The organism is Streptomyces sp. NPDC002773 (genome assembly GCF_040295605.1).
Taxonomy (GTDB): Bacteria; Actinomycetota; Actinomycetes; order Streptomycetales; family Streptomycetaceae; genus Streptomyces.
In genome coordinates this window covers 1-55,902 of the sequence record NZ_JBEOVO010000030.1, presented here as the reverse complement: position 1 = coordinate 55,902, position 55,902 = coordinate 1, and the positions used below count along the sequence as shown (strand labels likewise).

General features: G+C 73.2%; 50 protein-coding genes, 2 pseudogenes and 1 riboswitch (1 of these 53 only partly in view). Of the genes and pseudogenes, 31 read left to right on the top strand and 21 right to left on the bottom strand.

Features of this window, described 5'->3' with window-relative positions; all coding sequences use genetic code 11:
* The 5 genes from ABT034_RS28185 to ABT034_RS28165 all read left to right on the top strand — a co-directional run.
* Positions 1 to 951: the 3' portion of an ABC transporter permease gene (locus tag ABT034_RS28185; protein WP_351219864.1), read on the top strand. The gene continues 258 nt to the left of window position 1, outside the view; only the last 951 of its 1,209 coding nucleotides appear in the window; its start codon lies beyond the left edge, outside the window; the stop codon is at positions 949 to 951.
* 65 nt (positions 952 to 1,016) lie between these two features.
* On the top strand, positions 1,017 to 1,619 hold the full coding sequence (locus ABT034_RS28180) for a hypothetical protein (protein WP_351219863.1): 603 nt from the start codon (positions 1,017 to 1,019) through the stop codon (positions 1,617 to 1,619).
* A 322-nt stretch (positions 1,620 to 1,941) separates the two neighbouring features.
* Positions 1,942 to 2,589 carry a helix-turn-helix transcriptional regulator gene (locus ABT034_RS28175; RefSeq protein WP_351219862.1) on the top strand — a complete coding sequence of 216 codons (648 nt, stop codon included), beginning with the start codon at positions 1,942 to 1,944 and terminating at the stop codon, positions 2,587 to 2,589.
* Positions 2,589 to 3,254: a Pvc16 family protein gene (locus ABT034_RS28170; protein ID WP_351219861.1), complete on the top strand. Its 666-nt coding sequence runs from the start codon at positions 2,589 to 2,591 to the stop codon at positions 3,252 to 3,254. Before ABT034_RS28175 ends, ABT034_RS28170 begins: the two co-directional genes overlap by 1 nt.
* A 116-nt stretch (positions 3,255 to 3,370) precedes the next feature.
* Positions 3,371 to 5,422, top strand: a complete 2,052-nt coding sequence (locus ABT034_RS28165) for an ATP-binding protein (RefSeq protein ID WP_502973074.1) — start codon at positions 3,371 to 3,373, stop codon at positions 5,420 to 5,422.
* 90 nt (positions 5,423 to 5,512) lie between these two features.
* On the opposite strand, the gene ABT034_RS28160 is transcribed toward ABT034_RS28165, so the two are convergent.
* A complete protein-coding gene (locus ABT034_RS28160) occupies positions 5,513 to 7,207 on the bottom strand; it encodes a peptidoglycan-binding protein (RefSeq protein ID WP_351219860.1) in 1,695 nt (564 codons plus the stop codon).
* 228 nt (positions 7,208 to 7,435) lie between these two features.
* Here ABT034_RS28160 and ABT034_RS28155 point away from each other — a divergent pair, with 228 nt between their 5' ends.
* From ABT034_RS28155 to ABT034_RS28090, 14 genes are all read left to right on the top strand, one after another.
* Positions 7,436 to 9,022 carry a phage tail sheath family protein gene (locus tag ABT034_RS28155; RefSeq protein ID WP_351219859.1) on the top strand — a complete coding sequence of 529 codons (1,587 nt, stop codon included), beginning with the start codon at positions 7,436 to 7,438 and terminating at the stop codon, positions 9,020 to 9,022.
* Positions 9,023 to 9,118: 96 nt separating this feature from the next.
* Positions 9,119 to 9,562 carry a phage tail protein gene (locus ABT034_RS28150; protein WP_073814308.1) on the top strand — a complete coding sequence of 148 codons (444 nt, stop codon included), beginning with the start codon at positions 9,119 to 9,121 and terminating at the stop codon, positions 9,560 to 9,562.
* Complete coding sequence (locus ABT034_RS28145) at positions 9,562 to 9,984, top strand: hypothetical protein (protein WP_351219858.1); 423 nt, start codon at positions 9,562 to 9,564, stop codon at positions 9,982 to 9,984. Before ABT034_RS28150 ends, ABT034_RS28145 begins: the two co-directional genes overlap by 1 nt.
* Positions 9,981 to 10,133 (top strand): DUF6760 family protein, encoded by a 153-nt coding sequence (locus ABT034_RS28140; protein WP_351219857.1) that lies wholly within the window; start codon positions 9,981 to 9,983, stop codon positions 10,131 to 10,133. The genes ABT034_RS28145 and ABT034_RS28140 overlap by 4 nt, the downstream gene beginning before the upstream one ends.
* 2,328 nt (positions 10,134 to 12,461) lie before the next feature.
* Positions 12,462 to 13,040, top strand: coding sequence for a hypothetical protein (locus tag ABT034_RS28135; RefSeq protein ID WP_351219856.1), 579 nt, complete (start codon positions 12,462 to 12,464; stop codon positions 13,038 to 13,040).
* A gap of 50 nt (positions 13,041 to 13,090) precedes the next feature.
* Positions 13,091 to 13,528, top strand: coding sequence for a phage tail protein (locus ABT034_RS28130; protein ID WP_351219855.1), 438 nt, complete (start codon positions 13,091 to 13,093; stop codon positions 13,526 to 13,528).
* A 1-nt stretch (position 13,529) separates the two neighbouring features.
* On the top strand, positions 13,530 to 14,270 hold the full coding sequence (locus ABT034_RS28125) for a CIS tube protein (protein ID WP_351219854.1): 741 nt from the start codon (positions 13,530 to 13,532) through the stop codon (positions 14,268 to 14,270).
* Entirely contained in the window at positions 14,267 to 16,081 is a 1,815-nt protein-coding gene (locus ABT034_RS28120; protein ID WP_351219853.1) for a VgrG-related protein, read from the top strand. Before ABT034_RS28125 ends, ABT034_RS28120 begins: the two co-directional genes overlap by 4 nt.
* 33 nt (positions 16,082 to 16,114) lie before the next feature.
* Complete coding sequence (locus ABT034_RS28115) at positions 16,115 to 16,513, top strand: GPW/gp25 family protein (RefSeq protein ID WP_351219852.1); 399 nt, start codon at positions 16,115 to 16,117, stop codon at positions 16,511 to 16,513.
* Positions 16,514 to 16,523: 10 nt separating this feature from the next.
* Positions 16,524 to 18,509 carry a putative baseplate assembly protein gene (locus ABT034_RS28110; protein WP_351219851.1) on the top strand — a complete coding sequence of 662 codons (1,986 nt, stop codon included), beginning with the start codon at positions 16,524 to 16,526 and terminating at the stop codon, positions 18,507 to 18,509.
* Entirely contained in the window at positions 18,506 to 19,075 is a 570-nt protein-coding gene (locus ABT034_RS28105) for a phage tail protein (RefSeq protein WP_351219850.1), read from the top strand. The genes ABT034_RS28110 and ABT034_RS28105 overlap by 4 nt, the downstream gene beginning before the upstream one ends.
* 5 nt (positions 19,076 to 19,080) lie before the next feature.
* A complete protein-coding gene (locus tag ABT034_RS28100) occupies positions 19,081 to 20,316 on the top strand; it encodes an NADase-type glycan-binding domain-containing protein (RefSeq protein ID WP_351219849.1) in 1,236 nt (411 codons plus the stop codon).
* 222 nt (positions 20,317 to 20,538) lie between these two features.
* Positions 20,539 to 22,491, top strand: coding sequence for a lectin (locus ABT034_RS28095; RefSeq protein ID WP_351219848.1), 1,953 nt, complete (start codon positions 20,539 to 20,541; stop codon positions 22,489 to 22,491).
* 104 nt (positions 22,492 to 22,595) lie between these two features.
* A complete protein-coding gene (locus tag ABT034_RS28090) occupies positions 22,596 to 25,673 on the top strand; it encodes a glycoside hydrolase family 3 protein (RefSeq protein WP_351219847.1) in 3,078 nt (1,025 codons plus the stop codon).
* Between the two features lie 188 nt (positions 25,674 to 25,861).
* On the opposite strand, the pseudogene ABT034_RS28085 reads toward ABT034_RS28090, so the two are convergent.
* From ABT034_RS28085 to ABT034_RS28065, 5 genes and pseudogenes are all read right to left on the bottom strand, one after another.
* Positions 25,862 to 26,137, bottom strand: a pseudogene (locus ABT034_RS28085) (alpha/beta hydrolase); the annotation flags it as partial.
* A gap of 315 nt (positions 26,138 to 26,452) precedes the next feature.
* Positions 26,453 to 27,448 carry a type I glyceraldehyde-3-phosphate dehydrogenase gene (gene gap / locus ABT034_RS28080; protein ID WP_351219846.1) on the bottom strand — a complete coding sequence of 332 codons (996 nt, stop codon included), beginning with the start codon at positions 27,446 to 27,448 and terminating at the stop codon, positions 26,453 to 26,455.
* A 114-nt stretch (positions 27,449 to 27,562) separates the two neighbouring features.
* On the bottom strand, positions 27,563 to 28,522 hold the full coding sequence (locus ABT034_RS28075) for a GlxA family transcriptional regulator (RefSeq protein WP_351219845.1): 960 nt from the start codon (positions 28,520 to 28,522) through the stop codon (positions 27,563 to 27,565).
* Positions 28,523 to 28,629: 107 nt separating this feature from the next.
* Complete coding sequence (locus ABT034_RS28070) at positions 28,630 to 29,901, bottom strand: ricin-type beta-trefoil lectin domain protein (RefSeq protein WP_351219844.1); 1,272 nt, start codon at positions 29,899 to 29,901, stop codon at positions 28,630 to 28,632.
* 138 nt (positions 29,902 to 30,039) lie between these two features.
* A complete protein-coding gene (locus tag ABT034_RS28065) occupies positions 30,040 to 31,263 on the bottom strand; it encodes an alginate lyase family protein (RefSeq protein ID WP_351219843.1) in 1,224 nt (407 codons plus the stop codon).
* Positions 31,264 to 31,456: 193 nt separating this feature from the next.
* On the opposite strand from ABT034_RS28065, the gene tpx reads away from it, so the two are divergent.
* Entirely contained in the window at positions 31,457 to 31,957 is a 501-nt protein-coding gene (tpx, locus tag ABT034_RS28060; RefSeq protein WP_351219842.1) for a thiol peroxidase, read from the top strand.
* Positions 31,958 to 32,040: 83 nt separating this feature from the next.
* Here tpx and ABT034_RS28055 read toward each other — a convergent pair whose 3' ends face one another.
* Entirely contained in the window at positions 32,041 to 32,982 is a 942-nt protein-coding gene (locus ABT034_RS28055) for a phytoene/squalene synthase family protein (RefSeq protein ID WP_351219841.1), read from the bottom strand.
* A gap of 272 nt (positions 32,983 to 33,254) precedes the next feature.
* On the opposite strand from ABT034_RS28055, the gene ABT034_RS28050 reads away from it, so the two are divergent.
* Positions 33,255 to 34,529 (top strand): serine hydrolase domain-containing protein, encoded by a 1,275-nt coding sequence (locus ABT034_RS28050; RefSeq protein WP_351219840.1) that lies wholly within the window; start codon positions 33,255 to 33,257, stop codon positions 34,527 to 34,529.
* 31 nt (positions 34,530 to 34,560) lie between these two features.
* Here ABT034_RS28050 and ABT034_RS28045 read toward each other — a convergent pair whose 3' ends face one another.
* From ABT034_RS28045 to ABT034_RS28035, 3 genes are all read right to left on the bottom strand, one after another.
* The gene (locus ABT034_RS28045) at positions 34,561 to 35,094 is read right to left on the bottom strand and encodes a GNAT family N-acetyltransferase (RefSeq protein WP_351219839.1); all 534 of its coding nucleotides are present in this window, start codon (positions 35,092 to 35,094) and stop codon (positions 34,561 to 34,563) included.
* Positions 35,095 to 35,166: 72 nt separating this feature from the next.
* Entirely contained in the window at positions 35,167 to 36,168 is a 1,002-nt protein-coding gene (locus ABT034_RS28040; RefSeq protein ID WP_351219838.1) for a threonine/serine dehydratase, read from the bottom strand.
* Between the two features lie 81 nt (positions 36,169 to 36,249).
* Positions 36,250 to 37,041, bottom strand: a complete 792-nt coding sequence (locus ABT034_RS28035; protein ID WP_351219837.1) for an alpha/beta fold hydrolase — start codon at positions 37,039 to 37,041, stop codon at positions 36,250 to 36,252.
* A 168-nt stretch (positions 37,042 to 37,209) separates the two neighbouring features.
* Here ABT034_RS28035 and ABT034_RS28030 point away from each other — a divergent pair, with 168 nt between their 5' ends.
* Positions 37,210 to 37,647 (top strand): nitroreductase family deazaflavin-dependent oxidoreductase, encoded by a 438-nt coding sequence (locus ABT034_RS28030; RefSeq protein WP_351219836.1) that lies wholly within the window; start codon positions 37,210 to 37,212, stop codon positions 37,645 to 37,647.
* Positions 37,648 to 37,723: 76 nt separating this feature from the next.
* Here the strand turns inward: ABT034_RS28030 and ABT034_RS28025 are convergent, their stop codons facing one another.
* The gene (locus ABT034_RS28025) at positions 37,724 to 38,368 is read right to left on the bottom strand and encodes a DUF6197 family protein (protein WP_351219835.1); all 645 of its coding nucleotides are present in this window, start codon (positions 38,366 to 38,368) and stop codon (positions 37,724 to 37,726) included.
* 343 nt (positions 38,369 to 38,711) lie between these two features.
* Positions 38,712 to 38,895: riboswitch (cyclic di-AMP (ydaO/yuaA leader) on the top strand.
* 4 nt (positions 38,896 to 38,899) lie between these two features.
* Here ABT034_RS28025 and ABT034_RS28020 point away from each other — a divergent pair.
* Complete coding sequence (locus ABT034_RS28020; RefSeq protein WP_351219834.1) at positions 38,900 to 39,778, top strand: LysM peptidoglycan-binding domain-containing protein; 879 nt, start codon at positions 38,900 to 38,902, stop codon at positions 39,776 to 39,778.
* On the opposite strand, the gene ABT034_RS28015 is transcribed toward ABT034_RS28020, so the two are convergent.
* Both ABT034_RS28015 and ABT034_RS28010 read right to left on the bottom strand, forming a co-directional pair.
* The gene (locus ABT034_RS28015) at positions 39,762 to 41,066 is read right to left on the bottom strand and encodes an alpha/beta family hydrolase (protein WP_351219833.1); all 1,305 of its coding nucleotides are present in this window, start codon (positions 41,064 to 41,066) and stop codon (positions 39,762 to 39,764) included. The two genes, ABT034_RS28020 and ABT034_RS28015, sit on opposite strands and share 17 nt — an antisense overlap.
* A gap of 125 nt (positions 41,067 to 41,191) precedes the next feature.
* The gene (locus tag ABT034_RS28010; RefSeq protein WP_351219832.1) at positions 41,192 to 41,956 is read right to left on the bottom strand and encodes an alpha/beta fold hydrolase; all 765 of its coding nucleotides are present in this window, start codon (positions 41,954 to 41,956) and stop codon (positions 41,192 to 41,194) included.
* Between the two features lie 154 nt (positions 41,957 to 42,110).
* Here ABT034_RS28010 and ABT034_RS28005 point away from each other — a divergent pair, with 154 nt between their 5' ends.
* The 3 genes from ABT034_RS28005 to ABT034_RS27995 all read left to right on the top strand — a co-directional run bounded on the left by ABT034_RS28005 (position 42,111) and on the right by ABT034_RS27995 (position 46,031).
* Entirely contained in the window at positions 42,111 to 44,666 is a 2,556-nt protein-coding gene (locus ABT034_RS28005; protein ID WP_351219831.1) for a SpoIIE family protein phosphatase, read from the top strand.
* A gap of 113 nt (positions 44,667 to 44,779) precedes the next feature.
* On the top strand, positions 44,780 to 45,028 hold the full coding sequence (locus tag ABT034_RS28000; RefSeq protein ID WP_351219830.1) for a type B 50S ribosomal protein L31: 249 nt from the start codon (positions 44,780 to 44,782) through the stop codon (positions 45,026 to 45,028).
* Positions 45,029 to 45,194: 166 nt separating this feature from the next.
* Entirely contained in the window at positions 45,195 to 46,031 is an 837-nt protein-coding gene (locus ABT034_RS27995; protein WP_351219883.1) for an SDR family oxidoreductase, read from the top strand.
* Positions 46,032 to 46,156: 125 nt separating this feature from the next.
* On the opposite strand, the gene ABT034_RS27990 is transcribed toward ABT034_RS27995, so the two are convergent.
* From ABT034_RS27990 to ABT034_RS27980, 3 genes are all read right to left on the bottom strand, one after another.
* Positions 46,157 to 46,654 carry a peptidylprolyl isomerase gene (locus tag ABT034_RS27990; protein ID WP_351219829.1) on the bottom strand — a complete coding sequence of 166 codons (498 nt, stop codon included), beginning with the start codon at positions 46,652 to 46,654 and terminating at the stop codon, positions 46,157 to 46,159.
* A gap of 123 nt (positions 46,655 to 46,777) precedes the next feature.
* A complete protein-coding gene (locus tag ABT034_RS27985) occupies positions 46,778 to 47,002 on the bottom strand; it encodes a hypothetical protein (protein ID WP_351219828.1) in 225 nt (74 codons plus the stop codon).
* Positions 47,003 to 47,013: 11 nt separating this feature from the next.
* A complete protein-coding gene (locus tag ABT034_RS27980; protein ID WP_351219827.1) occupies positions 47,014 to 47,646 on the bottom strand; it encodes a DUF6629 family protein in 633 nt (210 codons plus the stop codon).
* Between the two features lie 99 nt (positions 47,647 to 47,745).
* Here ABT034_RS27980 and ABT034_RS27975 point away from each other — a divergent pair, with 99 nt between their 5' ends.
* Positions 47,746 to 48,267: an AMIN-like domain-containing (lipo)protein gene (locus tag ABT034_RS27975; RefSeq protein WP_351219826.1), complete on the top strand. Its 522-nt coding sequence runs from the start codon at positions 47,746 to 47,748 to the stop codon at positions 48,265 to 48,267.
* Positions 48,268 to 48,331: 64 nt separating this feature from the next.
* Here ABT034_RS27975 and ABT034_RS27970 read toward each other — a convergent pair whose 3' ends face one another.
* From ABT034_RS27970 to ABT034_RS27960, 3 genes are all read right to left on the bottom strand, one after another.
* Positions 48,332 to 48,826 (bottom strand): NUDIX domain-containing protein, encoded by a 495-nt coding sequence (locus ABT034_RS27970; protein ID WP_351219825.1) that lies wholly within the window; start codon positions 48,824 to 48,826, stop codon positions 48,332 to 48,334.
* Between the two features lie 81 nt (positions 48,827 to 48,907).
* Positions 48,908 to 49,783 carry a YhjD/YihY/BrkB family envelope integrity protein gene (locus ABT034_RS27965; RefSeq protein ID WP_351219824.1) on the bottom strand — a complete coding sequence of 292 codons (876 nt, stop codon included), beginning with the start codon at positions 49,781 to 49,783 and terminating at the stop codon, positions 48,908 to 48,910.
* Positions 49,784 to 49,889: 106 nt separating this feature from the next.
* Positions 49,890 to 50,366, bottom strand: coding sequence for a winged helix-turn-helix transcriptional regulator (locus ABT034_RS27960; RefSeq protein ID WP_351219823.1), 477 nt, complete (start codon positions 50,364 to 50,366; stop codon positions 49,890 to 49,892).
* Between the two features lie 112 nt (positions 50,367 to 50,478).
* Here ABT034_RS27960 and ABT034_RS27955 point away from each other — a divergent pair, with 112 nt between their 5' ends.
* Positions 50,479 to 50,994: a PaaI family thioesterase gene (locus ABT034_RS27955; protein ID WP_351219822.1), complete on the top strand. Its 516-nt coding sequence runs from the start codon at positions 50,479 to 50,481 to the stop codon at positions 50,992 to 50,994.
* A 61-nt stretch (positions 50,995 to 51,055) separates the two neighbouring features.
* On the opposite strand, the gene ABT034_RS27950 is transcribed toward ABT034_RS27955, so the two are convergent.
* Both ABT034_RS27950 and ABT034_RS27945 read right to left on the bottom strand, forming a co-directional pair.
* Entirely contained in the window at positions 51,056 to 51,421 is a 366-nt protein-coding gene (locus tag ABT034_RS27950; RefSeq protein ID WP_351219821.1) for a luciferase domain-containing protein, read from the bottom strand.
* 137 nt (positions 51,422 to 51,558) lie between these two features.
* Complete coding sequence (locus ABT034_RS27945) at positions 51,559 to 52,752, bottom strand: PP2C family protein-serine/threonine phosphatase (RefSeq protein ID WP_351219820.1); 1,194 nt, start codon at positions 52,750 to 52,752, stop codon at positions 51,559 to 51,561.
* Between the two features lie 140 nt (positions 52,753 to 52,892).
* Here ABT034_RS27945 and ABT034_RS27940 point away from each other — a divergent pair, with 140 nt between their 5' ends.
* From ABT034_RS27940 to ABT034_RS27930, 3 genes and pseudogenes are all read left to right on the top strand, one after another.
* Positions 52,893 to 53,762: an AAA family ATPase gene (locus tag ABT034_RS27940; protein WP_351219819.1), complete on the top strand. Its 870-nt coding sequence runs from the start codon at positions 52,893 to 52,895 to the stop codon at positions 53,760 to 53,762.
* Positions 53,759 to 55,128 (top strand): annotated as a pseudogene (locus ABT034_RS27935) (VWA domain-containing protein). Before ABT034_RS27940 ends, ABT034_RS27935 begins: the two are co-directional and overlap by 4 nt.
* Positions 55,129 to 55,222: 94 nt before the next feature.
* Positions 55,223 to 55,807, top strand: coding sequence for a nucleosidase (locus ABT034_RS27930; protein WP_351219818.1), 585 nt, complete (start codon positions 55,223 to 55,225; stop codon positions 55,805 to 55,807).
* Positions 55,808 to 55,902 lie beyond the last annotated feature (95 nt).

Below are 55,902 nucleotides of genomic sequence, written 5' to 3'. Positions count from 1 at the left end.
GTGGTCAAGCTGCCGAAGGACGCGGTGGGCATGGTCGGCCGGATCGCGGGCGTCGAGGAGGCCGCCGGGACCGGCGACCTCAAGAGCTCGGTGCGCCGCTCCGAGAAGATCCCGGAGGGCGAGACCGGCGGGATCGCGGTGAAGGCGGCCACGGAACGGCTCCTGGACGTGCTGCGCGGCGGTACGGCCTCCGGTACGTGGCTGAACGCCGCCAACGGCCGCTATCCGTCCGTGGTCCTCGGCCATGTCGCGGCCGAACGCCTCGGCATCACGCGGCCGGGCCAGCAGGTGTGGATCGACGACCGGTACTTCACGGTCATCGGTGTCCTCGCCCCGCTGCCGCTCGCCCCGGAGATCGAGCGCTCTGCGCTGGTCGGGTGGGAGGGCGCGGGTCGGCTGCTGGGCTTCGACGGCCATCCGACGGCGGTGTACGAGCGGTCCACGGACGCGTCCGTACGGGACGTCCAGCGGCTCCTCGCGCCGACGATCGACCCGCGGAACCCGCAGAACGTGTCGGTCGGTGACCCGTCCTCGGCGCTCAAGGCCAAGGCGGCGACGGAGGGCGCGTTCTCCACGCTGCTCCTCGGTCTCGGCGGGATCGCGCTCCTGGTGGGCGGGGTCGGCGTCGCCAACACCATGATCATCTCGGTGCTCGAACGCCGGCACGAGATCGGGCTGCGCCGGTCCCTGGGCGCGACCCGGGGCCAGATCAGGATCCAGTTCGTGACGGAGTCCCTGATGCTGTCGGGCCTCGGCGGCCTCGCGGGGGTGGCCCTGGGCGGGGCGGCGACGGGCGTGTACGCGTCGACGGGCGGGCTGCCCTGGGTCGTACCGCTGTGGGCGGTGGGCGGCGGCTTCGCCGCGACGCTCGCGATCGGCACGGTCGCGGGCCTCTATCCGGCGGTCCGGGCGTCACGGCTGTCACCGACGCTGGCGTTGGCGGCGGCATAGGGGCAGCGCAGGGGAGGGCGTAATCCGGTCGCCCGGGGCGGGGCGGGCCTGGCAGGGTGTCGCTCATGAGTTCCGAGAGCGCGCGCCCCGGACCGGATCGCCACCTCGACAACGGCACGTGGCTCGCCTGGTTCACCGGGCGGGTGCACGTGGTGTGCCCGAGGTGCGGTGGCCGGGCGCTCGTCGTGGCCCGCCCCGATGTCGCGGCGCCGGAGTATTTCAGCGCTCGGCACTTCCTGCCTCGGCGTCTCGTCTGCGCCGGCTGCGGTGCGCTCGCCGACTGGACGGCCGAGCAGCGGGGAACCGCGTTGGTCGGTGCGGTGCCCGGTGGGACCGAGGACCCCTTCTTCCGGCGGCCGCTCTGGCTGCAGACCCGTTGCGCGGGGCGGATCCTGTGGGCCTACGACGAGGAGCACGTCGACGCTCTCGCCGCTTACGTGGGCGCCCGGCTGCGCGAGCGTAACGCCTCCCCGACGCTGTCGATGTTCGCGCGGCTGCCCGTCTGGATGAAGACCGCGGACCACCGCGACGAGGTGATGGCCGGTCTGGCGACGCTCAGCGCCCTGGCTGGGCGCTCGGCGCCCGCCGACCGCTCCGACGCGGCCCACGAGCACGGTTACCGCCCGCGCCACCACGGAAGCGTCCTGTGCCGGGGCGGCCCGTACTAGGAGCCGCGTCCGGTGCACCTGCGTCCCCGCACGTGACGGGGACCACACGGACAACGGTTGGTGGGACGGGAGCGACGGGGTTCCGAACAGCGGCAGTAGAACGTTAGCGCGACGCCAGTGGGACGTGAGTCGCGTACGGGAAGCTGGGCGGGACCAAGTGCGGCCGACCGGTGCGTCGGCCGCTGTTCAGTAGACCTCGGGGGCTCACCATGCGTGCCGATCAGCCGGCGGGAGATGCCGGAGCGGCCGTCTCAACGGTCGTTCCCGGGCGCCCTGCCGCGCCCGGACCGTCGAGGCGAGTGAGAAAGAGCAGGTAGGGGAAGTGCTCACCAAGCCGGTGACGGTGACCGTCCACGCGTCCGATCCGCTGAGTCGGGCGGGGCTCATCAGCCACCTCCGGCATCAGCCGACCGTCGACGTCGTCCCTGACCAGGACGACGGGAGCCGGAGCGAGCCGGCGGTCGCCGTGATGCTCGCGGAGCGGATCGACGAGCCCACCACGGCCGAGCTGCGGCGCCTGCTGCGCGGCAGGGAGCAGCGGGTCGTGCTCGTCGCGCGCGAGCTGCGCGAGCCGGACCTGCTGTCCGTCGTCGAGTACGGCGTGCGTGCCATCATCTGGCGCCATCAGGCCACCGAGCAACGCCTGTTGAGTGCCGTGCACAGTGCGGCGCGCGGCGACGGCGAGCTGCCGCCGGACCTGGTCAGCCGTCTGCTCAACCAGGTCGGGCGCTTGCAGCGGGCGACGACGGGAGCGGCCGGCGGCGGGGCGGCGCCGCTCTTCGGGATGGCACCGCGCGAGGTGGACGTCCTGCGGCTCCTCGCCGAGGGGCTCGACACCCGGCAGATCAGCGAGAAGCTCGCGTACTCCGAACGCACCGTCAAGAACATCCTGCACGCGCTGATGACGCGTCTCCAGCTCACCAACCGGGCGCATGCCGTCGCGTACGCGCTCCGCGAAGGCTACATCTGATGATCCATGAGATCGACGAGGCCCTGCGCCGTCTGCTCGCGCCCGCCGTGACCGGCGACGTCGCCTTCGACGCGCCGACCCGTGACTGGGCGGCCCGCCGCAACGCCCCGACCCTGAACGCCTATCTGTACGACATCAGGGAGGACGTGGCGCGGCGCGAGCGCGGCGCCTACGCCGAGCGGGACGCGGGCGGCGCCGTGACGCGCAGGCGTCAGCCACCGCGCTGGTTCCGGCTCTCCTATCTGGTGACGGCCTGGACCTCCCGGCCCGAGGACGAGCACCGGCTGCTCGCGGGCGCGATGGCCCTGCTGCTTCCGCACGAGGTGCTGGCCGGCGACGCCGTGCCGGAGTCGGTGCGCCCGATCACCGCGTCCCTGCCGCTCACCGTCGCGGTACCGCCCGCCGAGTCGCGGTCGCTCGCGGACATCTGGTCGGCGCTCGGCGGCGAGCTCAAGCCCTCGCTTGACGTCGTGATCACCACTCCGTTCCCGGTCACTCCGGTGTACGACGTGGCGCCGCCGGTGACCGAGGCGGAGATCGTCGTGCGCGGGACGGACGGCGTGCCCGCCGCGACCAGGCCCCGGATGATCCGGCGCGCGGGGAGCAAGGGCGGCGGCTCCACGAGCGCTGCCGAGGGCGACGCGAAGGGCAGGGCCGGGGCATGAGCGATCGCGAAGGGGCGGGGCTCGGCGTGAGCGATCACGGTGGGCCGGGCCTCGGCATGAGCGACCACGATGGGCCGGGCCTCGGTATGCGCGACCACGATGGGCCGGGCCTCGGCATGAGCGACCACGATGGGCCGGGCCTCGGCATGCGCGCTCCTCAGGGTGTGCTGGGGCTGGTCTTCGCGCTGCGGGCGCGGGTCGCGGCGCTCGTGGACGCCCGCAGCGCGGGCGATCCCACGGCGGGCGATCCGTTGCGCGGGCTGTACGTCAGCGAGGAGGCGGCCCGTCGGTCCGCCGCGGAGCCGCTCCCCACCGGGGTGGACGAGACCGGTCTGCCTCTGTCCCTGCCGCTGCCGGATGTCGGCCGGGCGGATCGGCTCGGCGAGTTGGCGCGGTCCTTCGGGCTGTCCCCGCTCGACGCGCACATCCTTCTCGCGGCGCTCGCGCCCGAGGTGGACCGGGGTTTCGAGACGTCGTACGGGTATCTCAACGACGACGTCGGGCGGCGCCGCGCCACCGTGGCCCTCGCCCTCGGTCTCGCGGGCACCGGCCCCTCCGACGTGGCCGCCCGCGACCGCTTCCACCCGGCGGCGCCGTTGCGCTCCGGCGGTCTCCTCGACGTCGAGGACGAGGACCGGCCGCTGCCCGGACGGGCGCTGCGCGTACCGGAGCGGGTGGTGGCCCATCTGCTGGGCGACGACAGCCGGCTGGACGGCGGGCTGGAGGGCGCGGGAGTCGAGTTGCTGACCGGCACCGGCCCGGACCTCGCCGGTACGGACGTGGGCACGGCGCCCACCACGCTCGGCGCTCGGGTCGCGGCGGCCGGGCCCGTCACCGTACATCTGCGGGAGCGTGTTCCCGGGGCCGCCACCGGCGCGGTGGTGGCCGCGCTGCTCGGCGCCGGGCGTCCCGTACTGCGGTACCGGCCGGAGTCCGTCGACGTCGAGGCGGCGCGGGTCCTGCTGCGGGAGGCCCGGCTCCGCGGCGCCGGCGTGGTCGTCGAGCCGCTGCCGCCCCGGCCCGGTCCGCTGGTGCGCGTCCTCGCCTCGTCGGGGACGACCGTGGTCCTCGCCGGGACCGACGCCCCCGACCCGGGGTGGGCTCCGGGCGCGGAGCTACTGGCTCTTGACGCGCCGGAGGACGCGGCGGACCCCGGCGGTCTGTGGCAGCGCGAACTCGGCGCCACGGAGGGCGACTTCGACCTGGACGAGGCCGTCGCGCCGTACCGCCTCAGCGGCGACCAGGTCCGTCGGGCGGCCCGTACGGCGCGGGCGCTCGCCGCGTTCGAAGGGACGGCGCCGACCCTGGCGCAGGTGCAGCGCAGTGCCCGGCTGGTCTCGGCGCCGCTGCTCGACAGCCATGCGCGACGGATCCGGCCGGCCGTCGGCTTCGCCGACATCGTCCTGCCCGAGGAGCCCTTGTCGTTGCTGCACGAGCTGACCGGCCGGGCCCGCCACCGGGACCGGGTGCTCGGCGAGTGGCGGCTGCGCACCGGCGGCGGCCGGGGGCGCGGTGTCGTCGCGCTGTTCGCCGGGGAGTCGGGTACCGGCAAGACGCTCGGTGCCGAGGTGGTCGCCGGCGAACTGGGCCTTGACCTGTACGTGGTGGACCTCTCGTCGGTGGTCGACAAGTACGTCGGCGAGACCGAGAAGAACCTGGAGCGGATCTTCGTCGAGGTGGACCGCACGGACTGCGTACTGCTCTTCGACGAGGCCGACGCGGTGTTCGGGAAGCGGTCGGAGGTGAAGAGCTCGCACGACCGCTACGCCAATCTGGAGAGCGCCTATCTGCTCCAGCGTCTCGAGGCCTTCGCCGGGATCGCGGTGCTCACGACCAACCTCCGGGCCAACATCGACGAGGCCTTCACGCGCCGGCTCGATCTGGTCGTGGACTTTCCGTTCCCGGACCCCTCGCAGCGGGTCTCGCTCTGGCACTCCTGCCTCGCGGGCACGCCGAAGGCGGCGGACGTGGACGAGGAGATCGTGCGCTGCGCCAAGGAGTTCGAGCTGGCGGGCGGCGCGATCCGGTCGGCCGCGGTGACGGCCGGCTACCTGGCGGCGGCCCGTGGTGCGGCGGTGACCGGCGCGGACGTACGGGCCGGGGCGCGGCGCGAGTACCAGAAGGCGGGGCGGCTGGTCCTGGACGCGACGGCGCCCTGGGCTCCGTGACGTCATGACGTGCAGGAGGGGGCCACCCGCGTACGGGTGGCCCCCTCCTGCTGTCGCCTCACGTGCCCCTCAGGTCACAGGGTCACATCGTCAGATGACGCTGCCGCCGAGCATCTTGCGGAGCGTCGGCCAGTCGACGTCGCCGGTCGCCGGGAGGCCGACGGCCGCCTGGTAGGCGCGGATCTTCGACTCGACCTCGGCGCTGTAGCGGCTGGTGGCGTCCTTGTCCGAGCGGAAGTGGTCGATGCCCCGCTGGGCGTTGACGCGTGCCCGCTGGAAGTCGGCGTCGCTGTAGTCGCGGTTGTACGCCGCCCAGAACGCGGCCATCAGCTGGGTCGTCTCCCACGAGGTGGTGCCCGACCGCACCTTCTCCGGCGTGATGCCCTGCGCCCACAGCGAGGTCAGCGTGGCCCGGCCGAGGGTGCCCACCTGGTCCGTGTGGAAGATCGCGGCGGAGTTCTTGCCGTTCTCCTCACCGTCCTTGACGACGGCCCGCTGGTAGCAGGCGAGGGACGCGCGGGTCGGGGCGTCGATCACGCCCGGGGTCCAGCCGGGCTTCAGCCGGCAGACGTTGCTGGTCGCCATGTGCGCGAGGCGTTCCTGCGCGAACTCGACGACGAGGTCCTTCGGTGATCCGGGGACCCAGGGCGGCACGGGCTGCGGGGCGACGGGCGGGGCCGGGGGCTGCTGGTTCCCTCCGTCGCCGCTGTCCGACGGCGGTACGGTCGCTCCGCCGCCGTCCTGGCCCCCACCGTCCTGGCCCCCGCCGTCCTGCCCTCCGCCGTCCTGGCCACCGCCGTCCTGTCCGCCCCCCGTCGAGCCGCTCCCGGAGCCGCTCCCGGGGTCGCCGTTCTGCCCGCCGTCCCCGTCGGCCGGTGGCGGCCCGCCGTCCATGAGGGGCGGAGGAGCGCCGGGCGTCTTCCCCCCGGGCGTGGGCCCTCCGGCCCCACCGGGCGGTGGCGGGGCGTCGGGCAGCTCGTTGCCGGTCCCCTGCGGCGCGGGCCTGGGCGCGGCGGACGCCCGGCTCTCCTTCGCCGCGCTGACGATCTTCGGCGAGAAGTTGAACCAGAGCACGACGAAGGCGATCGCGGCGGTCAGGAGGAGTCCGCCCACCACCATGAGCCAGTTCCCGAGGACGGGGCGTTGGTCGAAGGTGGCGTCGAGTTCGAGCGCGGTGTCGTCGCCGGCCCGCCGTACGGCCACGGTGAACCGGTGCGACTCCTCGGCGCCGGTCCACCGCACGGCCTCGGGGCGGACCACGAGCTCGCCGAAGGCGGCACGGCCCGGGGCGATCTGCACGGCGTTCGGCCGTACGTCGAAGGTGAGCCGGTTGGTCTCGTCACGCGCCACGAGTGACGCGGTCAACGGCGTGTTGCCGAGGTTGTCCACGGCTATCCGGGCCCGACCGCGGAAGCGGCCGATGAGCGCCGGCGGCAGCAGTTCGGCACGGGTCTCGGTGAAGGGCGTGATGGTCAGCCGGCCCTCCACCACGTCGCGGGCGGCGGCGTTCTCCCGGGGGTCGACGCGGACGCCGTACGCGAGGGGCCCGGCCTCCACGTCGGAGGAGCGGGGCGGGGCGAAGGAGATCTCGGCGGTCCCCTCGCTGCCCGGGTAGAGGCGGAGTACGTCCGGCTCCACCCGGGACCAGCCCGAGGGTTTCCCGACGAGGGAAAGGCGGTACTCCTCGACGGTGTCGCCGGTGTTCCGTACCCGCAGTCGGGCGCCGGCGCGCGCTCCGGGCTCGACGGTCACCTCGGCCGGGTCCAGAGAGGTCCACATGGTCATGGGCGAACGTTAAGGGCGCGGGGGTGGCCTCCGGCTGCCCGAACGTCCCTGTCCGGGGGCAGTGCTCCGTGCCCCCGCAGCCCCCGGGTCCGGCCGGGCAGAGCGGTGTCCGTGAGGGCAGCCGTCGCTGCCCTCACGAGCGCCCCTTCCTCCCTCGTCGGGGCGGTGGCGGAACGGCGAGAGTCGGAAGCGTACGACCGCTGTCCACGGCCGAGGAGAACACGCGCCATGCCCACGTACCTGTCCCCCGGCGTCTATGTCGAGGAAGTCGCCAGCGGCTCCCGTCCCATCGAGGGCCTCGGGACCTCCGTCGCCGCCTTCGTCGGCCTCTCGCCCGCCGGGCCGCTGAACGAGCCGGTGCTCGTCACCAACTGGTCCCAGTACGTGGCGGAGTTCGGTGACTTCACGGACGGGTACTACCTCGCCCACTCCGTGTACGGCTTCTTCAACAACGGCGGCACCGCCGCGTACATCGTGCGCGTCGGCGGTGGAGACGCCCAGGGTGCCACGCGGGCCGTCGGATCGGCCGCCGCCGTCGCCGCCGCGCCGCAGCTCGTCGCCGGTGAGGCCGTGGCGCTCGGCACCTTCCGGGTCGCCGCGATCGCCGCCGGTTCCGAGGCCGGCGGGGCGCTCACCGTCGAGGTGCAGGACGTCGAGGGCGAGACCGAACGCTTCAAGCTGGTCGTCAAGGACGGCGAGAAGGTCGTCGAGAGCTTCGACGCCTCCGCCAAGAAGAGCGCCCGCAACTACGTGGTCGCGCAGGTCAAGCAGCGCTCCAAGACCATCGTCCTGGAGGAGGCCGCGGCCGGCGGGCAGCTCGCGAAGCCCGACGCGCAGGCGGTGACGCTCGCCCCGCCGGCGCAGGTGGCCGCTCCGGTCCCGGCGCGGGCGGATGCCGCCGCCGCGCTCGAGTCCGGGCAGTTCATCGGTGACTCGGCCGACCGCACCGGCTTCGGCGGCCTCGAGGCGTTCGACGAGATCAACATGGTCGCCGTGCCCGACCTGATGGCCGCCTACCAGCAGGGGCTCATCGACCTGGAGCAGGTCAAGGCCGTCCAGCTCGGACTCATCGCGCACTGCGAGCTGATGGGTGACCGGATGGCGATCCTCGACCCGCCGCCCTCCCTCAACGCCCGTGACATCCGCAAGTGGCGCCAGGAGATAGCCGGTTACGACTCGCGGTACGCGGCCCTGTACTACCCGTGGATCAAGGCCTTCGACCCGGCGAGCGGCCAGACCCGCACGGTGCCGCCGTCCGGTCACATGGCCGGCGTCTGGGCCCGCAACGACTCCGAGCGCGGTGTGCACAAGGCCCCCGCCAACGAGATCGTGCGCGGCGCGGTCGATCTGGAGCTCCAGATCACGCGCGGCGAGCAGGACCTGCTCAACCCGGTCGGCGTGAACTGCATCCGCGCCTTCCCGGGCCGTGGCATCCGGGTGTGGGGCGCGCGGACGCTGGCGTCCGATCCGGCCTGGCGCTACCTGAACGTCCGCCGCTACTTCAACTACCTCGAGGAGTCGATCCTCGTCGGCACCCAGTGGGTCGTCTTCGAGCCCAACGACCCGTCGCTGTGGGCCCGTATCCGCCGCAACATCTCGGCCTTCCTCGTCAACGAGTGGCGCCAGGGCGCCCTGTTCGGCCAGCGCGCCGAGGACGCCTTCTACGTGAAGTGCGACGCCGAGACGAATCCGCCGGAGTCCGTCGACCTGGGCCGTGTGGTGTGCGAGATCGGCATCGCGCCGGTGAAGCCCGCCGAGTTCGTGGTCTTCCGCCTCGCGCAGTTCCCGGGGGGTGGCGGTGAGCTGGAGGAGTAGTCCTCCGCCGGTCTCGCACGCGCGCCTTCCTCACGCGCCTTCCTCATGTCCCTCCCCCATCCCTCCCCCTCCCTCTCATGAACAGGAGTGACCGTCATGTCCCTCGACACCGGTGACGCCCTCACCACCCACAATTTCGGCCTGCAGATCGACGGCGTCATGGTCGAGACCCTTCAGGAGATCAGCGGCCTCTCGATGGAGCAGGACGTCATCGAGTTCCAGCAGGTCTCGGCGGACGGCAAGCCGATCATCAAGAAGCTTCCCGGTGTGAAGAAGGCCGGTGAGTGCACGGTGACCCGCGGCGCCACGCAGTCCGCCGCCTTCACCGAGTGGATCACGTCCTCCATCGCCGGCGACATGGGCTCGGCCCGCAAGGACGCGTCCATCATCTTCCTGGACTACCAGCTCACCGAGGTGAAGCGGTACAACCTGCGCAACGCCTGGTGCACCAAGGTGGAGCTGAGCGCGACCAAGGCCGGTGACGCCGCGGCCCTGACCGAGCAGGTCACCATCACCTTCGAAGAGCTGACGCTCGGCTGATGCGACGCGAAGGAGGAGCGGCGGGCGCGCAGCAGGGCCGTCAACAGGAGGCGCTGCGCACGGAGTTCGAGTTCGAGCTGCCGCGCGGCTTCGTCGACGAGGCGGGCACGGTGCACCGCACCGGGGCGATGCGGCTGGCCACCGCCAGGGACGAGCTGCTCCCGCTGCGGGACATCCGGGTCCGTGAGAACCCGGCGTACCTGTCCGTGGTGCTGCTCGGCCGGGTGATCACCCGGCTCGGCACGCTCCCGTCGGTCCACGACGGAACGGTGGAGAACATGTTCGCCTCCGACCTCGCGTTCCTCCAGGACTTCTACCGGCAGATCAACGCGGAGGGCCACACCAGGGCCGCCGTCGCGTGCCCGCACTGCGAGGAGTCCTTCGAGGTCGAGCTGGCCGGGAGCCGCCTGGGGGAATCGTGACGTACGCGGCCGACCGGATCGAGGAGGAGACCGCGTACCTCGCCTTCCACTTCCACTGGGACATGGACGACATCCTCGATCTGGAACACGCGGACCGGCGGCGGTACGTGGCACAGGTGGCGTCGCTGGTGGAGCGGTCCCAGGCGTAACAGCGGTACAGGGAGAGGAGGTCGGAGGAGACGGTGGGGATGTTCGAGAGATGGCGGGTGTCGCGCGGAGCGCGGGCCGGGAGCGGCGGGGACAGCACCGCGCCCGTCGCTCCGGCGGCGGCGCCGGGCGACGCGTGGCGGGGCCTGCCGCCCGTGCAGCGGGTCCTGGACGCCACGCCGCGCACCATCGCGGAACACGGCTTCGCCGCGTCGCTCGCGACCCACTGGAACCCCTCCTTCCAGAGCGACCTGGGCCATGGGGCGGTGCCTGACGCGCCCGGTGGCGTATTCCTCGACGCGGTACGCCCCGTACAGAGGTCGGCGACCGCCCCCGAGACGACGGAACTGCCGGGGCTACGGCTGCCGGTGGCGGGGACGGGACCGGAGCAGGGCGCGGGGCGGGCTTCGGGGTCGGGGTCGGGGCCGGTTGCGGGGCGCGCTGCGGAGTCGGGGCCGGTTTCCGGGCCGTCTTCCAGGCCGGGCCCCGGGGCGGCTGCGGGTTCGGCTCCGGGCCGCGCGAGCGGGTCGGAGGTGTCGGGGGCCGTGCGTCGTCAGGCCACGCCCTCGACGGTTCAGCGAGCGACCGCGGCTCCGACCGAACGCAGCGCAGAGGTGGTTCGTCCGGTACGGGGCGGGGCTTCGCCTGCTCCGGTACGGGGCGAGGCCACGACTCCCGTACGGGGCGGGGCGTCCGCCACGCCCGTACGGGGTGGCTCCGCTGCGCCCGTACGGGGTGGCTCCGCTGCGCCAGAACCGGGCGGGGTCACGGCTCCCGTAAGGGGCGGGGGTTCCCCGGCCCCGGTACGGGGTGAGGTTCCTGCCTCAAAACCAGCTGACGCTGCGCCTCCCGCGCGGCGTGAGGCATCCGCCGCACCCGTACGGGCGACGGCAGCGACTCCCGTACAGCGTGAGGCTTCCCCGACTCCGGCACGGGGGGACGCTCCTGCGGCACCAGAACCGGCTGCAGTCGCGCCTCTCGTACGGCGTGGGGCTTCCCCCGCTCCCGTACGGGGTGAGGGCGCGACTCCTGTACAGCGTGAGGCCTCCCCCGCGCCGGTACGGAGTGAGTCTGCGGCACCAGAGCCGAGCAAGGCTGCGCCTCCGGTACGGCGTGGGACTTCCGCCGCACCCGTACGGGGTGCGGCAGCCACTCCCGTACGGAGCGACGCGACGGCCACACCCGGTCGGGGTGCGGCAGCGACTCCCGTACAACCTGCGGCTGCCCCCACTCCCGTACGGGGTACAGCTCCCGCTACACCCGTACAGCGTGCGGCAGCGGGCACCGCACGCGGCGACGTGACGGCCGCACCCGGCCGGGGTGACGCTGCGGCTCCCGTACAACCCGCGCCTGACCCCGCGCCCGTACGGGGCACAGCTCCCGCTACACCCGTACAGCGTGCGGCAGCGAGCCCCGCACCGGCCGCGCCCGTACGAGGTGCGGCAGCGTCTCCCGTACGACCTGAAGCTGCCCCCGCTCCCGTACGGCGCCCGGCAACAACTCCTGTACAGCGTGATGCGATGGCCGCACCCGCACGGGCCGAAGCCTCCCCCGGTGCGACTGCCCCCGCACCCGCGCCAGGTGGCAGCCTGCCTCGGGCGTCGGCGGCGCGGCCCGCCGCTGGGGTCGTCCAGCGTGGTGCCGTGCCCGTGCCCGTGGGCGGACCCGCCCCGGTCGTTCGGACGACCGTGTCCGAGACGGGGGTCGTGCCGCTTGCCGGCGGAGCCGCGTCCCCTCGGCCCGTTCGTCGTTCGCCGCTCGTCTCCGCCCGGCCCGTACAGCCGCTACGTCGCCTCGCCCCGGCCGGCGCGGCACCCGTCCAGCGGGCGCAAGCCCCCGCCCCCGCCCCCACGACCGCCCCGGAGCCCTCGGCTGCCGGGCGGCCCCAGAACGTCCCGGGCCCCGATTCCCCCGTCGGGCCCGGGACTCCTCCCCACGGTGCGGACCCCGCTCCCGTACAGCGCCGCCCTGCTGTGCGCCGCACCCGGCGCGCTCCGGGCGGCGACTGGAACACGGCCGCGTCCACGCCCCCGCCGGGCCCGGGCCCGACGCCTCCGACCGCCCCCGCCCCGCCGGGCCTCGGAGCCCCCGTGCAGCGCGCGGCCGCCGACGCACCCGCCCCCCGTACGAACCCCGCACCCCGACGATCGCCGATCGGCGCGCCCCTCACCCCGGCGGCGTTCTCGGATCGGGTCCAGAGGGCGCCCGCGCCCGAGTCCACGCCTCCCGCAGCGCCGGGCCCCGCGAGCCCGGCGCCGCCGACGGCCGTGACGCAGCACGCCGCGGCCCCAGCGCCCGTCGGGGCACCGGTCCCCGCCCCGCTTCCCGTCGTGCAGCGGGCCCCGGCCGCACCCCAGCCGCCGAGCGCCGCCGACTCCCCCGCTCCGCCGGCCGGCCAGGACCCACCTGCGCTGCCGCCCCGGCCCGCGCCCGTCGTCGCCCTCACCGATCTGCCCCGCGCCACCGCGCCCGCCGTCCAGCGGCGGGCCACGCTTCCGCTCGCCACGACCCGGCCGCTCACGCCGAGTCTGCCGGGCGCCGCGAACGCGCCCGCCCACCCCCGTACCCCTCCCTCCGCCGCGCGGCCCGTCGTCCTCCCGGTCGCGGTCCAGCGTCAGGCCGCTCCCGCGGCCGCCCCCGCGCCCGACGTCCCCGTCGCGGCCCCCGCCCCGCTCCAGCGGACCACCGGCGGCCCCGCCCCGGCAGCGCACGCCCCCCGCGCCACCCCGGTGACCCGGACCGCCGTCCAACGCTCCGCCGAGCTCCCTGGCCCTACCACGGACACCGAATCGCCCGGCCAGCTCGACGAGTTGGCCCGCCGGCTCGTCGCCCCGCTCTCGCGGCTCCTGCGCGCCGAGCTCCGCGCAGACCGTGAGCGGGTGGGCCGGCTCCGCGACCACGGTCGCTGACCGGCGCTCCGCCCACCGCCCGACACCGACTATCCGAGAGACCCGCCACCATGCCCCAGCAGCAGGACCCCGCATCCACCGTCTTCTTCAAGCTCAGCATCGACGGCCAGGACCTCGGCCTGTTCAACAGCTGCGACGGTCTCTCCTCCGAGGTGGAGGTGGAGCAGCGTCGGGAGGGAGGGAACAACGGCTTCGTCTGGCAACTCCCCACCCGCGTCACCTTCTCCACCATCCGCCTCACCCGCCCCCTCACCCCCGATACGGCCAAAGTCGCCGCCTGGGTCTCGTCGCTCGCCACCGGCATCACGCGTCCGACGGCGCAGATCGCGGCGCTGCGCGCCGACGGATCGCTCGTCGCCCAGTGGGGCCTGGTGGAGGTGCTGCCGGTCCGCTGGACGGGCCCGACCCTGGACCCGTCCAGTCCGGCCGTCGCGACCGAGACCCTGGAGATCGCGCACCACGGCTTCACCGACGCGGGAGGCTCCTGAGATGGCACCGTCGTTCGGCGGCCTGATCGCCAGCGGTCTCTCCCGTGCGTCGCTCGCCATCCACCAGCCGCCCACGGACCTTTCGAGCAACTACGGCGGCAAGCTCGGCGAGGTGAAGTTCGAGTTCAACCCGGACCAGCTCCAACTCAGCCGGTCCGCGAGCTGGTTCACCGAGCAGGCCGTGGCGTACGACCGGGGCGCGCCGCCGAAGTTCACCGGCAGCCAGCCGGCCCAGCTCCAGCTGGAGGTCTTCCTCGACCGTTCCGGCGACCCGTCGTCGAACGATGTGAAGCAGCAGGTGGAGCTGTTGCTCTCGTGCTGCGAGGTGACCCAGCAGAGCATCAGCGCGAAGGCGCCGTCGCCGCCGTGGGTGCAGTTCACCTGGGGGGCGTTCTCGACGGTGCAGTTCGTCGCGTACGTCACCTCGGTCTCCGCGACGTACACCCTGTTCAGCCCCAGTGGCATGCCGATCCGGGCCACCTGCTCGCTCGCGCTCACCGAAATCTCCAGCGCGACCAAGAAGCAGAACCCGACCTCGGGCGCGCTCTCGGCCCGCCGGGTGCACCGCACGGTCGCCGGGGACTCCCTCGCCTCCCTCGCCTGGCGGGAGTACGGCGACGCGACGCTCTGGCGTGTCATCGCCGAGGCGAACCGCATCGACGACCCGATGCGGCTGCGGCCCGGCACGGAACTGCTGCTCCCGTCCACCACCGAAACGCCGGAGACCGAGGGCGCCCCATGAGCGAGAAGACCTTCACCACCGTCCTCCACGTGCAGCTCGACGGCACGCCGCTGCCGGACCCGCTCGCGGTCCGCCTGACCGAGGGTTGGGTGGACGCCAGCGTCAACGTCCCGTCCGCCTTCCAGCTGACCTTCGGCGACAAGGACGGCACCCTCACCACGAAGTTCCCGTTCCTCAAGGTCGGCGCGATGGCGGTGCTGTCCCCGTTCACCGACGGGAAGCTCGGCGAGCCCATGCTCACCGGGGAGGTGACCGCCGTCGAGGTGGACACGGCGCCCGGCCACGGCCGGTATCTGATCGTGCGCGGGTACGACCCGGGGCACCGGCTGCTGCGCAGTCGGCGCGTCGAGGGCTATCCGAACATGACGGCATCCGACATCGTCAGGAAGCTCGCCGCGCTCAATCGCATCCCGCTCGGCCGGATCGACGCGACGCCCACCGTGTACGAGCTGGCCACCCAGCCCAACATCACCGACTGGGACTTCCTGTCCCGGCTCGCGCGGGAGAACGACGTCCGTCTCTCGCTGGATCCGGCGGGCCGGCTGGTGTTCGCGGCCCTGCCCCCGGCCTCCTCCGCGCCGGCCGACACGACACCTGCGGCGGTCAGCCCGTACGTCCTGGACTTCGGCAGCAACACCCTCCAGAGCCGGGTGTCCGTCACGGCCGCGGGGCAGGTCGGCACGGTGGACGTGCGGGGCTGGGATCCGCGTACCAAGCAGGCGCTGTCCTCTCCGACGCCGGCCGTCGCGAGCAAGGAGATCGTCTCCGACATCACCCCGGCGCAGTTGTCGGCGCCGTTCGGCCCGGCCGAACTGGCCTCTACGGACACGCCGTTCACCACGCAGTCGGAGGTGACGCGGGCGGCTACGGCGCTCGCCGACGACGTCACCGGGTCGTTCGCGGAGCTGGAGGTCGCGGTCACGGGCAATCCGGCGCTGAAGCCGGGGCAGCCGGTGGCGGTGAAGGGCGCGGGTTTCCCCTTCGAGGGGCGGTACACCGCCACCGGGGTGCGTCATGTCTTCGCTTCGGGGCGGCAGTTCACGACCTGGCTGACCGTGTCCGGTCGGCAGTTCCGTTCGCTGTACGGGACGGCTTCGGGCGGTGGGGAGGCGGCGCCGCCGATGCCGGGCGTCGCGGTCGCGCTTGTCACCAATACGAAGGATCCGCTGTCGCAGGGTCGGGTCAGGCTGCGTTTCCCGTGGCTGTCGGCGACGTACGAGAGCGGTTGGTGCCGGGTCGCCCAGCTGGGCGGTCGCGGGGGTGGCGGGCTCGTCCTGCCGGAGGTGGACGACGAGGTGCTGTGCGCCTTCGACCGGGGGTCGCTCGAGCATCCGTACGTCCTGGCGGGGCTGTACAACGGCGTCGACCGGCACACCCCGGCGACCGACCGGGTGCCGCCCGTCGATCCGACCAGCGGGCGGGTCCAGTGGCGTGCGCTGACCTCGCGCACGGGCCACACGGTGGAGCTGCGGGAGGAGGGCGGCCGGACGCGCGCCTCGCACGGCATCCGGCTGCGCACCGCGAAGGGCGGGCTGAGCGTCGAGCTGAACGAGGCCCGTACGACCTTGACCATCGCCAGCGACGGGACGGTCACGATCACGGGGGCCCGGGGGGTCACGGTCGAGTCGGGGACCGATCTGACGCTCTCCGCGAAAGGCCGGATCAAGCTCGACGCGGGGCTCGGCGTGGACATCAAGGCCGGGGTGAAGTTCAAGGTCTCGGCGCTGACGCAGGCCGTGGTCAACGCGCCGATGTTCGTGACGTCGACCGTCCCGATGCCGAACCCCGTCGCGGCGAACCTGCCGTTCTGACGGTCGGTCATCCGGTCCGGAGGAGGACTTTTCTTGAGTGAGCATTTCGTCGGCGCCGGGTGGGCCTTCCCGCTGCGGACCGGCCCGAGCGGTTCCATCGCTCTCGTCCGGCGCGACCGGGAGATCGAGGAGTCGATGCGGCTTGTGCTCGCCACGGCTCCGGGCGAGCGGCCGATGCGGCCCGAATTCGGCTGCGCTGTGCACGAGTTGGTGTTCGCCCCGGTCAACGACGCGACGATGGGCCGGGTCCGGTACGAGGTGTTGTCCTCGCTCGACCGCTGGGAGCCGCGCATCGACGTGGAGGAGGTGACGGTCTCGCCCGCGCCCGGTGAGCCGACCACGCTGTACATCGACGTCCGCTACCGGGTGCGCGGTGCCAACAATCCGCGCAACCTCGTCTTCCCCTTCTACGTCATCCCCTCCGAGGACTGAAAGAGCCGCCATGGCCCTGCCCGCACCCCATCTCGACGACCGGCGCTTCCAGCAGTTCGTCGACGACGCCAAGCGCTACATCCAGCAGGCGTGCCCCGAGTGGTCCGACCACAACGTCTCCGATCCGGGCGTCACCCTGGTCGAGGCGGTCGCGCACATGGCGGACCAGCTCGTCTACCGCCTCAACCGGGTCCCGGAGAAGAACCATCTGGCTTTCCTCGACCTGCTCGGCGTGACCCTGTTCCCGCCCGCCGCCGCCCGGGCCGAGATCACCTTCCGGCTGTCCGCGCCGCAGCCGGAGCCGGTGGTGCTGCCCACCGGGACGGAGGTGTCCACCGGGCGTACGGAGACGGAGGAGGCGGTGGTGTTCGCGACCACCGCCGATCTGTCCGTCGTGCCCTGCACGTTGACGCACCTCGTCCGCCAGGAGGCCGGGGGCACGCCGGAGGACCGTTCCCAGGATCTGCTCGGCGGCGAGGACGTACCGGCCTTCTCGCCGTCGCCGCGCGTCGGTGATCTGCTGCTGTTCGGTCTCTCCGCCGCCGTGCCGGACTGTCTGCTCGTCCTCGACCTCGACAGCCGGGTGGACGGCGTCGGCGTGGACCCGCGCCGGCCGCCGCTGGTGTGGGAGGCGTGGACGGCGGCCGAGGGCTGGGTGGCGTGCGAGGTCGACGAGGACAGCACGGGCGGGCTGAACCGGCCGGGTGAGGTGGTGCTGCACCTGCCGTCCGGGCACGCGGTGTCGCGGCTCGGCGGGCATGAGGCGGGCTGGGTGCGGTGCCGGGTCGTGGAGCCCGCCGAGGGCCTGCCGTCGTACAGCGAGTCGCCGACGGTACGGGCCGCGGGTGCGTTCACCATCGGCGGCACGGTCCGCGCGGCGCACGCCGAGACGGTGCGCGACGAATCGCTCGGCGAGTCCGAGGGTGTGGCCGGGCAGCGGATGCGGCTCGCGCACGCGCCGGTCGTGGACCGTCCGCCGCTTCTGCTCCAGGTCGCCGAGCGGGCGGACGGCGGCGCGGACGAGGAGGACGAGGCCGGCTGGCAGGAGTGGAGCGTCGTCCGTGACTTCGCCTCGTCACGCCCCGGGGACCGGCATGTCACCCTGGACGCGACCACCGGCGAGATCGCCTTCGGGCCGTGCGTGCGCCAACCGGACGGCACCCTACGGCAGTTCGGGGCGGTGCCGCCGAAGGGCGCGGCGATCCGCGCGGTGCGGTACGGCACGGGAGGCGGCCGGGCGGGCAATGTGGCCCGCTCCACGATCACCGTGCTGCGCAGTTCCATCCCGTACATCGCGCGGGTGGAGAACCGTGAGGCGGCGCGGGGTGGAGTGGACGGCGAGACCGTCGAGGAGGCGAAGTCCCGGGCGCCCATCAGCCTGCGGGCTCAGGAGCGGGCGGTCACCGCCCGGGACTACGAGGAGCTGGCGCACCGGGCGGCGCCCGAGGCGGCGAGGATCTCCTGTCTCGCGGCGGACGCGGCCGAGGCGGGCGAGAACGCGGTGCGGGTCCTGGTGGTGCCGCAGGCGGTGCCGGACCGGGGCGGGCGGCTGCGGTTCGAGCAGCTCGTCCCGGGCGAGGAGCTGCTGTCGCGGGTGACCGGCTTCCTCGACGAGCGGCGTCCCCTGGGCACCCGGCTGGCGGTCGGGCCGCCGTTCTACCAGGGGGTGACGGTGGTGGCGACGCTGCACTCGTTCCGGGCGGCCGAGGCGGAGCGCGTGCGTGCCGAGGCGCTCGACACGCTGTACGCGTACCTGGATCCGCTGACGGGCGGGGCGCACGGCGAGGGGTGGCCGTTCGGGCGTCCGCTGCGGGCCGGGGAGGTCTTCGCGGCGCTCCAGCGGGTGCCGGGGGTGGAGCTGGTGGACGAGGTGCTGCTGCATCCGGCGGACCCGCTGACCGGGCGCAGGGGTGACACGACGGACCGGATCGAGCTGGCGCCGTCGGCGCTGCTCTTCCCGTTCGACCACCGTGTCCGTGTGATCGAGGCGCGGTGAGCGGGTCCGCGCGGGGTACGGTTCCGGGGCTCGCGTCGCCGTACCCGCTGGGGGCGGCGCTGCCCGCCGTGTACGCGGAGGACGACTTCGGGCAGCGGTTCGTGTCCGGTCTCGACGTCGTCCTCGCGCCTCTCTTCAACGTCCTGGACTCGCTGGAGGCGTACTTCTCACCCGCGCTGGCCCCGGCCGACTTCGTGGACTACCTCGCGACCTGGGTCGGGGCGGAGCTGGACGGCGGCGAGCCGCTGCCGCTGCGCCGGCACGCGGTCGCCTCCGCCGTGGCGCTGCACCGGGTCCGCGGCACGCGGCAGGGCCTCGCGGCGGCGGTCCGGCTGGCGTTCGGGGTCCCCCCGGAGATCACCGAGAGCGGGGGTGCGAGCTGGTCCGCCGGTCCGCTCGGCCCGTTCCCGGGGACGCCGGTGGCCGGGCTGCGTGTCGTTCTCCGGGTCGCCGACCCGGCCGCCGTCGATCCGCACCGACTGCGGGCGGTCGTGGCCGCGGCCCGTCCCGCGCACCTGCCGTTCACGGTGTCGGTGACCACTTCTCGTACATCCGAAGGAGCTTGACCCTGATGAGTGACGTGTCCCAGTCCCGTCCCTGCCCGGACTGCGCGAGCCCGGTGCGTACGTCGGGCCAGTCGTTCTGCGACAGTTGCGGAGCGTTCCTGCGCTGGGACGCCCCGGCCGGCGGGACCTCGTCCGATGCCGGCGCGGCGGCCCCGGAGGCTCCGGTCGGCGGGGCGCACGACGGTGCGGCGGCTGCTTCCGGGCCGCGGCCGGAGCCGTCCCCTTCCCCCTCACCGTCCCCGTCCCCGTCCCCGGAAGCTGCACCGGCATCGGCATCGGCCGACGCCGGTGCGGCCGACGGCCCGGCCTCCGTCGATCCCGAGGAGGTGACCGCGCCGCTGCCCGCCGTGGACCCGTCCGCAGAGGGGCCCGCGCCCGCCGCGCCACCGGCGGACGGGCCTTCGGACACGCTCGTACGCTCCCTTCTCGTCCCGGTGCCGGGGAACCGGCCCGGGGAGCCGGCCGTCGCCGCGCCCGTGCTGCCCGCGCGGCCGGAGGCGGCGCGTCCGACGGTCCGGGCGGCCGAGGCGCCGACGCCCGTCCAGGGCGGCACCCCGTGCCCGGCCTGCTCGCTCGCCAACACCCCGGGCCGTCGCTTCTGCCGCTTCTGCGCGACCCCGATGGTCCCCGAGCAGCTCTCCACGGCCGAGGGCCCGTACGCGGGCCGGCGTCCCGGCCTGCACCGCGACCGGAGCCGCTGGATCGTGCGGGCCCTGATCGCCGCGGGGGTCGTGGCCGTGGTGGTCGGCGGTGTCGTCGGCGGTCCTCCCGCCGTCCGCGCGGTCCAGGACCACTTCGCCACCCGGGTCCCGGTGCACCCGGTCGCCTGGGCGGCCTCCCACTCGGCGCCGAAGCAGGAACCGAAGCTGGTGGGCGACGGCTACTCCAACACCTGGTGGGGCACGGGGTACGCGGGTGACTCGGCCGGACAGTACCTGGAGGCCCGTTTCGCCGAGCCGACCGATCTGCTGAGCGTCCTGATCACCCCCGGCAGTTCGAAGAACACCACCCAGGCGGACGGTCAGGCGACGCCGCGCACCTTCGACCTCGTGGTCAGGGACTCCTCGGGCGAGACGCGGGTCTCGCAGCACCGCATCAACGACGGCGGCACCCAGCGGGTCGACGTGCGGGTGCGGGACGCGCTGTCGGTGCAGCTGGTGCTGCGGACGGCGTGGCGGGCGGACCCGCGCAAGCAGGTGGCCGTCGCGGAGCTGGAGTTCTTCGGCCGATCGGTCAACTGACGCCCGTCGTCCCCGTGGTCCGGCCGGGCCGGTGTTCCTCCCCGGCCCGGCCGGACCGCTCGCAGCCGGTGACGACACCGCTGACCGTCGCCTCGGGGCCGTGCCTCATGCCTTCCACTCCCGAAGGGTTGACGGCCTCAAGTGCGCCCCATAACTTCACTACTTGATAAAAGGCTTGCTGTTGTAGTCCGTCGCGAGACGGAACGGCGAAAGGGTTGTCAGGTGCATAACACACTCAGGCGTGGGCTCGCGTACCTCCGAGGAGGGGGGCCGGAGCGACGGGGAGGAAGCACCCGGACCCGCCGCCTCCGACCCCTCACCGCGCTCACCGCCGGCGCCCTCGTAGCCGGCAGCCTCGTCCTGACGGGGCCCGGCACCGCGCAGGCCGCAGGGGAGCGGGTCGACGTCTGGCTCACCACCACCTCCGACTCCGGCGGCCGTACCGTCACCCGCGGTCTCGCCCCGCAGGCGCCCCTCGCGTTCGGCCCGGCCGGCGGGACCGCGAGCCACACGATCACCGTCGACGAGAGCACCACCTACCAGCAGTTCGAGGGCGGCGGCGCGTCGATCACCGACACGACCGCCCATCTGCTGCGCGGAGGCGCCGTCAGCGCCGCCACCCGCGACGAGGTGATGCGCAAGCTGTTCTCGCCGACCGACGGCATCGGACTGTCCTTCGTCCGCAACCCCATCGGCGCCTCGGACCTCTCCCGCCCGGGACACGTCTCGCTCGACGACACCTGCTGCGACCTGAACGACTTCGGGTCCAACGGCTACGACACGAACGTCCGGCTGCTGACCGCCCAGGCCAAGCAGCTCAACCCGGCGCTCCGGGTCAAGGGCGTGCCGTGGAGCGCCCCCGGCTGGATGAAAGACAACGGCCGGATGGACCAGATGGGCTGGCTCAAGGCGGAGTACTACCCGCTGTACGCCCAGTACCTGGTCAGGTACGTGCAGAGCTACCAGGCCGCCGGGGTGAAGGTCGACTACCTCTCCGTGCAGAACGAGCCGAACTGCTGCCAGGCCGGCAACCCCACCGCCATGAACTACCCGGGCATGAGCTGGAACCCGGCCGGGCTCGTCGAGTTCACCAAGAACCACGTCTACCCAGCCTTCCGGGCCGCGGGCATCACCACCAAGGTCCTCGTGCACGACTGGAACTACGGCGACTACGCCTCCTTCGGCGCCGGCATCCTGGGCGACGCGGGCGTGCGCAACGATCCCCTGTTCGGCGGCATCGCCTGGCACGGCTACTTCGGCGACCCGGCCGTCGGCACCCAGGTCCACGACCAGTACCCGTCGGTGAAGCAGTTCAGCACCGAGCACTCGGGCGGCACCTGGATCGGCAACCAGCACAACGAGGACCTGAACGACATCGTCGGCTACGCCCGCAACTGGAGCGGAAGCCTGGTCAAGTGGAGCCTCGGGCTCAACCAGAACATGGGCCCGCACAACGGCGGCTGCGGCACCTGCACCGGTCTCATCACCGTGCAGGAGGGCGGCGCCCGCGCCGGGCAGGTCGACTACACGGTCGAGTACTACACGACGGGTCACCTGACCAAGTTCGTCAGGCCCGGCGCGTACCGCATCGCCTCCACCGCCAACAGCACCGTCCAGAACGTGGCCTGGCGCAACTCCGACGGCTCCAAGGCGCTGATCGCCCACAACGGCGGTACGTCCGCCCAGTCCGTCCGGGTGAACTGGGGCAACCAGTCCTTCACGTACACCCTGCCCGCCCGTACCACCGCGACCTTCACCTGGTCGGGGACGGCCGGCGGCGGGACCGGCTCCGGCCCGCTGACCGGTCTGGCCGGGAAGTGCCTGGACGTGGCCGGCGGCGCCACCGCCGACGGCACGCCCGTCCAGCTGTACGGCTGCAACGGCACCACGGCGCAGCGCTGGACGCTCGCCGCCGACGGCAGCGCCCGGGCCCTCGGCAAGTGCCTCGACGTCACCGGCGGTTCGACGGCCGACGGCGCCCAGGTCCAGTTGTACAACTGCAACGGAACCGCAGCACAGCGCTGGACCTACGACGCCGGCACGCACGACCTCGTCAACACGGGCGCGAACAAGTGCCTGGACATCACCGGCAACTCCTCCGCCGACGGGACCCGGGCGCAGATCTGGGCCTGCACCGGCGGGGCCAACCAGAAGTGGACCCACAACCCGGCCTGAGCCACCCGGCCTGAGCCACCCGCCCCTCTCCGCCCGCCCCACCGACCCTCACACCCGCCCCTCTCCGTCCACCCCCCAGGCCTCCGCCTGTCCAAGGAGCCCGCATGCCATCCGCACGTCCCCGGAGGACGGTGAGCGCGGCGGTGGTCGCCGCGACCGCCGTACTCACCGGTCTGCTCACCGGCAGCCTGCCGAGTGCCGCCGCCCAGGAACCCGCTCCCCGAGCCGTCGACCGGTTCGAGGGCGAGGTGCCGTTCGCCGCGCCACCCGCGGAAGGCCTCTTCACCTGGGGCAACGCCACCGAGTCCCACCCGAAGCTCGAACTGCGGGAGCGCGCCGACGCGCCCGAGGGCGGCAAGGTCCTCGAAGGCCGCTACGACATCAGCGGCTGGGGCGGCTTCACCCATGACTTCGCCTTCGACCGGCCGGCCCACGACTGGACCGCGTACAAGGGCATCCGGCTGTGGTGGTACGGCCAGAACACCGCGCCGCTGCCGCCCGGCTCGGGCAAGCGGATCGCCCTGGAGATCAAGGACGGCGGCGCGAACGGCGAGGCGTCCGAGCTGTGGACGACGTCCTTCACCGACGACTGGGAGGGCTGGCACCTCGTCGAGATCCCGTTCTCCGAGTTCACGTACCGGACCGACTACCAGCCGGTCGGCGGCATCGACCAGGTCCTCGGGCTCGACCGGATGTGGGGGTACGCCGTCACGCTGCCGACCGGCGGGCCCGGGGCGTTCGCCCTCGACGGCGTGGAGCTGTACGGCACGGCGGAACCGGCCCTCACCACCAAGGTGGTCACGAAGTCCGTCGTGCACCCGGTCGACGAGGGCGGCAGTGCCCGGGTCGACGTCTCGGTGGCCACCACGGGCTCCGGGCCGGTCGGTGAGCCCGTCACCGTCACGTACGAGACGGAGGGCGGCGGCAGCGCCGAGCCGGGGAAGGACTACCGGCCCGTCACGGGCAGCGTCGTCTTTCCCGCCGGGACGCCGTCCGGTACGACCCGCTCGATCACCGTGCCGACGCTGAGGGACGGCGCCGCCGAGTCCGCCGAGGCGGTGCCGCTCCGGCTGACCGTCGAGGGCGCGAAGGCTCCCGCGGAGACCCCGCTGGTCGTGGTGAACGCGCACGGTCTGCCGTACCTCGACGAGAAGCTGCCGGTACGGAAGCGGGTCGCCGACCTGCTCTCCCGGATGTCCCTCGCGGAGAAGGCCGGCCAGATGACGCAGGCCGAGCGCAACGCGCTGCGCGCGCCGGGCGACATCGCCGGCTACGCCCTGGGGTCCCTGCTCTCCGGCGGCGGCTCGGTCCCGACCCCCAACACGCCCGAGGGCTGGGCCTCGATGGTCGACGCGTACCAGCTGCGCGCGCAGGCGACCCGCTTCCAGATCCCGCTGATCTACGGCGTGGACGCGGTGCACGGCCACAACAACGTCATCGGCGCGACGATCATGCCGCACAACATCGGCATCGGCGCGGGCCGCGATCCGGAGTCGGCCGCGAGGACCGGCGCCGTGACCGCGAAGGAGGTCCGGGCCACCGGCGTCCCCTGGGACTTCGCCCCCTGCGTGTGCGTGACCCGCGACGAACGCTGGGGCCGTTCCTACGAGGCCTTCGGTGAGGACCCGGCGCTCGTCACCGCCATGGAGACGGTCATCAACGGCATGCAGGGCGCCCGCAACGGCAAGGACCTCGACCGGAACGACAAGGTCCTCACCAGCGCGAAGCACTTCGTCGGCGACGGTGGCACCGCGTTCGGCTCCTCGACCACCGGTTCGTACACGATCGACCAGGGCGTCACGAAGGTCACCCGCGCGGAGCTGGAGGCGGTGCACCTCGCCCCGTTCGCCGAGGCGGTGAAGCGCGGCGCCGGCACGGTCATGCCCTCGTACTCCTCGCTCGACGTCCTGGGGGACGGCCAGGGGCCCGTGAAGATGCACGCGAACGCCGAGATGATCAACGGGGTCCTCAAGGACCGCATGGGCTTCGAGGGCTTCGTCATCAGCGACTGGCAGGCCATCGACCAGATCCCCGGTGACTACCCCAGCGACGTGCGGACCTCGGTGAACGCCGGGCTCGACATGATCATGGTGCCGACGAACTACCAGGAGTTCACCCGGACCCTCACCGCCGAGGTGGAGTCCGAGCGGATCGCGACCGCGCGGATCGACGACGCCGTGGCCCGCATCCTCACCCAGAAGTTCCGCCTCGGCCTGTTCGAGAAGCCGTACGCGGACCGGACGCACCTGCCGTCGATCGGATCGCCCGAGCACCGCGCGGTGGCGCGCGAGGCCGTGGCGAAGTCGCAGGTGCTCCTGAAGAACGAGGGCGCGGTACTGCCGCTGAAGCCGTCGCAGAAGGTGTACGTGGCCGGGTCGAACGCCGACGACCTCGGCAACCAGGCCGGAGGCTGGACCATCAGCTGGCAGGGCTCCTCCGGGCGTACGACCACGGGCACCACCATCCTCGAAGGGATGCGCAAGGCCGCGCCGGACGCCGATATCGCCTGGTCGAAGGACGCCTCCGCGCCGACCGACGGCTACGACGCCGGCGTCGTGGTGGTCGGCGAGACCCCGTACGCGGAGGGGTTCGGTGACGTCGGCAACGGCAACGACCTCGAACTGACCCCCGCCGACAAGGCGGCGGTCGACAAGGTCTGCGCGGCGATGCCGTGCGCGGTCCTGGTCGTGTCCGGTCGGCCGCAGCTCATCGGGGACCGGCTGCCGGCGATCGACGCGCTCGTCGCGTCCTGGCTGCCCGGCACGGAGGGCGACGGCGTCGCCGACGTCCTCTACGGCAGGCGGCCCTTCACCGGACAGCTGCCGGTGACGTGGCCGAAGTCGGAGGCGCAGCTGCCGATCAACGTGGGTGACAGCCGCTACGACCCGCAATACCCGTACGGCTGGGGGCTGACGACGCTCGCCCCGACCCCGTCCGGAGGGGAGCCCTCGCTACGGGGCATCGGCATCGCCGCCAAGGCGCTCCAGGCGGTCGGCCGGGGCAACTCCCCCGAGGGCCGGAAGCTCGTCGCGGCGGCGCGGCTCATCGTGCAGAAGAAGATCGGCCAGCACATCGCGGAAGCCGAGGCGAAGCCCTTCGCCGAGGCGGACCATCTGCTGCTCACGGGTGACCTGGCGGGAGCGGTGGCCAAGCTGACGGAGGCGTACCGGGCAGCGGGCTGACGGAACGCACGCGGCCCAGAGGCGTTCCCCCCCTCTGGGAGGGGGCGCCTCGGGGCCGCTCGTGCGTCGTGAGGGTACGTCAGCCGGTGGCACCGGGGATCTGGAGCGCCTTGGAGTTGCGGTCCCAGCCGGACCACAGGTCGCTGTCGACGCAGGGCGGTGTCGACCCGCGGGTCGACGGCGGCGTTGACGGCGGCCGCGCCGCCCTGCGAATGGCCCGCGGACGCGATGTGGTCGAGGTCCACCTTGCCGTGGAACGGGCTGGAGCCGTCGGCGTCGCGGTGCTCCAGGACGTCGATCCCCGCGCGCATGCTGAGGGCGAAGTTCGACGTGGGCGTGTTGGCGGCGACGACGATGAAGCCGTGGCTCACCCAGTGCCGGAGCAGCGAGCTGTAGAACCCGGGCACCGCGCCCGTACCGTTGCCCCAGATAACCACCGGGTGCCGCTCGCCCGACCGCCCCATGACCCGCGGGTGGTAGAAGGTGTGCACCGCCTCGATGTCGACGCTCACCTCGTACGGGCCCGGCCGGCCCCAGTCGGTGCCGACGGACGGCACGCCGCCCGCGGTCTCCCCGTCGGCGGCCGCGCCGGCAGTGCCCGGCGCGGTGCACACAGCCGTCAGAGCGGCGAGCAGAAGACCGCAGAACACGCGGCTCGTGCGTGTCTGTCCGCAGGAGCCCAGACCTTCCGGGGTCGCCTTGGGCAACTGCCCAGCACGCACGCCGCCCCCGCCGAATCCGTGGTTCGGCGAGGGCGGCGGCGGTGGTGGCGTCCGGGGTCAGCGGGCCAGCAGCTGGAGCGAGTCGATGACGCGGTTCGAGAAGCCCCACTCGTTGTCGTACCAGGCGACGACCTTGATGTGGCGGCCCTCGACGCGGGTGAGCTCCGAGTCGAAGATCGACGAAGCCGGGTTGCCCGTGATGTCGGCGGAGACCAGGGCGTCCTCCGAGTACTCGAGGACACCGGCGAGGGGGCCCTCCGCCGCGGCACGGTACGCCGCGAGGACGTCCTCGCGGGTCACATCGCGGGCGACGGTGGTGTTGAGCTCGACGATCGAGCCGACCGGGACCGGGACGCGGATCGAGTCGCCCGACAGCTTGCCGTCGAGGTTCGGCAGCACGTGGCCGATCGCCTTGGCGGCGCCCGTGGAGGTCGGCACGATGTTGACGCCGGCGGCGCGGGCACGGCGCGGGTCGCGGTGCGGGCCGTCCTGCAGGTTCTGCTCCTGCGTGTAGGCGTGGACCGTCGTCATGAAGCCGTGCTCGATGCCGGCCAGGTCGTCGAGGACCTTGGCGAGGGGCGCGAGCGCGTTCGTCGTGCACGAGGCGTTCGAGACGATCGTGTGCAGGTCCGGGTCGTACGCGTCGGTGTTGACGCCGTACGCGAGCGTGACATCGGCACCGTCGGCGGGCGCGCTGACGAGCACGCGCTTGGCACCGGCGTCGATGTGGGCGCGGGCGGCCTTCGCCGACGTGAAGCGGCCGGTCGCCTCAAGGACGATCTCGACGCCCAGCTCGGCCCACGGCAGCTGCGCCGGCTCGCGCTCGGCGAGCACCTTGATGCGGTGGCCGTCGACGACGAGGGTGTCGCCCTCGACGCTCACCGGGCGGCCGAGGCGGCCCGAGGTCGAGTCGAAGGCGAGCAGTCGCGCGAGGGCCTTCGGCTCCGTCAGGTCGTTGACGGCCACGACCTCGAGGTCGGTGTCACGCTCGAGCAGTGCGCGGAGCACGTTGCGTCCGATGCGGCCGAATCCGTTGATGGCGATGCGAGTCATGAATGGTGTCCCTTCAACTTCTGCGTCGCCACCAGGTTCGCTCGGAGGACCCCGCTTCGACAGAGGCGGGATCGCCACGGTCCGCAAGGATCACGCCAAGGACGCGGAGATCCGCTACTCACCCTTGGTGAAGGTCCGCCGGTACTCGCTCGGTGTGGTGCCGAGGATGCGCTGGAAGTGCAGTCGCAGATTCGCGCCGGTGCCGAGCCCGACGTCGGCGGCGATCTGCTCGACGCTCCGCTCCGAGCGCTCCAGGAGTTCCCGGGCGAGGTCGACCCGGGCGCGCATCACCCACTGCATGGGGGTGTAGCCGGTGTCCTCCACGAAGCGGCGCGAGAACGTACGCGGGGAGACGGCCGCGTGGTGGGCCAGCGCGTCGAGGGTGAGCGGCTCGCCGAGCCGGTGCAGCGCCCACTCGCGGGTCGCGGCGAACCGTTCGCCGAGCGGCTCGGGCAGGCTGCGCGGCACGTACTGGGCCTGGCCGCCGCTGCGGTACGGGGCGGCGACCAGGCGTCGAGCGGCGTGGTTCGCGGCGGCCACGCCGAGGTCGCCGCGCAGGATGTGCAGGCACAGGTCGATGCCCGAGGCGGCGCCGGCCGAGGTGAGCACACTGCCCTCGTCGACGAAGAGGACGTTCTCGTCGACCCGTACGAGGGGGCGTTTCGCCGCGAGCGCCTGGGTGTAGTGCCAGTGGGTGGTGGCGCGCTTGCCGTCGAGGAGGCCCGTCGCGGCGAGCGCGAAGGCGCCGGTGGAGATGGCCGCGAGGCGCGCGCCCCGGTCGTGCGCCGCGATCAGGGCTTCCACGACGGCCGGCGGCGGGTCCTCGCGGTCGGGGAAGCGGTAGCCGGGGACGAAGACGATGTCGGCCCACGCGAGGGTGTCGAGGCCGTGGGCGACGGCGTAGGAGAGTCCGTCGCCCCCGGTGACCGGGCCGGGTTCCGCGCCGCAGACCCGTACCTCGTACGGCATGCTCGCGCGGGTCGTGAAGACCTGCGCGGGGATGCCGACGTCGAGCGGCTTCGCCCCTTCGAGTACGAGGACGGCGACGCGGTGGAGGCGAAGGGCAGGTGGCACGGGTCGAGCGTACGCGGCGGGGAGCGCCGGTCCGGCCGTCTGACTGTCGGGCCGTCTGACTGTCGGGCCGTCTGGTCATACGGTCACTTCGTCATGAGGTCACGTCCTCACCTCGTCACCGTCCATTTCTGGTTCGCCGCGCCGGTGCAGGTCCAGATCTGGAGCCGGGTGCCGTTGGCGGAGCTGTTGCCGGTGGCGTCCAGGCACTTGCCGGACTGCGGGTTGACGAGGTCCCTGGCGGTGTTGGCGGTCCAGCGCTGGGCGGCGGTGCCGTTGCAGTCCCACAGCTGGACGGGTGTGCCGTCCGCGGTGCCGCCGGAGGCGACGTCGAGGCACTTGCCGAGCGCCCGTACGGTTCCGTCCGCCGCCGCGGTCCACTGCTGGGCGCCGGTGCCGTTGCAGTCGTAGAGCTGGACGGGGGTGCCGTTGGCGCTGTTCGCTCCGGCCACGTCGACGCACTTGCCGCCGATCCCGGTGATCGGTCCGGCGGTGCCGGGGCTGTCGGCGGTGGTGACGCGGACGTGGTCGACGACGAGTTGCTGCGGGAAGGCGGTGGAGCCGTCCGGGTCGCCGGGCCAGTAGCCGCCGACCGCGAGGTTGAGGACGAGGAAGAACGGCTTGTCGAAGACCCAGGTCCGGCCGCCCAGATCGGCGGGCGTACGGGTCTGGTAGACGTTGCCGTCCACGGACCAGGTGATCCGGCCGGGCGACCAGTCGATGGCGAAGGTGTGGAAGGCGTCGGCGAAGGCCTGACCGCCGGGCAGGGTGTATCCGGCGCCGATGCCGCCGGAGCCGGAGTAGCCGGGGCCGTGCAGGGTGCCGTGCACGGTGGCCGGTTCGAAGCCGACGTTCTCCATGATGTCGATCTCGCCGGAGGCGGGCCAGCCGACCTGGCCGAGGTCGTCGCCGAGCATCCAGAACGCGGGCCACATGCCCTGGCCGCGCGGCACCTTCATCCGGGCCTCGACGTGGCCGTACCGGGTGGTGAACTTCCCGGCGGTGTTGAGCCGGGCCGAGGTGTACTCGCACCGGCCGTACCAGCACTGGTAGTTGCCGGGGTTCTCCTTGCGGGCGGTGATCACGAGGTGGCCCTGGCCGTCGAGCGCCGCGTTACTGCTGCCTGCCGTGTAGTACTGCCGTTCGTGGTTGTTGACGTTGTCGCCGGTCTCGATCTGCCACCGCGAGCCGTTCACGGGGAGTCCGGCGGCGCCGTCGAAGTCGTCGGAGAAGGTGACGGCGGCGGCGGCTGGGGGGGCCGGAGGCTGGAGCGCGGCGGCGGGGCTGGTGGGGCTGAGGCCGAGCGCGGCGGCGGCCACGGCGAGCGCGAGCGCCGTGACGGCGGTGAACAGCGGCCGCCGTGGGGAGCGGGAGGAGGGCATGACTCTCTCTTCCGTGGATGTGGGGGGGACAAAAGGTGATGTCATGGGCATGACATGAACAGATTCACTTCGTCACCCCATGATTTAAGGAGTGAAGTAAGAGGGCGTCAAGAGCTGCGGTCCGCCCTCCCCTTCTTCTCAGCCGGCGTTGCCGGCGTGGGTGAGCGTCTCCCAGGCGACGAAGAGGTTGTCGGTGCCCGCCGGGCGCCTGGACTCGGTGAGGTTCTGCGTGTTGGTCATCGCGTACCCCATGCGGTGGTGCAGCGCGTTGAAGCCCACTTCGGTGACGGGCCCGAGGTGGTCCTTGAGCAACCCGCCGCAGAGCCAGCTCGGGACCGGCTGACCCAGCTCGTACTTGGCGTGGAGTCCGAGGGCGTGGCGCAGCCGGTCGGCGACCTCGGGGTAGAGGTCCTGGCCCTGGATGCGGCTCGTCTCGGCGATGTGCGCGATGGCGGCGAGCCCGTAGCCGGTGTGGGTGAGGTCGCGGCAGGTCTCCTGGGTGAGACCGTCGACGAAGGTGGTCTGCCCCTGCCAGTACCGGACGATCTCGTCGCGCGTGTCGAGGCCGCTGCCCGGCGCGACCTTCGGCAGGGCGCCGTCGCTCGCGAGGTAGATGTACGCGGGGACGCGGCCGCGGAACTTGGCCACGGCCTTGTCGTAGGCGGCTCGGTCCTCGAGGAAGACGGCGATGCCGATCGCGGCCTCCGTCATGCTGAGTTCCCAGTTGCCGTTGGAGTGGGAGCCGTTCGCGACCTCGGGGAGGTAGACCGTGCGCAGCATGGTCTTGAAGCGGTCGACGCGCGCCTGGGGCCAGCCGGTGTACGTGTAGCGGATGATCTCGGCGGCGCGCGGCCAGGAGGATCCGGCCCAGCCCGTCTGCAAGGGCGCGTTGGAGTTGGTGTGGTCCGTGATCACACCGGACCAGGCGTCCATGATCTCGATCGCCTTCTGGGCGTAGCGGCCGTCCCGGGTGACGTACCAGGCGAGGGAGAGCGTGTACGCGGCGATGGCGTCCTCGCGTTCGTCGGTGCAGCCGTTGTTCGGGTTCGAGTACGAGCCGCACTCCACGACCGAGCGGGGCTTGGGAACCCGGGACAGCGAGGCGTACTTGCTCGCCATCATCCGGTCGAAGGCCGCCTTCCAGGGCTGCGCCCCGGCGTTGACCTGCTGGCGGGTGAAGTCGAGCTGCCCCCGCGAGACGAGCACACCGGGGTGGACGAACGTGGTGGGGGCCGCTTCGGCGCGGCCGCCTCCGGGGCCGGCGATCAGTGCGGCGAGGAGAGCGGCGGCGAGCAGGGGGACGGCGAGCAGCGCGCTCCTTCCGGTGCGGTTCGTAGCGGAGCCATCGCGCCATCTGGACATGGGGTTGCCCTCTCTTCAGATATGTGAACAGCCGACAGCTGTCGAGGCCGGAACCTAAAGGTCTGAACCAGAGTCGTCAAGGGGTCCGAACCGGTGCCGGATGAACGGTTCGGCCGACTCGCGTCCGGCCCGCGGTCCCGCACGCCGTACGATTTCCCCCGTTGTCAACCACACCGCCCGAAGGAGATTCCCCATGGCCCAGGTCACGCTGAAGGGCAACCCGGTACAGGTCAACGGCACCCTGCCCGCCCCGGGCAGCCAGGCTCCTGACTTCGCACTCGTCGCCGAGGGCCTCGCGGACGCCTCGCTCAAGGACTACGCCGGTCTGCGCAAGGTCCTCAACATCTTCCCGAGCGTCGACACCCCGACGTGCGCGTCCTCCGTCCGCGCGTTCAACGAGAGGGCTGCCGAGGTGGAGAACACGGTGGTGCTCTGCATCTCCGCCGACCTGCCCTTCGCCCAGGCCCGCTTCTGCGGCGCCGAGGGCCTCGAGAACGTCAAGAGCCTCTCGACGCTCCGCGGCCGCGAGTTCCACACCAACTACGGCGTGGAGATCGCGGACGGCCCGCTGGCCGGCCTGACCGCCCGTGCCGTCGTCGTCCTCGACGAGAACGACAAGGTGCTGCACGCCGAGCTCGTGAACGAGATCGCCCACGAGCCCGCCTACGACGCCGCGCTCGCCGTCCTGAAGTAGGCGCCGGGCCACGACGCACGCGAGGAAGCCCCTCCACCGTGTCGGTGGAGGGGCTTCCTCGCGTCCGTACCCGGGGGCGCGTCTCAGCGGCGGGAGGCCGAGAAGGCCTCCCCCGCGAGGACGAGAAGCGCCTTCGCGCGCGAGGGCTTCGACGCGGTGGCGAGCAGTCCGGGGCCGCTGCGCAGCACGGCCTGGAGGCGCAGGTCCTGAACCCGGATCAGGGCGCGTACGAAGGGCCGCACGGCACGGTCGACGACGGTCTCCAGTTCTCGGGAGGCCGTCAGGCAGTTCCGGGCCTTCTCCGCCTGCTCCAGGAGAAGACGTCCGAGCGCTCCGGTGTCGCACTCCCCCGCCGCCAGGCACTTCAGGTCGAGGCCGTGCGCGGCCAGCGCGTCGAGCGGAATGCCGATCCGACCGGTGGCCAGGTCCTCGCCCAGGTCCTCCAGCCAGTCGAGTCGCTGCATCGCCTCGATCAGCAGCCGGCAGCACCGCAGGAACTCCGGTTCGTTCGCCGGTGACCTCGGCAGCAGACCCGCGGTCAGCATGAAGGCCGGCATCGCGTAGTCGTCGACGTAGGCGCGCACGTCGGTGTCGGCGGCGAAGCCCTCCCAGCGGACCTCCGCCCGCGCCCCGGTGAGGAACTCCTCCACATGCGTACGGAGTGAGGGATGCCGCTCAGTGCTGCGGCACAGGGCCCGCAGCACGGCGTCCTCCGACGTGCCCGCCGCGAGAGCCCGTCGGGTCCGTCCCTGCCACTGCTCCAGGGCGGTCGTGCGCCAGGCCGCGTCGCCCTGGTCGATCCGGTCGTCGGTGACGTGCATGAAGGCCACGGCCGCGATCACGCCGGGCACGACGTCCGCCGGCAGCAGGAGTCGCACGGCGAGGTACTCCGCGGGGGCGAAGCGGGCGACGCGCCGTCGCTGCCCGCTGTGGTCCCGGCGGGCGGCGGCGTCGGTGATTCCGGCCCTGGTGAGGCATCGCCCCCAAGGGGCCCACCGGGTCCCCGGTCGCGGGATGCGGGTCATGTCCAGCCCTTCGGCGATGATCACTGCGACGGCCGGGACACTACCCTGCCGTCCGCGCGGTGCCGGAACCGGCGCCGGAAGCGCGGGCTCCGGAAGAGGGGGCTCCGTAACCCGCTCCCCGTGTCAGGAACCGTTTCCGGACGTTGGCACTCATGATCCATGGGTGCCGGGGGCCAGGCCCGAACGGCCGGTTCTCCCACGCCCCGCGGTGCACCGCCGTCGTGTGCCGCGCCGAACGATCCGGAAGAACCGGAAGAAGCCGAGGAATCACCGTGCCCCTGCCGTCGCACCGACGCCTGGCCGTGAGCGCCACCCTGATCGCCGCGCTCGCCGCAGGCGTCGTCCCCGCCACCAGCGCGTTCGCCGCCCCGAGCGTCCCCGTCTCCCCCACCGCCGCCGAGACGCCCGCCGTCCCCAAGCCCGACATGGCCGGCGTCGTCGCCGCCCTCGACTCGGCCATGGCCAACGGCGCCCCGGGGGCGATGGCCCGGTTCACCGGCCCCGACGGGGTCCGGAGCCGGACCGTCGGCGTCCAGGACCGTGCCTCGGGCGCGCCCATGGACGTCCAGGCGCGCTTCCGGATCGGCAGCGTCAGCAAGACGTTCTCCACGGTCGTGCTCCTGCAGCTGGTGGAGGAAGGCAAGCTGGAGCTGGACACGTCCGTGAACACGTACCTGCCCGGCCTGCTCCCCGACGACCGCATCACGGTCCGTCATCTGCTGACGCACCGCAGCGGGTTGGCCGACTACACGAACGCGATGTTCGAGAAGACCGTGCCGGGCTTCGAGGCCGTACGGAACCGGGTGTTCAGCTACCAGGAGCTCGTCGACCTCTCCCTGAGCGAGCCCAGGACCACCGAGCCCGGCGTGTCCTACAAGTACTCGAACGCCAACTTCGTGGTGGTCGGCATGCTCATCGAGGAGGCCACGGGCCGTCCCGTGTCCGACGCGTACGAGCGCCGCATCTTCAAGCCGCTCAAGCTGCTCAAGACGTCGTACGTCCACCCGGACGTCCGCATCAAGGGCAACCACGTGCGCGGCTATCTGCACCCCGACGAGGCCGGCGGCGCGCTCGTGGACTCCACCGAGCAGACCGTGTCCTGGGCGCAGTCGGCCGGGGCCGTCATCTCGAGCCCGGCCGATCTGAACACGTTCACCAGCGCCCTGATGCGCGGCCGGCTGCTGTCCCCGGCGATGATGGAGGCGATGACGACGGTCACGCCCACCGACGCCACCAACACCCGGTTCTACGGACTCGGCCTGCGCCGCTACGACCTGTCGTGCGGTACGCAGGTGTACGGGCACACCGGCACCGTGCAGGGCTTCTACACGTACGCCTTCTCGACCCGGGACGGTCGCCGCAGCCTCTCCGCGGTGGCGAACACCTCGAACCACGGCGCCGCGAACACGGCGCTCGGCGGGACGCTGGAGGCCGCGTTCTGCGGCAAGAAGCCCGCGGCCCCTGCGACCGCGCGCTCCGCCGCCCTGTCCACGGCCGGTGACCTCACGGTGCTGCCGGCGGAGCGGGACCTGCCCGAGCGGAACTGACCGCTCCCCTGACGGGGGCGCCCCCGGGGGCTCAGGCCTCGTACTCGGTGAGGTCGATCGCGTAGACGCGCAGGGGGACGTCGAAGGCCGGGTGGTTCGTCTCGCGCTCCGCGGTCATACCGAGCTTGCCGATGACGTTCTCGGACGCCTGGTTGCTGATGTGCGTGATGGCGACGACCCGGTCGAGCCCGCGGTCCTGGAGGGCGAACTCCAGGACCGCGTGGGCGGCTTCGGAGGCGTACCCCTGGCCCCAGAAGGGCCTGCCGAGGCGCCAGCCGATCTCCACGTCCGGCATGACCTCGGGCAGGAACTCGGGAACGGACAAGCCGGCGAAGCCGATGAGTTCGCCCGAGGCGATGAGCTCGACGGCGAAGAGCCCGAAGCCCTCCTCGTCCCACTCCTCCTCGTACCGCTCGATGTCCTCGGCGGTCTGTTCCAGGTCCCGGACCGAGCCGTCGCCGATCCAGCGCATGACCTCGGGGTCGGCGTTGATCTCGGCCAGCGGGACGAGGTCGTCGTCGGTCCAGCGTCGGAGGATGAGACGGGGGGTACGAATTTCGGTCATGTTCCCATCCTGACGCACGGAGCGAGGCGGCCGGACCACCGGCTCCTCAGGGCCGGCGTCCGCCCCGCGCGACTACGCGGTGGTGTGGACGAGGTCGGTGGGGTCGGTGTTGGCGCCGCAGAGGACGACGCAGATCTTCTCGCCCGGCTCGGGGCGGTAGCCGAGGCCCGTGGCACCGGGCCGGTCCGGGGTCGTGAGCGCGGCCAGGGCGGTGGCGGCGGCGTGCTCCACGGCGAGGCGGCGGTCGTCCCACAGCTCCCGGCGGACGCGGACGATCTCGCTGTCCGGGACGAGGACGGTACGGACGCCGTCCTGTCGGGCGGTTTCCAGGGCGGTGGCGGAGACGCGGCGGGCGCCGAGCGAGTCGGCCGCGACGGAGTCGACGGGCACGTCGACGGGGTGCCCGGCCCGCAGGGCGGCGTCGAGGGCGCGGCAGTTCTCGGGTTCGACGGCGACGGTCCTGATGCCGTGGTGCCGGGCGGCGGTGGCGACTCCGGCGAAGAGGCCGCCCCCGCCGACGGAGACGACGACGGTGTCGAGGTCCGGGATCCTCGCGAGGATCTCGTCGAGCAGGGTTCCGGCCCCGGCGGCGATCAGGGGATGGTCGTAGGCATGGGAGGCGAGCGCGCCGGTCTCGGCCGCGAACGCCTCGCAGGCGGTCAGCGCTTCGGCGTACTCCGTGCCGACGAGCCGTACGTCGGCGCCGAGGCCGAGAAGCTTGTCGGCCTTGACCCTGGGGGCGGTGGTCGGCAGGAAGACGGTGGCGGGGACACCTTGCCGGAGGGCGGCCCAGGCGCAGGCGAGCCCGGCGTTGCCGCCGGAAGCGATCGTGACACCGGCGGCGGGGAGGGTGCCTTCCTCCCGGTGGGCGAGGAGGAAGTTCAGCGCGCCACGGGCCTTGAAGGAGCCGGCGTGCTGCATGAGTTCCAGGGCGAGGTGAAGCGTGTACGGCCCGGTGCCGGGGTCCGCCCGGGGGACGGGGTCGAGATCGGCCGGGGTGGTCGTGACGGGGCGGATGTGACCGGCGATCCGGTCGGTGGCTGTCTTGATGTCGGCGTACGTGAGGCTGTGCACCTGAGCTCCTGGAGGGGTGGGAGGGAGAAAAGGGGCCGGTCGGCTCCCTGGTCCGCGGGTGCCGACGGCACCTCGTCCGCGTCAGCCGCCGTCGTGGTCGGGCGGCGGCGTCGGGGCGCCCGACAGGGCGCGGGCGAGCGCCGTCGCGAACCCCTCCGCGTTGTCCAGCATCAGGTTGTGGCCCGCGCGCGGGATCTCGATCACCGGTACGCCGAACGCCGCCGCCTTCTCCGCGTCGGGGTCCGGCCGGCTGAACTCCCCGAGGAGGAAGGTGCGGGGCAGCGTGAGCGCGGCGAGGAGGTCGCCCGGCGCGGGCACGCTGCCCTCGACGAGGGCGGTCGCGCTGCGGTGGACGGCGAGCGGGTCGGCGAGGCGCAGCCGGGCCGCGTAGTCGGCCCGGTCGAGCGCGGCCAGCATCCGGGCGAACCCCTTCGCGACGAACGCGTCCTCGTCCTGAGCGGCCACCGGGGAGCTGAATGCGCCGCCGCCCGCGTACAGGTTCGGCTCCGCGACCACGAGCCGGGCCACGAGGTCCGGGCGCGCCGCCACGAGATGGATCGTCACGGCGCCGCCCATGGAGTGCCCGACGAGGTCGACGCCCGTGAGTCCGAGGTGGTCGAGGACGGCGGCCACCGCCGCCGCCTGGGACTCCATGCGGTAGTCGAAGGCGGCGGGCCGGTCGCTCAGCCCGTGGCCGAGGAGGTCCACGAGCAGGGCCCGGGAGCCGCCGAGGGCGGGGTGGGCCGCGATGTGGGCGAAGTCCGACGCCGCCGTGCACCCGAGTCCGTGGACGAACACCCGCACGGGCCCGTCTCCGGGCAGGTCGATCCACCGGATGTACGCCCGCTGGTCCGCGAGGAACAACTCCCGCATGCCGACCACTCTCCCCTGCGCCGCCACTCGTACCGTCAGGAGCCACCCTATGAGTCGGCACTGACAACGCATCGGCCAGGACGGCCGGGACGCGGGCGGGTCCGTCCGCTAGCGTCGGGGGGACGCGGCAGACAGCCGGTGACAGCGGACGCCCCCGAAAGGATCTCCATGCCCCTCGAAGGCGAATACGAGCCCAGCCCCTCGGCGTGGGTGCGCAACCAGGTCGAGCTGTACGAGTCGTCCGGCGGCACCAAGGGCACGACCATGCGCGGTCTGCCCGTCGTCCTGGTCACGAACGTCGGCGCGAGGAGCGGCAAGCTCCGCAAGACGCCGCTCATGCGGGTCGAGCACGAGGGGGCGTACGCGCTCGTCGCGTCGAACGGCGGGGCGGTGAAGCACCCCGTCTGGTACCACAACCTCGTCGCCTCGCCGCTCGTGGAACTCCGCGACGGCACGCGCGTCTGGGACATGAAGGCGCGTCTGGTCACCGGCGAGGAGCGCCGGGCGTGGTGGGAGCGGGCCGTCGCCGCGTTCCCCGACTACGCCGACTACCAGCGCAAGACCGACCGCGAGATCCCCCTGTTCGTCGTCGAGCGGACCGAGTAGGAGCCGGAGGGACCGCCGTCGACCCGGCCGAGCTCGCCACCGAGCCCGGCCGGTGGTCCACACGGCGGAAGGCCGCTCAGCGGCCGGCGTGCGCGGCGCGGTGGATGGTGGCGTCGAGGAGGGCGAGGGCGTCGGCGGCGGTACGGCCGGGGGCCCGGTTCCACGGCCCGATCAGCTCCTGCCAGCCCCGTGACCGCAGCTCGGCCATGATCCAGGCGGCGGCCTCGTTCATCGTCGTCGCGCTGCCGTAGCCGAGGCGGTGGGCGGCGAGCAGGGCGCCGCAGACGCATCGGGCCCCCCGGGCGTCCCGCAGCTTGTACGGCGCGTTCTGCCAGCCCCACTCCGCCAGGACGAGGCGCGCGTAGCCGAGGTGGACCGAGGGGCGCAGTTCGGGCTGGCCGAGGCGCCGCCAGGCGTGCAGCTTGTCGGGGAGTACGGCTCCGATCCGGCCCGGGAGCCGGCGTTCGGCGGGCAGGGGCGGCGGCAGCGCGTCGAGCGCGTCGGCGACGAGCCGGTCCACGGGCAGGGTGAGCAGAGTCCGCCATCTCTCGGAGTCCGACTCCGTGTCCGGCACCGGGGCCGGCGCGGGGGCGGGAGTACCCGCGGGCGGTGGCGCGGCGGTCAAGTCCGTGACGATCCGCTGCCAGGTGGCGCTCTCGTAGAGGGCGGCGGCCTCACGGTCGAGGGCGTCGGGGCTGATCAGGGAGGCGGAGGGGGACATCCGGGCGGCTCCTCGGTCGGGGTGGCACCATCCTTCAGCACGAATGTCGGGTTTGCGCGTTATGCCCTTGAGTGCCCCTGCGATCGACAGGGCTTTTCCGGCGCTCTCGCCTATTAACCGAATTAAGGCGCATTTTCGGACATTGAACACCTGGTGACGCGACTCACTTTCCCAGGGGCTCCCCCGCCTCCTGACCCGGCGCGAGCCCCGCCGCGCAAGGAAGTTCGGCGGACCGGAAGAACGGTCGATCTTGAATTCGGAGAATTCCGTGATCCTTTCACCGGGCCCGTCGACCCGCCCCTCTTGTTCTCCGTCGCATTACTGGCCTACGGTCACCTCCATTCGAGCGGATCGCCGAATCCTGCCACCGCTCGAAATACCTCCCTTTTCACCCGACGGCAGGAGCGGGGGACCCACGAATACGCCGGCCCGGATTCCGGAACGGCTCGGGGTGAAGCCGCGTGCGCGCGGCCGGACATCTCCAGTCCGAACCCGACAGCTCACCCCGAAGGCGCCGGAGAGGAATCCGTCATGCCTGCACACGGTAAGCACCGCCGCCCCCGACGCCACCCCGTCTCGCGTGGAATCGCGCTGGTCGGAACGGGTGGAGCCGCCCTGGCCCTCCCGTTGATCGCCCCCGCCGCAGCCGGCGCCGCGCCCGTTTCCGGAGCTCCGGAACTCGCTGCCCGGCCCGCCGCCGCCCTCGCCGCTCCCGCCGTCGCGGCCGCGGCCAAGGCCCCGACCGCACCGGCCGCCGCCCGCACCTACACGGTCGTCAGCGGCGACTCGCTTTCCCTGATCGCCCAGAAGAAGGGAATTCAGGGCGGCTGGAAGACCCTTTACCAGGCCAACAAGAGCGTGGTGGGTGACAACCCGTCACTTATTCGTCCCGGCCTTGAACTGACGCTCGGTCGGGATTCCGCGAAGGCCGCTCCCGCGAAGGCGAAGAAGACCGGTTCGGCCGATCGGGCGAGCCGCTCCGAGCGCCGTCCCGCCGCCCCGGCCGTCGCCAAGGACACGGGCGCCTCCGCGGCGCAGGCCGCTCCCGCCGCCGCTCCCGTCCAGGCCGCCCCGGCCGCCGCCCAGTACGCGAACAACCTCGACGGCTGGATCCGGGAGTCGCTGGACATCATGTCCCAGCGCGGCATCCCCGGTTCCTACGACGGGATCCTCCGCAACATCATGCGCGAGTCGTCCGGCAACCCCCAGGCCATCAACCTCTGGGACTCCAACGCCGTGGCCGGAACGCCCTCGAAGGGCCTCCTCCAGGTGATCCAGCCGACCTTCGACGCGTACCACGTGCCGGGCACGTCCACGGACCTGTTCGACCCGGTCGCCAACATCACGGCCGCCTGCAACTACGCGGCCGACCGCTACGGCTCCATCGACAACGTCAACGGGCCCTACTGATCCCGCTGGTCGCGAAGTGCCGGGTGAACCAGGAGCCGGCGAGTTCCGCCACCTGCTCCAGGGCACCCGGCTCCTCGAACAGATGGGTGGCGCCCTCCACGACGGCGAGCCGGTGCTCGCAGCGCAGCCGGGACCCGGCCCGCCGGTTGAGGTCGAGGACCAGCTCGTCCCTGCCTCCCACCACGAGCAGCGTCGGGGCCCTGACCTGGGCCAGGTGGTCGGCCGCCAGGTCGGGCCGGCCACCGCGTGAGACGACGGCGGCCACGGAGGACGCGGGATCGGCCGCCGCCCACAGCGCGGCGGCGGCTCCCGTACTCGCCCCGAAGTAGCCGAGCGGGAGGCCGCCGGTCGCGGGCCGGCCCGCGAGCCAGGCCGTGGCGTCGGCGAGACGGCCGGCGAGCAGCGGGGTGTCGAAGACCCGGGCCCTGTCCCCCGCCTCGGCCTCGGTGAGCAGGTCGAAGAGGAGCGTTCCTAGGCCCGCCCCGTTGAGTGCCGCCGCGACCGCCCCGTTGCGGGGGCTGTGCCGGCTGCTGCCGCTCCCATGGGCGAACAGGACGATGCCGGCGGCGTTCTCGGGCACAGCGAGGTGCCCGTTGAGCGTGGCCCCGGCGGCGGGGATCCGTACGTCCTCCGCGTGGACGATTGGCCCGCGCGTGGCCCGGTTCCGGTCCAGGCAGGCGATGACCTCCGCGTCGGGGGTCTGCGCGAAGTCCCGGTAGAACTGTCCGATCGCGTAGAACATCTCCGGCGTGTGGACGCTCACGGTCTCGTCGGCCTCCCCGCCGAGCCGGGCCGTCCATCCCGGCGGCGCGACCGGTACCGCGAGGACGATCCGGGCGGCGCCCCGGGCGCGTACCACCCGGCAGGCCGCCAGGGCCGTGGCCCCGGTCGCGAGGCCGTCGTCGACGACGAGGACCGTCCGCCCGTCGAGGGGCACGGAGGGCCTGCTGCCCCGGTAGCGCCGGGCCCTGTGGTCGAGCTCGGCGTGCTCGCGCTGCTCCACGGCGGCGAGGTCGCGCGCGTCCGCCCCGGTCTCGCGCATCACCCGCTCGTTGACCACCCGCACCCCGCCCTCGCCGAGCGCGCCCATCGCGAGCTCCGGCTGGCGGGGCAGACCCAGCTTCCGTACGAGACAGATGTCGAGCGGCGCGCCGAGGGCGTCGGCGACCTCGGCGGCCACCGGCACACCGCCGCGCGGGAGACCGAGCACCACGACGTCCTGGCCCGTGAAGTGGCCGAGCCGGGCGGCGAGCTGCCGGCCCGCGTCGATCCGGTCGTTGAAGTACATGGCCGCCGCCCTTCCGCCTGCGCGGCTCCGGGCCCGTCCCCGGGCCCGGGGAGAACGTGTCAGCTGCCCGTCCCTCCAGGGTAGACGCGTCTTCGGCGGCGACGGCAGGTCAGGGGCGGGGCCCGTCAGGCGGCGAGGAAGGCCTCGATGGCCTCGGCGAGGGCCTGCGGCGTCTCCTCGGGCGCGTAGTGGCCGGCGTCCTTGAGGACTTCGAGGCGCGCGTTCGGGTACCAGCGCAGCCAGGTGGCCTCCATCGCCTCGGTGCCGAGCGCGGGGTCGTGGGCGCCGACGACGAGCAGGACGGGCGTGGGGTTGTCACGGACGCGCTCGTGGAAGTCGGTGCGGGACCAGGAGTCCAGGTAGGCGCGGAAGGCCGTCGCGGAGGAGCGCCCCACGGAGCGCTCGACGAGGGTGCTCAGCCAGGCGTCGTCGTAGCGGCCGCCGGTGGTGTTGTCGATGATGGCGCGCCGGTTCGCCGGTTCCTCGGCGGCTCCGGCGAACAGCTCCCAGGTGTCGCCGTCGAGGGGGAAACCGGCGGCCGAGACGGGCGAGATGCCGATGATCGAGCGGACGCGGTCGGGGGCGTCCAGGAGCATCAGCTGTGCCGCCTTGCCGCCCATCGAGTGGCCGATGACGGAGAAGGAGTCCCAGCCGAGGTCGTCGGCGACCGCGAGGGCGTCGGCGGCGACCTCCTCCATCGTGTAGGCGCCCGGACGGTCGAGGGCCTCGCCGTAGCCGCGGCAGTCGACGAACGCGTAGGAGCCGTCGGTGTCGCGGAGATGGGCGCGCATCGGAGCGAAGCTGGTGCGGTCGCCGAACCAGTTGTGCAGCACGAGGGCCCGCCGGGGGCCGTCGCCCTGTACGTCGTACGGAAGAACGCGGTCCGTCATCGTGCCCCCTGAGCGCGAGGTGGTGGCGCCGCGCGACCGCGGGGCCTGACTGACTACCGAGTGTGACGGCCCGGGGGCATGCGGTCAATACACCCAGGGGTGGAGGCCCGCGTCCGGGATGCAGGGCGTTTCCGGTGGGGGGCATGCTGGCTGTGTGACCTCGCACGGCGCGTCCGGCCCCGGCCCGGCTGGCGGAACCGGGCGTCCGTCCGGGACCGGAGCCGCGGACGGGCCTGCTTCCGGTGCGCTGACCTGGGCTCTCGCGGAGACGGCGCTCAGGACGGTCGAGGAGGTCGGGGGCTACGCGGGCGGGGTGTACCTGCGCTCCGGAACGCCGGGGCTGCTCAGGCTCGCGGTCCTGGTGGGACTGCCGGGACCGGTGTTCCGACCGTGGTGGCGGATGCATGAGAACCGGCCGTTCCCGGTGGCCGAGGTGCATCGCTCGGGTCAGTCCGTCCACCTCGCCGACGTCGAGGAGGCGATGCGGCGGTTCCCCCAGCTGGTGGCGAGCCTGCCGTTCCCCTTCGCCTCGCTGTACGCGCCGGTCGTCGCGGGCCGTGAGAGGTTCGGGGTCCTCGTGGCGCTGCGGGCGCCCACGCCCGGGGTGCCGGTGGACGGGCGGGACCGGAGCCGGATGACGCGGGGAGCGCTCCGCCTCGGCGAGGCCCTGGCCGGCCTGGCCGACCGGGGGACGGCGGTCGAGTGGCCCGGCGACCCGGTGTGCGTGCAGCTGTCGACGACGGGCGCGCCGCCGGTCCGGTTCGGGTCCTTCGACTGGGACCTGCGCACGGGCACGGTCACGATGGACGACGGGCTCCTGGCGATCCTCGGCGCGGAGGTGACCTCGCCGTGCTCGATCGAGTCGCTGACGTCCCTGCTCGAACCGGAGGACGGCTACGCGCTGTGGGCGGCCGCCCGGCAGGCGACGGGGGCGGACGGACGGCCGGCGGTGCGCAGGTTCCGGCTGAAGGGACCGGACGGCGGACTGCACCTTCTCGAGGCCTCCACGCGGGCGCGTAGGGTCCCGCCGGGGGCGGAGGGCGCCGCGGACGCGGCAGAGGCGGACGGGGACGGGCTGCGGCTCATGTGCACCCTCGTCGACCTCGGCACCGGGCTCATCGGCTCGGACGCCACGGACAGGCTGCCGCGGGCGATCCTGGCGATCGACCGCCTGGGCCGCGTCACCTACGTCAACGAGCGCACCGAGCGGCTGCTCGGTCGTCCCCGCGGCGCTCTGGCGGGGCGGCCGTTGTGGGAGGCGCTGCCCTGGTTCGGGCTCCCGTTCCACGAGGAGCAGCTGCGCGCCGCACTCGTCTCCGGTGAACCGGTGCGCTTCCTGGCCCAGCCCGAGCCCGGCCGGTGGCTGTCGGTCTCGCTGCATCCGGGGCGGGACGGCGTGACGATGGTCCTGGTCCCCGAGGAGGGCCCGGAGCGGATCACGCCGGGGTCGGGCGGCGGGAGGGTCACGGACGACACCTTCTCCCTGCCAGGTGACCGGGCGGTGGCCCCGTACCGGCCGGTCGCGCTCGCGATCGCGCTCTCCGAGGCCGTGACGGCCCGCCAGGTGTCGGCGGTGGTGACGGAGGAACTGCTTCCGGCGTTCGGCGGGCGTCAGTTGGCCATCTACCTGCTGAGCGACCGGCGCCTGTACCTGGCCTGGGAGACCGGTTTCCCGCCGGGGTTCCTCGAAGCCTTCGACGGTGTGGCCCTGGACGCCCGGTTGCCGGGGGTGGAGACGCTGACCACGGGCAGGCCGCTGTTCTTCGAGTCCATGGAGCAGCTGGGCGGGGCGTATCCGGGCCTTCCGCTGGACGCCCACACGGGGGCGCGGGCGTTCCTGCCGCTGATCGCCTCGGGCCGGCCGGTGGGCTCCTGCATCCTGGGCTTCGACCGGCCGCGCGGCTTCAGTCCCGAGGAGCGGACCGTGCTCACAGCACTCGCGGGCCTCATCGCGCAGGCCTTGGAGCGGGCGCAGCGGTACGACTCGGAGTCGGCGGTCGCACGGGGGCTCCAGGACGCGCTGCTCCCGCACCGGCTGCCGGTGCGGGACGGGGTGGACACGGTGGGCCGGTACCTGCCGGGCACCCGGGGCATGGACGTCGGCGGCGACTGGTACGACGTGATCGAGACGGAGGAGGGATGTCTCGCCCTGGTCATCGGCGACGTGCAGGGACATGGCGTGGCGGCGGCGGCCACGATGGGGCAGCTGCGCAGCGCGGTGCGGGCGTTCGCACTGGGCGGTCATCGGCCGCAGGACGTGATGCGCGGGACGAACCGGCTCCTGATCGACCTGGACCCGGGGCAGTTCGCGAGCTGCTGCTACGTACTCCTCGACCCCGCCACGGGCGAGATGCGGGCGGTGCGGGCCGGGCATCCGCAGCCGCTGCTGCTGCGGCCGGACGGCTCGACGGAGCTGCTGGACCTCGCGGGCGGGGTGGTGCTGGGGGTCGACGACCAGGCGTCGTATCCGGTGACGCGGCTGCGGCTGGATCCCGGCGCGGTGCTCGCGCTCTTCACGGACGGTCTGGTGGAGTTGCCGGGCCGGGACATCGACGAGGGGATCGAGCGTCTGCGCCGGGCTCTCGCCGCGGCCGCTTCGCTGCCGCTCGCGGAGGCCGCCGACCGGGTGATCCGGGAGGCCCGACAGGCCACGGCCCGCCCCGACGACATCGCGCTGCTGCTGGCGGCGCGCTGGCCGGAGCACGGCTGAGGATCACCCGATCGGCCCCGTGGCACTGGTCGGCGGCCGTGCGCGCGGGGAGGCTGGGGGTGGCCCGCGCCGATCAGGCCGGGCGAGTCGGGGCGGCAGCCCGAGGAGGACACGTGCAGCAGGACAAGCAGCCCGAGTACGGCCCGGTGGTGTTCCGTGACCGATCGGCCGGGTACGCCTTTCTGACCCGGTCCACCGCGACCAGCGACCGGACCATCGAGTGGGACGACGGCGTCACGTACCCGGTGATCGACGTGGAGATCTCCTCCGAGAGCCACCCGTTCTACACCGGCAAGGCGCGAACGGTGGACTCGGAGGGGCGGATCGCCAAGTTCGAGCGGCGCTTCGGCGAGACGGGCTGAGGCTGCGGCTCGCGCTCTGGATTCGGCTCCGGCTCCGGCTCCGGCCGCTTCGCTGGGACCCGCTCGTGAAACTGGCCAGAAGGTGGCCAGTTCGCCTTCCAGGATGAGGTCACGAAGACGGCGGAGCGCTCGCGCTCCGCCGGGGACTCCCTGGAGGGGAACTGTGGTGATCGTGGTGACCGGAGCGACGGGGAACGTCGGACGGCCGTTGGTGGAGCTGCTGGCCGCGGCCGGTGAACGGGTGACGGCGGTGAGCCGGCGGCCGGCCGCCGGGCTGCCCGCGGGGGTGGCGCACCGGCAGGGCGACCTGGCCGATGTGGACGGTCTCAAGGGCCTGTTCGAGGGAGCGGAGGCGGTCTACCTGCTCGTCGCCGGCCTCGGGGACGAGCTGAGTCCGCGCGAGATCGTGGCGGCGGCGGTGGCCGCCGGGGTGCGGCGGATCGTGTTCCAGTCCTCGCAGCTGGTGGGGACGCGGACCGGTTCCGTGTCGCACGAGGTGCTGCGGACGTTCGAGACGGCGGTACGGGGGTCGGGGCTCGAGTGGACGGTCCTGCGGCCCGGCGGATTCGCCTCGAACGCCTTCCTCTGGGCGGAGCAGGTGCGTTCGGCCCGTACGGTGGCGGCCCCGTTCGCCGACGTGGCGCTGCCGGTGGTGGATCCGGCGGACATCGCGGCGGTGGCGGCGGAGGCGCTGCGCGATCCGGCGCACGCGGGGCGGACGTACGTCCTGACCGGTCCGGTGGCGGTGTCGCCGCGCGAGCAGGCCGATGCCCTTGCCGGGGTGGTGGGCGGCCCGGTCGGGTTCGTGGCGCTGAGCGCGGGCGAGGCGCGGTCCCGGCTGGTGCGGTTCCTGCCGGAGGCGGCCGTCGACGGGATGCTGTCGGTGATGGGCGAACCCCTGGCCGAGGAGCGGCGGGTGAGCCCGGACGTGGAGCGCGTCCTCGGCCGCGCGCCGAGTCCCTTCTCGGCGTGGGCGGCGCGCAACGCGCCCGCGTTCACCTGAGGGAACGCCCCAAAACGGCCCGAGTCCCGGGGGCGGGGTGCGCGTCGCGTGGACCGCGTTCCCCGCCCCGGCCGGGGTGGTCGAGTGAGGGCGCCCTGCGCCCTCCGCTCAGTTCGGGAAGGCGATCAGGCCTTCACGACGCCGGACGCGGCGACCTTGATGGTGGCGCTGGTGGCGCCGGAGCGGGAGCCGAGGCCCTCGATCTTCTTGACGAGGTCCTGGCCCTCGACGACCTCGCCGAAGACGACGTGCTTGCCGTCGAGCCAGTCGGTGACGATCGTGGTGATGAAGAACTGCGAGCCGTTGCTGTTCGGGCCGGCGTTGGCCATCGACAGCAGGAACGGGCGGTCGTGCTTCAGCTTGAAGTTCTCGTCGGCGAACTTCTCGCCGTAGATGCTCTTGCCGCCGGTGCCGTTGCCGCGGGTGAAGTCGCCGCCCTGCAGCATGAACTGCGGGATGACGCGGTGGAACGGGGAGTCGGCGTAGCCGAAGCCGTGCTCGCCGGTGCAGAGCTCACGGAAGTTCTGCGCCGTCTTCGGGACGACGTCGTCGAACAGCTGGAAGGTGATCCGGCCGGCGGGCTCGTCGTTGATGGTGATGTCGAAGTAAACGTTGTCGCTCATGGGGGCATCCTTTCATCACTCGCGGACGGCGCGCGCACGGGCTGCCTCCGCCCGGGTCATGGCGCGCCGGTGCCCCGCGGCCCGATGGGGGGGCGCGGGGCACCGGTCGTGATGTGTCGGGGGTCAGAGCAGCCCGCCGGTCTTGGGGACCGGGAGCGCGCCTTCGGTGCTCTGGACGGCGTCCTGGACGGCGTCCTGGACGGTCTCGACGGCCTGGTCCTCCTGGAGGAGGCCGGTGGCGCCACCCAGGGGGCCCTCGGCGGCGTTGGCCTGCGGCGGAGGGGTGATGAGGGCGGTGACGACGCCTGCGGCGAGGGAGGCGATGGCGAGCATGCTGCGCTTCTTCATGACCTGGTCAACTACTGAGCGGCCCTCGGGGTTACGGCCGGCCGCCGCCGGATCCAGAGGAGGAGCAGCAGGGAGGCGACGGCGGCGAGGGCGCACCAGGTGGAGAGGAACTCGGTGCGCCACAGCAGGGCGCAGACGGCCGCCCCGGCCCCGGTGACCGCCCCGAGGAGCCGTAGGAGCCGGTCGCGGGCGAGGAGCAACGCGCCGACGGTGGCGAGGAGGTATCCGGCGAGGACCAGGGGCGCGTACGGCAGGTCGACCGCGTAGCCGAGGGTGTGGCCCCTGACCTCGGCCGTGACGGGGCGGGTGGCGAGGCGGTACGCGAGGAACGCGGCGGTCGCGGTTCCCACCGCGAGCGGGGCGAGCAGGCGCGGCCGGTCGGCGGGGCGGGCGGCGGCGAGGACGCCGGCGGGCACCCACAGGGGCAGCAGCGGGAGGGCGATCACGGCCCAGGCGAGGGTGGCGGTTCCGGTTCCGCCGGTGGCGCGCCAGACGGCGGCCTCGACGATCTGGTGCGCGCCGAGCAGCAGGGGCAGGGCGGCGAGCGGCGCGTCCCCCGGGCGGCGTACGGAGGCGAGGGCGGCCACGCCGACGGCGCCGATCCCGAGGCCCGCCCAGAGGTCGGCCGTCGCACTCCAGCACATATCCCTCTTTTATCCCATATCGGGTGGAACCGTATGGTTGTGGTGGATGTCTCTGCCAGTGACACCACTGTCCCCGGAGCAGGAGAAATGGGGGACGTCATGCATCACCGTCATGTCCTCGCGGCCGTCGCCGCGGGAATCCTCTCGATCGCCGGGATCGGCGCCACGATCCCGGCGGACGCCGCGAACACCCCGTACCGGAGCGCCACGGCCCCGACCACGGCTCTGGTCGTCAACGCCCGCTGGGGTGGTCACGCGACCTTCGACCGGCTCGTGATCGACGTGCGGGGCGCCGTGCCCCCGGTCACCGTCCGCCAGGTCGCCGCGCTGTACCAGGACGGCTCGGGACAGAAGGTCCCGCTGGCGGGGAAGTACTTCCTGGAGATCAGGCTCTCCCCCGCGGCCGCCCACGACGGCAACGGGAAGTCCGTCTACCAGGGACCCCGGCTGCTGAAGATCCATCTCCCCGCGCTCAAGGGGGTCGCCCTCACGGGCGACTTCGAGGGCGTGGTCACCATCGGAGCCGCCTTCGACACCAAGCCCGCGTACAAGACCTTCCGGCTGCACGGGCCGGAGCGCTTCGTGGTCGACATCGCCCACCCGGTGGGCTGCCGGGCCTGATCGGTTCGGGGGCGGGGCCTTCCCACGGACGGCCCCGCCCCCCGTACCCCCGAACCTCAGCCCGTCAGGGTCGGGTGTCCAGGTACACCGGGACGCCGGTCCTGCGGGCGCGGTCGATCCCGGCGAGGCGGCTGAACTCGCCCGGGCCCATCTCCCGCTCCCACTCCTCCAGCGTGCGCAGGCTGTACTCGCTGTGCTCCTCGGGGTCCAGGACGACGGCGGCGATCTGCTCGTCCGTCAGCTCTCCGCCGTCGAAGATGAAGCCGATGTGGTTGGCGGGCCACTCCTCGCCCCGGTCCGTGACGAAGTGCGTGCCGAGGAGCCGTGGTTCGCCGGTGAAGACGAGACCGGTCTCCTCGTGGCACTCGCGTACCGCCGTCTCCCAGGGGGTCTCCCCCGGGTCCATGTTGCCGCCGGGCCACTGCCACAGTTCGGTGCGGTAGCTGGCGCGCAGCTGGAAGGGGCGGCCCGCGGTGTCGGTGAAGTAGAGGCAGGCGTACGCCGTCGCTCTCGGCAGGGTCGCTACGTACTCGACGGGCGGCAGCCAGATGTTCGCCATGGGCGGCTCTCTCTCGACGGACCGATGGTTCCCCTTCATCCAAGCGGGCCCCGCGCCGCCACCCGGCCGCTCGCGAGTCGATCACCGGAACGTGTGACCGCGGCGGGTGCCGGCGATGCGGCGCCCCAGGAGGTGTTCGTGGACGAGGCGTCCGGCGAGGGCGCCTCCGTACACGACGAAGCCGACGCCCACGAGCCAGGACTGGAGCACGAGGACGGTGCCGAACTGGCCGTACGTCACGGCGTTCGAGGCGATGAGCGGGGAGAACACGAGCTGGGAGAAGATCCGCAACCCGAGGAGGCCGAGCGCCGTGAGCGCGGCTCCGGGGGCGAGGGCGCGCCAGCGGATACGGCCGCAGAGCAGGAAGCGCTGCGACCACCAGAAGAAGACGAAGGTGCCGAGGACGTCGGCGAGGGCGACGAGCACGGTGATCCCGGCCGAGGAGTCGGCGGGTGCCGCGGTGGCGACGAAGAGGAGGAGGGAGGCGACGAGGACGGCGAGCCAGACGACGTGTCGCCACATGGTGTGCCAGCGGGCGGTGGGGAGGTCCCAGGCCCTCTCGTACCCGGTCTGTACGGCGGATCCGAAGGTGACGCCGAAGGCGGCGAGGGCGGCGAGTCCGAAGGCGGTGGTGCGTTGCAGGGCCTGCCCCGGCTGGCCGAAGAGCCGCTCGACCTCCTCCTGGGAGACCTCCGAGACGCCGAGGCCCTGGACGAGCCAGCGGGCGAAGCCCTGGCCGCTCGCGAGGTCGGCCGCGGCGACGACGATGAGGAGCGGGACGAGGGTGAGCAGGCTGAGCGCCGCGAAGCCCATGGCGCGGTGCATGAGTTCCATGGCCCGGCCGCGGTTCCAGGCGAGCCCGAGGGACGAGCCGACCACGCGCGCGTGGAGTCGCCGGAACCAGTGGCCGTGTTCGGTCGGGGCACCGTCGTGCGGCGGACCGGGTGTGAAGGGCATGCCTCGTCAGGTACCCGGCCGGGGGGCAGGTCCTCTCAGGGGTGCGGCCGAACGGGTGCCGGACGTTTCCCGGGCGGTGGGACGCGGGGCGGCCTCAGCGGGTTGCTCAGCTCGGGGGGAGCGGGCGGGCGCCCGGTCCGGGGCGGACGGTGACGTCACGGGCCGTGAGGGTGGCCTGTTCGTCGCCCTCGCACCGGACGGCGACCCGGACGGAGGCGCCGCAGTCGGTGTGCCGGATGTCGAGGACGGACCCCTCGGGCTCACCGGCGTGGGTGTCACCCCACTGCTTGAGGGCGAGGAGCACGGGCCACAGGTCGATGCCCTTGGGTGTGAGCCGGTACGCGTACCGGGTCCGGGAGCCGGGGTCGCGGTAGGGCTCCGCGCGCAGGACCCCGGCGGCGACGAGTTTGCGGAGGCGGTCGGCGAGGACGGCCTCGGAGAGCCCGAGGTGCCGGCGGAACTCGTCGTAGCGGCGTACGCCGTTGAAGGCGTCCCGCAGGATCAGCAGGGTCCACTTCTCGCCGACCAGGTCCAGGGTGCGGCGGACCGGGCAGTTCTCCGTGTCCGTCTCCAGCCACTTCATCGTCACACTCTAGCCACCTGACTGCGTCGTTGACAGTCAGCTGCGGCGGAAGCTAGCTTCGCCGCACAGAGCCAGCTGGGTGTCAGCCGGCCTCGGCGGGCGGAGAGTGGTCATGGGGCGGTCGCGCACGGTCGAGTGGGAGGACGCCGGGGCCACCGCGCGGGCCGCCGGGACGATGGCGGGGCTCGACTTCCTGCGGGAGATGGTGGCGGGACGACTGCCCGGGCCCCCGATCTCCGCTCTGATCGGCTTCTCCCTCGAAGAGGTCGAGGACGGGCGGGCGGTGTTCGTCTTCGAGCCGGGCGAGGAGCACTACAACCCGATCGGCAGCGTGCACGGCGGGGTGTACGCGACCCTCCTCGACTCGGCGGCGGGCTGCGCGGTGCACTCGACGCTCCCGCAGGGCACGGCGTACACCTCGCTCGACCTGTCGACCCGTTTCCTCCGGCCGCTCACGTCCGGCACGGGCAAGGTCCGGGCGATCGGCACGGTGCTGTCGCGGGGGCGCAGGACCGCGCTCGCGGAGGCGGGCCTGTACGACGCGGAGGACAGGCTGCTCGCCCACGCCACCAGCACGTGCATGCTGTTCCCCGTCCCGGCGGAGGGTTCCGGCGGCACGCGCGCGTAGGTGCGGCGTACGTCCCCCGCGCCGGGGCCGGCGGCTCCCGGTGTACGCCCGCGCGCCCGGCTCAGCGCATTCCGGCGATCGGGAGGGTGCGGGTACAGCCGTCCGGCGAGACGTCGGGGATGCCGTTGGCCTGGAGGGCGGCGCTCACCAGGGTGGCGAGCAGGTCGATGTCCGATCCGATGTCCAGGCGGACCGTCACCCAGCCCGATCCGGCCCGGAGGCGGACCGCGCTCGACCCGAGGAGCGCCGGCCGCAGCTTCGCGATCATGGCGCGGGTGAGGTGGACGTCCGCCTCGTGTTCACCGTGGAAATGCACGATCTCCTGTGTCGCGGTACCCAGTCCGACCTCGGCGCCGCAATGGGCGCGGCCGGGGGTCAGCGAGGGCCAGCTCATCAGACGTTCACTGGCATGCCTGGCCGTGTTCATACGGATGAGCGTGCCGGGCGCGGGGGCCGCGCACAAGCGTCCGGCCGGAAGAATCCCGCGCAGGCGTGAAACATGCCCCCGGCAAGGCCGGGATGACCGTGCGTCACGGCGGTCCGTGGGAAGGGTGTGACTCCGTGTCACTGGGGTGCACGCGCGCGGATGCGCGCGGCGAGTACGGCCACGTCGTCCTCCGCGCCGTGCGCGCCGAGGCGGCGGAGGACCTCGTCGACGACCCGGCCGGGGCCGGAGTCCGCGGGGAGCCGCAGGGCCGCGAGGCGGGCCAGCGACACGTCGATGTCCTCGCCGCGCCGTTCGACGAGTCCGTCGGTGAAGATCAGCAGGGTCTCGGCGGGGGTGAGCGGGCGGGTGGTCGGTTCGTAGCCGCCGACGCCGGTGCCCAGGGGCGGGCCGACCGGCAGGTCGACGAGTTCCGCCGAGCCGTCGGCGGCGAACACGGCGGGTGGGAGGTGCCCGGCGCTGGCGAAGGTGGCGGTGCCGCGGGCCGGGTCGACCTGGACGAGCAGGCAGGTCGCGGGGCGGCGGGCGTCGTCCTCGGCGACCACGGAGTCGAGGTGGCGCAGCACCCGGTGCGGGGGCAGGTCGGTGGCGGCGACGTCGCGGAGTGCCGTGCGGTAGGCGTTCATGTCGACGGCCGCGTCCAGGCCGTGGCCCATGACGTCGCCGACGACGAGGAGGCTGCGGCCGAAGTGGAGCCGTACGGTCTCGAACCAGTCACCGCCCACGAGGGCGCGGGGCCCGGCGGGCAGGTAGCCGCCGGCGACCTCCAGGTTGGGGTGCGGTCGGCCGGGTTCGGCGACGAGGGCGCGCTGGAGGTGGAGCGCGGTGTCCTCGGTGGCCGCGAGGCGCCGGGCATGCCCGAGGTGCCGGGCCGCGAGCCGGGTGGCGTGGCGGAGGAGGGCCGCCTCGTCGGCGGAGAAGGGCCCGCCTCCGGTCCGGACGAGGGTGACCGCCCCGAGGGGCTCCTCCTCGTGGACGGCGAGGGGGAGGGAGAGGCGGTGGGCGAGCGCGTCGTCGGCCCGGCCGCCGGCGCCGGCCGGTGGCTCCGCGTGGGCGGCGCGCCGGGGTGGGGCGCCGCGGTCCGTCGTCGGCTCGACCGCCGTGGAGGCGTACGGCCCGACCGCCGTGGAGGCGTACGGCCCGACCGCCGTGGAGGCGTACAGGTCGACCGTCGCGGTGGCGCTCAGGTGGCGGGCGGCGAAGGCCGCGAGTTCGCGGCAGGTGCTCGTCTCGTCGAGCGTCGTGCCGATCTCGCCGATCGCCTGCTCCATGGCCTCCACCCTGGACAGGAGGGCCTCGTCCCGTTCCGCCACGACACCTCCGTACCCGGTCACCCCCATTGCACCAGCGGGTGGCGCCCCGCGCGCGGGGCGGTTGTGCGGCGGGGCTCGATCTGATCAAGTACAGCAGAGGCTACTGGCCAGTAGAGGACTCGCTCCCCGGGGGGACCGCCATGACGACCGGATTCTTCAGCTCCGTCGACGACGTCGCGGATCGACTCGCCGCGACCGGCTATCTGGCGTCGCCCGCCGTCGCCACCACCGTGTTCCTCGCCGACCGGCTCGGCAAGCCGCTGCTCGTCGAGGGCCCCGCCGGCGTCGGCAAGACGGAGCTCGCCAAGGCCGTGGCCGGGGTGGCGGACGCCCGGCTGGTCCGGCTGCAGTGCTACGAGGGCGTCGACGAGTCCCGCGCGCTCTACGAGTGGAACCACGCCAAGCAACTCCTCCGGATCACGGCCGGCCGGGGCGAGACCTGGGACGAGACGCGGACGGACATCTTCGGCGAGGAGTTCCTGCTCCCCCGGCCGCTGCTCACCGCGATCCGCTCCGAGCAGCCGACCGTGCTCCTGATCGACGAGACCGACAAGGCGGACGTCGAGGTGGAGGGCCTGCTCCTGGAGGTCCTCAGCGACTTCCAGATCACCGTGCCCGAACTCGGCACGATCACGGCGACCCGGCGGCCGTTCACCGTGCTCACCTCGAACGCGAGCCGCGAGCTGTCCGAGGCGCTGCGCCGGCGCTGTCTCTTCCTGCACATCGGCTTCCCCGAGGAGGAGCTGGAGAGCCGGATCGTCACGCTCAAGGTCCCGGGCCTCGACGCCGCGCTCGCCGCGTCCGTGGTGCGGGTCGTGGGCGCGCTGCGGGCGATGGACCTGCGGAAGGCGCCGTCCGTCTCGGAGACGATCGACTGGGCCCGGACGCTCCTCGCGCTCGGCGCTGACCGGCTGGACGAGCGGATCGTACGGGAAACCCTGGGCGTCCTCCTCAAGCACCAGGAGGACATCGTGAAGGCCGCGGCCAAGCTCGACCTGGACGTGGTGTGAACGAGGGGGCGGTCGCGCGGCTGACGGGTCTGGTGGGAGCGCTGCGCGCCCATGGCCTCGGGATCGGGACGGGCGAGACCGTGGACGCCGGACAGGCTCTCGCGGCGGTGGGCTTCACGGACCGCGAGCGGGTACGGGAGGCACTGGCGGCGACCCTGCTGCACGGAGAGGGGCAGCGCCCGGTGTTCGACCGGGTCTTCGACCTGTACTTCCCGCTCGGCCGCACCGGGGCGGCGGAGGCGTACGACGCCACACCGGACGGCCTCGCCGCGCTCCGCGAGCGGCTCGCGGAGGCCCTCACCGCCGGTGACGACGCTGCCCTCGACCGGCTCGCCGCCGAGGCGGTGGGCGGTTTCGGCGGCTACGGCACCGGCCCCGGGTCGGACGGCTGGTCCTCGTACCAGACGCTGTCCCGGCTGCGCCCGGAGACGCTGCTCGCCCGGGTGCGGGAGCGGCTCAGGACGGCCCCGGCGCGGAGGATCCCGAGTTCACCGAACGGCTGCTCGACGACGAGATCCGGCGGCGGATCGAGGCGTTCCGTGAGCGGGTGCGGACCGAGGCGCGGCGGCGCGTCGCCGAACGCCAGGGGCGGGAGCCGGTCGCGCGCCGAGCGGTCGCGGGGACGGCGGACACCCTGGACTTCCTCCTCGCCGGGCGGACGCAGCTGGACGAGCTGCGGCGTACGGTACGGCCGCTGGCGCGGAAGCTGGCCACCCGGCTCGCGGCCCGGCGGCGCCGGGCGGCCCGCGGGGAGATCGATCTGCGGCGGACGCTGCGCCGGTCGCTCTCGACCGGAGGGGTGCCGGTGCGCCCGGTGCTTCGGCGGCGCCGTCCCCGGCGGCCCGAGCTGGTCCTGCTCTGTGATGTCTCGGGGTCGGTGGCCGGTTTCGCCCAGTTCACGATGCTGCTCGTACAGGCCCTGCACGAGCAGTTCAGTCGGGTACGGGTGTTCGCCTTCGTCAATCGGGTGGACGAGGTGACGCGGCTGGTCGCCGGGGGCGCGGCCGACCCGGCGGGGCTCGGCGAGCGGATCCTCGCGGAGGCGGAGCTGACCGGCTGGCACGGGCAGAGCGACTACGGGACGGCGCTCGGCGAGTTCGCCGACCGGTACGCGGAGGCCGTCGGGCCGCGCACGGTCGTCTTCGTCCTCGGCGACGCCCGCACCAACGGCTCCGACCCGAACCTCGCGGCGCTGAAGCGGATCGCGGACCGGGCACGGCGGGTCCACTGGCTCAACCCCGAGCAGCCCTCGCAGTGGGGCACGGGAGACTCGGTGGCCCCGGCCTACGCCGCTCTCGTCGAGATGCGCCCCTGCCGGAACGCCCGCCAGCTGGGGGCGCTGATCGGTCGTCTGCTGCCGGTCTGAGGGCGGGGACGCGGGGACGGGCGCAGCCGCGGGCTCGCCCCGGGTATGCGCAGCGGTTGTACGACGGGCGGGTGCGCGAACTAGCGTGGCCCCCATGGAACTCTTGGGAGAGATCACCGCCGACCGTCCTCTGCTCGTCCTCGCCGTCAAGGAGGAGGCGCAGTTCCTGGACACGGACCTGCCGGTGCTCCTGACCGGCATAGGAAAGGTGAACGCGGCGACCGCACTCGCGACCGTCCTCGGCAGGGGGTCCCGGCCGTCCGGGATCGTGAACCTGGGGACGGCCGGGGCCCTGCGGCCCGGCTGGACCGGGACGCACGTGGTCGGCACCGTGCTGCAGCACGACCTCGACGGCGAGCTGCTCGCCAAGCTGAACGGCGAGACGTACGGCGCGCCGCTGTCGCTGCCCGACGGCGGAGACGTGGTCCTGGCCACCGGGGACGCGTTCATCTCGGACGAGGCGGCCCGCGCCCGGCTCGCGGAGCGGGCGCCGCTGGTCGACATGGAGGGGTACGCGCTCGCGGCGGCCGCGGAGCTCGCCGGGGTGCCGCTGCGCGTGGTGAAGCACGTCAGTGACGAGGCCGGTGACGGTGCCGCGCGCACCTGGCGGGAATCGGTCGCCGCGTGCGCGCGGGAGCTCGCCGTCTGGGCGGAGGCGAACACGCCGTACCGCTCCTGAGGACCGCGGGCCGGTCTCCGGTCCGATGCGGGGTGCGCGCGCCCCGGCCGGGGCGCGGACCCCGGCGGCCGGCGGCGGGCCGTGGTTTAAGGGTA

What these genes read in the sequence shown, in the direction of transcription:
- ABT034_RS27940 (WP_351219819.1), top strand. Translation starts at nt 52,893, where the DNA reads ATGACGACCGGATTCTTCAGCTCCGTCGACGACGTCGCGGATCGACTC.
- ABT034_RS28145 (WP_351219858.1), top strand. Translation starts at nt 9,562, where the DNA reads ATGCGACGCGAAGGAGGAGCGGCGGGCGCGCAGCAGGGCCGTCAACAG.
- ABT034_RS28030 (WP_351219836.1), top strand. Translation starts at nt 37,210, where the DNA reads ATGCCCCTCGAAGGCGAATACGAGCCCAGCCCCTCGGCGTGGGTGCGC.
- ABT034_RS27985 (WP_351219828.1), bottom strand. Translation starts at nt 47,002, where the DNA reads ATGAAGAAGCGCAGCATGCTCGCCATCGCCTCCCTCGCCGCAGGCGTC.
- ABT034_RS28180 (WP_351219863.1), top strand. Translation starts at nt 1,017, where the DNA reads ATGAGTTCCGAGAGCGCGCGCCCCGGACCGGATCGCCACCTCGACAAC.
- ABT034_RS28100 (WP_351219849.1), top strand. Translation starts at nt 19,081, where the DNA reads ATGAGTGACGTGTCCCAGTCCCGTCCCTGCCCGGACTGCGCGAGCCCG.
- ABT034_RS28020 (WP_351219834.1), top strand. Translation starts at nt 38,900, where the DNA reads ATGCCTGCACACGGTAAGCACCGCCGCCCCCGACGCCACCCCGTCTCG.
- ABT034_RS28025 (WP_351219835.1), bottom strand. Translation starts at nt 38,368, where the DNA reads ATGTCCCCCTCCGCCTCCCTGATCAGCCCCGACGCCCTCGACCGTGAG.
- ABT034_RS28150 (WP_073814308.1), top strand. Translation starts at nt 9,119, where the DNA reads ATGTCCCTCGACACCGGTGACGCCCTCACCACCCACAATTTCGGCCTG.
- ABT034_RS28165 (WP_502973074.1), top strand. Translation starts at nt 3,371, where the DNA reads ATGAGCGACCACGATGGGCCGGGCCTCGGCATGCGCGCTCCTCAGGGT.
- ABT034_RS27955 (WP_351219822.1), top strand. Translation starts at nt 50,479, where the DNA reads ATGGGGCGGTCGCGCACGGTCGAGTGGGAGGACGCCGGGGCCACCGCG.
- ABT034_RS28015 (WP_351219833.1), bottom strand. Translation starts at nt 41,066, where the DNA reads ATGTACTTCAACGACCGGATCGACGCGGGCCGGCAGCTCGCCGCCCGG.
- ABT034_RS27950 (WP_351219821.1), bottom strand. Translation starts at nt 51,421, where the DNA reads ATGAACACGGCCAGGCATGCCAGTGAACGTCTGATGAGCTGGCCCTCG.
- ABT034_RS27960 (WP_351219823.1), bottom strand. Translation starts at nt 50,366, where the DNA reads ATGAAGTGGCTGGAGACGGACACGGAGAACTGCCCGGTCCGCCGCACC.
- ABT034_RS28070 (WP_351219844.1), bottom strand. Translation starts at nt 29,901, where the DNA reads ATGCCCTCCTCCCGCTCCCCACGGCGGCCGCTGTTCACCGCCGTCACG.
- ABT034_RS27970 (WP_351219825.1), bottom strand. Translation starts at nt 48,826, where the DNA reads ATGGCGAACATCTGGCTGCCGCCCGTCGAGTACGTAGCGACCCTGCCG.
- ABT034_RS28090 (WP_351219847.1), top strand. Translation starts at nt 22,596, where the DNA reads ATGCCATCCGCACGTCCCCGGAGGACGGTGAGCGCGGCGGTGGTCGCC.
- ABT034_RS28035 (WP_351219837.1), bottom strand. Translation starts at nt 37,041, where the DNA reads ATGCGGGAGTTGTTCCTCGCGGACCAGCGGGCGTACATCCGGTGGATC.
- ABT034_RS28160 (WP_351219860.1), bottom strand. Translation starts at nt 7,207, where the DNA reads ATGACCATGTGGACCTCTCTGGACCCGGCCGAGGTGACCGTCGAGCCC.
- ABT034_RS28065 (WP_351219843.1), bottom strand. Translation starts at nt 31,263, where the DNA reads ATGTCCAGATGGCGCGATGGCTCCGCTACGAACCGCACCGGAAGGAGC.
- ABT034_RS28010 (WP_351219832.1), bottom strand. Translation starts at nt 41,956, where the DNA reads ATGACGGACCGCGTTCTTCCGTACGACGTACAGGGCGACGGCCCCCGG.
- ABT034_RS28055 (WP_351219841.1), bottom strand. Translation starts at nt 32,982, where the DNA reads ATGACCCGCATCCCGCGACCGGGGACCCGGTGGGCCCCTTGGGGGCGA.
- gap (WP_351219846.1), bottom strand. Translation starts at nt 27,448, where the DNA reads ATGACTCGCATCGCCATCAACGGATTCGGCCGCATCGGACGCAACGTG.
- ABT034_RS28170 (WP_351219861.1), top strand. Translation starts at nt 2,589, where the DNA reads ATGATCCATGAGATCGACGAGGCCCTGCGCCGTCTGCTCGCGCCCGCC.
- ABT034_RS28120 (WP_351219853.1), top strand. Translation starts at nt 14,267, where the DNA reads ATGAGCGAGAAGACCTTCACCACCGTCCTCCACGTGCAGCTCGACGGC.
- ABT034_RS28125 (WP_351219854.1), top strand. Translation starts at nt 13,530, where the DNA reads ATGGCACCGTCGTTCGGCGGCCTGATCGCCAGCGGTCTCTCCCGTGCG.
- ABT034_RS27930 (WP_351219818.1), top strand. Translation starts at nt 55,223, where the DNA reads ATGGAACTCTTGGGAGAGATCACCGCCGACCGTCCTCTGCTCGTCCTC.
- ABT034_RS28155 (WP_351219859.1), top strand. Translation starts at nt 7,436, where the DNA reads ATGCCCACGTACCTGTCCCCCGGCGTCTATGTCGAGGAAGTCGCCAGC.
- ABT034_RS28110 (WP_351219851.1), top strand. Translation starts at nt 16,524, where the DNA reads ATGGCCCTGCCCGCACCCCATCTCGACGACCGGCGCTTCCAGCAGTTC.
- tpx (WP_351219842.1), top strand. Translation starts at nt 31,457, where the DNA reads ATGGCCCAGGTCACGCTGAAGGGCAACCCGGTACAGGTCAACGGCACC.
- ABT034_RS27965 (WP_351219824.1), bottom strand. Translation starts at nt 49,783, where the DNA reads ATGCCCTTCACACCCGGTCCGCCGCACGACGGTGCCCCGACCGAACAC.
- ABT034_RS27990 (WP_351219829.1), bottom strand. Translation starts at nt 46,654, where the DNA reads ATGAGCGACAACGTTTACTTCGACATCACCATCAACGACGAGCCCGCC.
- ABT034_RS27980 (WP_351219827.1), bottom strand. Translation starts at nt 47,646, where the DNA reads ATGTGCTGGAGTGCGACGGCCGACCTCTGGGCGGGCCTCGGGATCGGC.
- ABT034_RS28045 (WP_351219839.1), bottom strand. Translation starts at nt 35,094, where the DNA reads ATGACCGAAATTCGTACCCCCCGTCTCATCCTCCGACGCTGGACCGAC.
- ABT034_RS27975 (WP_351219826.1), top strand. Translation starts at nt 47,746, where the DNA reads ATGCATCACCGTCATGTCCTCGCGGCCGTCGCCGCGGGAATCCTCTCG.
- ABT034_RS28130 (WP_351219855.1), top strand. Translation starts at nt 13,091, where the DNA reads ATGCCCCAGCAGCAGGACCCCGCATCCACCGTCTTCTTCAAGCTCAGC.